The sequence below is a fragment of the Paenibacillus sp. NPDC058071 genome (assembly GCF_042885235.1).
GTDB lineage: Bacteria > Bacillota > Bacilli > Paenibacillales > Paenibacillaceae > Pristimantibacillus.
Window position 1 is genome coordinate 1 of record NZ_JBHVSK010000002.1, and the last position, 57,671, is coordinate 57,671.

At 46.4% G+C, this 57,671-nt stretch carries 55 protein-coding genes and 1 other annotated feature (1 of these 56 running past the window's edge); of the genes, 20 read left to right on the forward strand and 35 right to left on the reverse strand.

Features of this window, described 5'->3' with window-relative positions:
- Window positions 1-114: 114 nt before the first annotated feature.
- Together ACFVTB_RS02960 and ACFVTB_RS02965 are read right to left on the reverse strand one after the other, a co-directional pair.
- A complete protein-coding gene (locus ACFVTB_RS02960) occupies window positions 115-1,056 on the reverse strand; it encodes a cation diffusion facilitator family transporter (protein WP_387744941.1) in 942 nt (313 codons plus the stop codon).
- A gap of 233 nt (window positions 1,057-1,289) precedes the next feature.
- Window positions 1,290-1,964, reverse strand: coding sequence for a hypothetical protein (locus tag ACFVTB_RS02965; protein WP_387744944.1), 675 nt, complete (start codon window positions 1,962-1,964; stop codon window positions 1,290-1,292).
- Window positions 1,965-2,343: 379 nt separating this feature from the next.
- Here ACFVTB_RS02965 and ACFVTB_RS02970 point away from each other — a divergent pair, with 379 nt between their 5' ends.
- Window positions 2,344-2,928, forward strand: coding sequence for a GNAT family N-acetyltransferase (locus tag ACFVTB_RS02970; RefSeq protein ID WP_387744947.1), 585 nt, complete (start codon window positions 2,344-2,346; stop codon window positions 2,926-2,928).
- Window positions 2,929-3,044: 116 nt separating this feature from the next.
- Here ACFVTB_RS02970 and ACFVTB_RS02975 read toward each other — a convergent pair whose 3' ends face one another.
- A complete protein-coding gene (locus tag ACFVTB_RS02975) occupies window positions 3,045-3,716 on the reverse strand; it encodes a DUF1643 domain-containing protein (RefSeq protein ID WP_387744950.1) in 672 nt (223 codons plus the stop codon).
- Window positions 3,717-3,952: 236 nt separating this feature from the next.
- On the opposite strand from ACFVTB_RS02975, the gene ACFVTB_RS02980 reads away from it, so the two are divergent.
- Window positions 3,953-4,540 (forward strand): DoxX family protein, encoded by a 588-nt coding sequence (locus tag ACFVTB_RS02980; protein ID WP_387744953.1) that lies wholly within the window; start codon window positions 3,953-3,955, stop codon window positions 4,538-4,540.
- A 55-nt stretch (window positions 4,541-4,595) separates the two neighbouring features.
- On the opposite strand, the gene ACFVTB_RS02985 is transcribed toward ACFVTB_RS02980, so the two are convergent.
- The 3 genes from ACFVTB_RS02985 to ACFVTB_RS02995 form a co-directional block, all read right to left on the reverse strand.
- Complete coding sequence (locus tag ACFVTB_RS02985) at window positions 4,596-5,156, reverse strand: cysteine hydrolase family protein (RefSeq protein ID WP_387744956.1); 561 nt, start codon at window positions 5,154-5,156, stop codon at window positions 4,596-4,598.
- Window positions 5,157-5,217: 61 nt separating this feature from the next.
- Entirely contained in the window at window positions 5,218-5,802 is a 585-nt protein-coding gene (locus ACFVTB_RS02990) for an HAD-IA family hydrolase (protein ID WP_387744958.1), read from the reverse strand.
- Window positions 5,803-5,978: 176 nt separating this feature from the next.
- Window positions 5,979-6,176: a hypothetical protein gene (locus tag ACFVTB_RS02995; RefSeq protein WP_387744960.1), complete on the reverse strand. Its 198-nt coding sequence runs from the start codon at window positions 6,174-6,176 to the stop codon at window positions 5,979-5,981.
- 185 nt (window positions 6,177-6,361) lie between these two features.
- Between ACFVTB_RS02995 and ACFVTB_RS03000 the strand changes: the two genes are divergently transcribed.
- On the forward strand, window positions 6,362-10,441 hold the full coding sequence (locus ACFVTB_RS03000; protein WP_387744962.1) for a glycosyl hydrolase family 18 protein: 4,080 nt from the start codon (window positions 6,362-6,364) through the stop codon (window positions 10,439-10,441).
- A gap of 773 nt (window positions 10,442-11,214) precedes the next feature.
- On the opposite strand, the gene ACFVTB_RS03005 is transcribed toward ACFVTB_RS03000, so the two are convergent.
- Both ACFVTB_RS03005 and hisS read right to left on the reverse strand, forming a co-directional pair.
- Window positions 11,215-12,297: a glycoside hydrolase family 18 protein gene (locus tag ACFVTB_RS03005; protein WP_387744965.1), complete on the reverse strand. Its 1,083-nt coding sequence runs from the start codon at window positions 12,295-12,297 to the stop codon at window positions 11,215-11,217.
- Between the two features lie 480 nt (window positions 12,298-12,777).
- Window positions 12,778-14,085 (reverse strand): histidine--tRNA ligase, encoded by a 1,308-nt coding sequence (gene hisS, locus ACFVTB_RS03010; RefSeq protein ID WP_387744968.1) that lies wholly within the window; start codon window positions 14,083-14,085, stop codon window positions 12,778-12,780.
- Between the two features lie 446 nt (window positions 14,086-14,531).
- Between hisS and ACFVTB_RS03015 the strand changes: the two genes are divergently transcribed.
- The 3 genes from ACFVTB_RS03015 to ACFVTB_RS03025 all read left to right on the forward strand — a co-directional run bounded on the left by ACFVTB_RS03015 (window position 14,532) and on the right by ACFVTB_RS03025 (window position 17,376).
- The gene (locus ACFVTB_RS03015; protein ID WP_387744971.1) at window positions 14,532-15,371 is read left to right on the forward strand and encodes an S-layer homology domain-containing protein; all 840 of its coding nucleotides are present in this window, start codon (window positions 14,532-14,534) and stop codon (window positions 15,369-15,371) included.
- Between the two features lie 81 nt (window positions 15,372-15,452).
- On the forward strand, window positions 15,453-16,214 hold the full coding sequence (locus tag ACFVTB_RS03020; protein ID WP_387746169.1) for a YheC/YheD family protein: 762 nt from the start codon (window positions 15,453-15,455) through the stop codon (window positions 16,212-16,214).
- 289 nt (window positions 16,215-16,503) lie between these two features.
- Window positions 16,504-17,376: a GNAT family N-acetyltransferase gene (locus ACFVTB_RS03025; protein WP_387746171.1), complete on the forward strand. Its 873-nt coding sequence runs from the start codon at window positions 16,504-16,506 to the stop codon at window positions 17,374-17,376.
- Window positions 17,377-17,401: 25 nt separating this feature from the next.
- On the opposite strand, the gene ACFVTB_RS03030 is transcribed toward ACFVTB_RS03025, so the two are convergent.
- On the reverse strand, window positions 17,402-18,001 hold the full coding sequence (locus ACFVTB_RS03030) for a GNAT family N-acetyltransferase (RefSeq protein ID WP_387744974.1): 600 nt from the start codon (window positions 17,999-18,001) through the stop codon (window positions 17,402-17,404).
- Window positions 17,998-18,936, reverse strand: a complete 939-nt coding sequence (locus ACFVTB_RS03035; protein ID WP_387744977.1) for an AraC family transcriptional regulator — start codon at window positions 18,934-18,936, stop codon at window positions 17,998-18,000. The genes ACFVTB_RS03030 and ACFVTB_RS03035 overlap by 4 nt, the downstream gene beginning before the upstream one ends.
- A 385-nt stretch (window positions 18,937-19,321) precedes the next feature.
- On the opposite strand from ACFVTB_RS03035, the gene ACFVTB_RS03040 reads away from it, so the two are divergent.
- Window positions 19,322-20,092 carry an aminoglycoside adenylyltransferase domain-containing protein gene (locus ACFVTB_RS03040; RefSeq protein WP_387744980.1) on the forward strand — a complete coding sequence of 257 codons (771 nt, stop codon included), beginning with the start codon at window positions 19,322-19,324 and terminating at the stop codon, window positions 20,090-20,092.
- Between the two features lie 58 nt (window positions 20,093-20,150).
- On the opposite strand, the gene ACFVTB_RS03045 is transcribed toward ACFVTB_RS03040, so the two are convergent.
- From ACFVTB_RS03045 to ACFVTB_RS03075, 7 genes are all read right to left on the reverse strand, one after another.
- Window positions 20,151-20,858, reverse strand: coding sequence for a DNA alkylation repair protein (locus ACFVTB_RS03045; RefSeq protein WP_387744983.1), 708 nt, complete (start codon window positions 20,856-20,858; stop codon window positions 20,151-20,153).
- Window positions 20,859-20,921: 63 nt separating this feature from the next.
- On the reverse strand, window positions 20,922-21,728 hold the full coding sequence (locus ACFVTB_RS03050; protein ID WP_387744985.1) for a class I SAM-dependent methyltransferase: 807 nt from the start codon (window positions 21,726-21,728) through the stop codon (window positions 20,922-20,924).
- A gap of 63 nt (window positions 21,729-21,791) precedes the next feature.
- Window positions 21,792-22,010 (reverse strand) — a binding site (T-box leader).
- Window positions 22,011-22,110: 100 nt separating this feature from the next.
- A complete protein-coding gene (locus ACFVTB_RS03055) occupies window positions 22,111-22,797 on the reverse strand; it encodes a class I SAM-dependent methyltransferase (RefSeq protein WP_387744988.1) in 687 nt (228 codons plus the stop codon).
- Window positions 22,798-22,871: 74 nt separating this feature from the next.
- Window positions 22,872-23,864, reverse strand: coding sequence for a methyltransferase domain-containing protein (locus tag ACFVTB_RS03060; RefSeq protein WP_387744991.1), 993 nt, complete (start codon window positions 23,862-23,864; stop codon window positions 22,872-22,874).
- Between the two features lie 91 nt (window positions 23,865-23,955).
- Window positions 23,956-24,999 (reverse strand): hypothetical protein, encoded by a 1,044-nt coding sequence (locus ACFVTB_RS03065; protein WP_387744993.1) that lies wholly within the window; start codon window positions 24,997-24,999, stop codon window positions 23,956-23,958.
- The gene (locus ACFVTB_RS03070; RefSeq protein WP_387744996.1) at window positions 24,992-25,495 is read right to left on the reverse strand and encodes an RNA polymerase sigma factor; all 504 of its coding nucleotides are present in this window, start codon (window positions 25,493-25,495) and stop codon (window positions 24,992-24,994) included. The genes ACFVTB_RS03065 and ACFVTB_RS03070 overlap by 8 nt, the downstream gene beginning before the upstream one ends.
- A gap of 154 nt (window positions 25,496-25,649) precedes the next feature.
- Window positions 25,650-26,702, reverse strand: a complete 1,053-nt coding sequence (locus tag ACFVTB_RS03075) for a DUF1835 domain-containing protein (RefSeq protein WP_387744999.1) — start codon at window positions 26,700-26,702, stop codon at window positions 25,650-25,652.
- 180 nt (window positions 26,703-26,882) lie between these two features.
- Between ACFVTB_RS03075 and ACFVTB_RS03080 the strand changes: the two genes are divergently transcribed.
- Entirely contained in the window at window positions 26,883-27,356 is a 474-nt protein-coding gene (locus ACFVTB_RS03080) for a hypothetical protein (RefSeq protein WP_387745002.1), read from the forward strand.
- Window positions 27,357-27,504: 148 nt separating this feature from the next.
- On the forward strand, window positions 27,505-28,269 hold the full coding sequence (locus tag ACFVTB_RS03085) for an ABC transporter ATP-binding protein (RefSeq protein WP_387745005.1): 765 nt from the start codon (window positions 27,505-27,507) through the stop codon (window positions 28,267-28,269).
- A gap of 33 nt (window positions 28,270-28,302) precedes the next feature.
- On the opposite strand, the gene ACFVTB_RS03090 is transcribed toward ACFVTB_RS03085, so the two are convergent.
- Window positions 28,303-29,244: a LysR family transcriptional regulator gene (locus ACFVTB_RS03090; protein WP_387745008.1), complete on the reverse strand. Its 942-nt coding sequence runs from the start codon at window positions 29,242-29,244 to the stop codon at window positions 28,303-28,305.
- Window positions 29,245-29,360: 116 nt separating this feature from the next.
- Between ACFVTB_RS03090 and ACFVTB_RS03095 the strand changes: the two genes are divergently transcribed.
- From ACFVTB_RS03095 to ACFVTB_RS03110, 4 genes are all read left to right on the forward strand, one after another.
- Window positions 29,361-30,368, forward strand: a complete 1,008-nt coding sequence (locus ACFVTB_RS03095) for an aliphatic sulfonate ABC transporter substrate-binding protein (RefSeq protein WP_387745011.1) — start codon at window positions 29,361-29,363, stop codon at window positions 30,366-30,368.
- 29 nt (window positions 30,369-30,397) lie between these two features.
- The gene (locus ACFVTB_RS03100) at window positions 30,398-31,402 is read left to right on the forward strand and encodes an Ldh family oxidoreductase (protein WP_387745014.1); all 1,005 of its coding nucleotides are present in this window, start codon (window positions 30,398-30,400) and stop codon (window positions 31,400-31,402) included.
- An 18-nt stretch (window positions 31,403-31,420) separates the two neighbouring features.
- Window positions 31,421-32,200 carry an ABC transporter permease gene (locus ACFVTB_RS03105; RefSeq protein WP_387745016.1) on the forward strand — a complete coding sequence of 260 codons (780 nt, stop codon included), beginning with the start codon at window positions 31,421-31,423 and terminating at the stop codon, window positions 32,198-32,200.
- Window positions 32,201-32,381: 181 nt separating this feature from the next.
- Window positions 32,382-32,969, forward strand: coding sequence for a DUF2569 domain-containing protein (locus tag ACFVTB_RS03110; RefSeq protein WP_387745019.1), 588 nt, complete (start codon window positions 32,382-32,384; stop codon window positions 32,967-32,969).
- Between the two features lie 150 nt (window positions 32,970-33,119).
- On the opposite strand, the gene ACFVTB_RS03115 is transcribed toward ACFVTB_RS03110, so the two are convergent.
- Window positions 33,120-33,524 carry a PH domain-containing protein gene (locus ACFVTB_RS03115; protein WP_387745022.1) on the reverse strand — a complete coding sequence of 135 codons (405 nt, stop codon included), beginning with the start codon at window positions 33,522-33,524 and terminating at the stop codon, window positions 33,120-33,122.
- A gap of 161 nt (window positions 33,525-33,685) precedes the next feature.
- On the opposite strand from ACFVTB_RS03115, the gene ACFVTB_RS03120 reads away from it, so the two are divergent.
- Window positions 33,686-34,360 (forward strand): class I SAM-dependent methyltransferase, encoded by a 675-nt coding sequence (locus ACFVTB_RS03120; protein WP_387745025.1) that lies wholly within the window; start codon window positions 33,686-33,688, stop codon window positions 34,358-34,360.
- 154 nt (window positions 34,361-34,514) lie between these two features.
- Here ACFVTB_RS03120 and ACFVTB_RS03125 read toward each other — a convergent pair whose 3' ends face one another.
- Window positions 34,515-35,399 (reverse strand): AraC family transcriptional regulator, encoded by an 885-nt coding sequence (locus tag ACFVTB_RS03125; RefSeq protein ID WP_387745028.1) that lies wholly within the window; start codon window positions 35,397-35,399, stop codon window positions 34,515-34,517.
- A 241-nt stretch (window positions 35,400-35,640) separates the two neighbouring features.
- Here ACFVTB_RS03125 and ACFVTB_RS03130 point away from each other — a divergent pair, with 241 nt between their 5' ends.
- Complete coding sequence (locus ACFVTB_RS03130; protein WP_387745031.1) at window positions 35,641-36,105, forward strand: nuclear transport factor 2 family protein; 465 nt, start codon at window positions 35,641-35,643, stop codon at window positions 36,103-36,105.
- 93 nt (window positions 36,106-36,198) lie between these two features.
- Here the strand turns inward: ACFVTB_RS03130 and ACFVTB_RS03135 are convergent, their stop codons facing one another.
- The 8 genes from ACFVTB_RS03135 to ACFVTB_RS03170 all read right to left on the reverse strand — a co-directional run bounded on the left by ACFVTB_RS03135 (window position 36,199) and on the right by ACFVTB_RS03170 (window position 47,348).
- The gene (locus ACFVTB_RS03135) at window positions 36,199-37,776 is read right to left on the reverse strand and encodes a glycoside hydrolase family 3 protein (protein WP_387745034.1); all 1,578 of its coding nucleotides are present in this window, start codon (window positions 37,774-37,776) and stop codon (window positions 36,199-36,201) included.
- A complete protein-coding gene (locus ACFVTB_RS03140; protein WP_387745037.1) occupies window positions 37,773-39,365 on the reverse strand; it encodes a response regulator in 1,593 nt (530 codons plus the stop codon). The genes ACFVTB_RS03135 and ACFVTB_RS03140 overlap by 4 nt, the downstream gene beginning before the upstream one ends.
- On the reverse strand, window positions 39,362-41,281 hold the full coding sequence (locus ACFVTB_RS03145) for a sensor histidine kinase (protein WP_387745040.1): 1,920 nt from the start codon (window positions 41,279-41,281) through the stop codon (window positions 39,362-39,364). The genes ACFVTB_RS03140 and ACFVTB_RS03145 overlap by 4 nt, the downstream gene beginning before the upstream one ends.
- Window positions 41,282-41,389: 108 nt before the next feature.
- On the reverse strand, window positions 41,390-43,039 hold the full coding sequence (locus tag ACFVTB_RS03150; RefSeq protein WP_387745043.1) for an extracellular solute-binding protein: 1,650 nt from the start codon (window positions 43,037-43,039) through the stop codon (window positions 41,390-41,392).
- A 106-nt stretch (window positions 43,040-43,145) separates the two neighbouring features.
- On the reverse strand, window positions 43,146-44,033 hold the full coding sequence (locus ACFVTB_RS03155; RefSeq protein WP_387745046.1) for a carbohydrate ABC transporter permease: 888 nt from the start codon (window positions 44,031-44,033) through the stop codon (window positions 43,146-43,148).
- Window positions 44,034-44,062: 29 nt separating this feature from the next.
- A complete protein-coding gene (locus ACFVTB_RS03160) occupies window positions 44,063-45,007 on the reverse strand; it encodes an ABC transporter permease (RefSeq protein WP_387746172.1) in 945 nt (314 codons plus the stop codon).
- Window positions 45,008-45,897: 890 nt separating this feature from the next.
- A complete protein-coding gene (locus ACFVTB_RS03165; RefSeq protein WP_387745049.1) occupies window positions 45,898-46,719 on the reverse strand; it encodes a GNAT family N-acetyltransferase in 822 nt (273 codons plus the stop codon).
- Between the two features lie 50 nt (window positions 46,720-46,769).
- Window positions 46,770-47,348 carry a DUF4256 domain-containing protein gene (locus ACFVTB_RS03170; RefSeq protein WP_387745051.1) on the reverse strand — a complete coding sequence of 193 codons (579 nt, stop codon included), beginning with the start codon at window positions 47,346-47,348 and terminating at the stop codon, window positions 46,770-46,772.
- 394 nt (window positions 47,349-47,742) lie between these two features.
- Between ACFVTB_RS03170 and ACFVTB_RS03175 the strand changes: the two genes are divergently transcribed.
- Window positions 47,743-48,651, forward strand: a complete 909-nt coding sequence (locus tag ACFVTB_RS03175) for a methyl-accepting chemotaxis protein (RefSeq protein ID WP_387745054.1) — start codon at window positions 47,743-47,745, stop codon at window positions 48,649-48,651.
- Window positions 48,652-48,749: 98 nt separating this feature from the next.
- On the opposite strand, the gene ACFVTB_RS03180 is transcribed toward ACFVTB_RS03175, so the two are convergent.
- Both ACFVTB_RS03180 and ACFVTB_RS03185 read right to left on the reverse strand, forming a co-directional pair.
- Window positions 48,750-49,172 carry an NUDIX hydrolase gene (locus ACFVTB_RS03180; RefSeq protein WP_387745057.1) on the reverse strand — a complete coding sequence of 141 codons (423 nt, stop codon included), beginning with the start codon at window positions 49,170-49,172 and terminating at the stop codon, window positions 48,750-48,752.
- Between the two features lie 6 nt (window positions 49,173-49,178).
- Window positions 49,179-49,703 carry an ankyrin repeat domain-containing protein gene (locus ACFVTB_RS03185; RefSeq protein WP_387745060.1) on the reverse strand — a complete coding sequence of 175 codons (525 nt, stop codon included), beginning with the start codon at window positions 49,701-49,703 and terminating at the stop codon, window positions 49,179-49,181.
- A 293-nt stretch (window positions 49,704-49,996) separates the two neighbouring features.
- Here ACFVTB_RS03185 and ACFVTB_RS03190 point away from each other — a divergent pair, with 293 nt between their 5' ends.
- Window positions 49,997-50,449 (forward strand): putative iron-sulfur cluster-binding metallochaperone, encoded by a 453-nt coding sequence (locus ACFVTB_RS03190; protein WP_387745063.1) that lies wholly within the window; start codon window positions 49,997-49,999, stop codon window positions 50,447-50,449.
- A 2-nt stretch (window positions 50,450-50,451) separates the two neighbouring features.
- On the opposite strand, the gene ACFVTB_RS03195 is transcribed toward ACFVTB_RS03190, so the two are convergent.
- Together ACFVTB_RS03195 and ACFVTB_RS03200 are read right to left on the reverse strand one after the other, a co-directional pair.
- On the reverse strand, window positions 50,452-50,997 hold the full coding sequence (locus tag ACFVTB_RS03195; protein WP_387745066.1) for a histidine phosphatase family protein: 546 nt from the start codon (window positions 50,995-50,997) through the stop codon (window positions 50,452-50,454).
- 13 nt (window positions 50,998-51,010) lie between these two features.
- On the reverse strand, window positions 51,011-51,457 hold the full coding sequence (locus ACFVTB_RS03200; RefSeq protein WP_387745069.1) for an NUDIX hydrolase: 447 nt from the start codon (window positions 51,455-51,457) through the stop codon (window positions 51,011-51,013).
- A 155-nt stretch (window positions 51,458-51,612) separates the two neighbouring features.
- On the opposite strand from ACFVTB_RS03200, the gene ACFVTB_RS03205 reads away from it, so the two are divergent.
- Window positions 51,613-52,101, forward strand: a complete 489-nt coding sequence (locus tag ACFVTB_RS03205) for a YfbM family protein (RefSeq protein WP_387745071.1) — start codon at window positions 51,613-51,615, stop codon at window positions 52,099-52,101.
- A 416-nt stretch (window positions 52,102-52,517) separates the two neighbouring features.
- Here the strand turns inward: ACFVTB_RS03205 and ACFVTB_RS03210 are convergent, their stop codons facing one another.
- Window positions 52,518-52,958, reverse strand: coding sequence for a hypothetical protein (locus tag ACFVTB_RS03210; RefSeq protein WP_387745073.1), 441 nt, complete (start codon window positions 52,956-52,958; stop codon window positions 52,518-52,520).
- A 231-nt stretch (window positions 52,959-53,189) separates the two neighbouring features.
- On the opposite strand from ACFVTB_RS03210, the gene guaD reads away from it, so the two are divergent.
- Window positions 53,190-54,560 (forward strand): guanine deaminase, encoded by a 1,371-nt coding sequence (guaD, locus tag ACFVTB_RS03215; RefSeq protein WP_387745076.1) that lies wholly within the window; start codon window positions 53,190-53,192, stop codon window positions 54,558-54,560.
- 305 nt (window positions 54,561-54,865) lie between these two features.
- Complete coding sequence (locus ACFVTB_RS03220; protein ID WP_387745079.1) at window positions 54,866-56,215, forward strand: uracil-xanthine permease family protein; 1,350 nt, start codon at window positions 54,866-54,868, stop codon at window positions 56,213-56,215.
- 136 nt (window positions 56,216-56,351) lie between these two features.
- Here ACFVTB_RS03220 and ACFVTB_RS03225 read toward each other — a convergent pair whose 3' ends face one another.
- Window positions 56,352-56,768, reverse strand: coding sequence for a MerR family transcriptional regulator (locus ACFVTB_RS03225; protein WP_387745082.1), 417 nt, complete (start codon window positions 56,766-56,768; stop codon window positions 56,352-56,354).
- Between the two features lie 145 nt (window positions 56,769-56,913).
- Window positions 56,914-57,671: the 3' portion of an EamA family transporter gene (locus ACFVTB_RS03230; protein ID WP_387745085.1), read on the reverse strand. It continues 193 nt past the right edge of the window; 758 of the gene's 951 nt are visible here — the last part of the coding sequence; the start codon falls outside the window, past its right edge; the stop codon is at window positions 56,914-56,916.

Here is a 57,671-nt window from a genome sequence, read left to right on the forward strand (position 1 = left end):
CATGAGATGGAGGTTTATTTGTTATACCTGTTTTTCAGTATAGCAAATCTGAGGCATTTCAAAAAGCTACACTTGACATACCATTAGCTGGTTTTATTCGAGCTTGCGGTATGGTCATAAGCGGGTAGGCCGCTTATCCTTTCCCTCTTCCTTCTCCTCTTCCTCCCCCTCGTACCAAGGGTTCAGATGGACAAGCACCTCTTCGACATCCTCGTTCTGATCCATAATGACCGCTTTAATCTTCTTGGATACGTCGTGGCCTTCTTGAATGTTCAGATCGGCGGGAATGCCTACCCGCACATCGATAATGATATAGTGTCCGTGCTCTCTAGCGCGTATACGATCGATCCGCTTGACTTCCTGCACGCTGTCGACCAGCTTCTCGTAATGACTCAGCTTCTCCGGCGACACCATTTTGTCCATTAAAATATCGACGGCTTCCCGTCCCATATCGTAAGACAGCTTTAAAATGAGCAACGCTACAATCAAGCCCGCAATCGGATCGCCGTATTGCAGCAGCGAGATGCCGTAATAGTCGCCGATCAGCCCCGCGCCGATCCCCGCGACGGCCGCGAGCGAAGCGTACACGTCGGCAAGATGGTCGTAAGCGGTGGCGATCAGGCTTTTGCTATTCGTTTGTTTGCCGAGCTTCATGCAATAAACGTAAAGCCATTGCTTCCATATTAACGAGATTACGGCTGCTATCAGCGCCAGCACGCTCGCTTCCGCTGCCGGATGGAGGAAAGATTCAATCGAATGATAGCCGATAAACACGGCGGCGGCCAACAAAATAATGGCCACGATAGCGGAACCGATGACCTCCGCTCGGCCATGCCCGTAAGGATGATCGCTATCTTTCGGTTTTTTTGCGATGACGGTGGCGCTCAAAGCCGCGACCGAAGCTACGACATCTCCCGCATTATGAATGCCGTCGGCAATAAGCACCTGGCTTCCGGCCATTACGCCGACAACAATTTTCAAAACAGTCAGCGCCAGGTTGCTGACTAAGCTAATCGCGATCGGGGTCGTGCTCGATACCTTGATTGTCTGACTCATTTGGTTCCACTTCTATCCACTTGCACACGCTCCTACGGTCTAGTTGAGCGGACAGAACATGCCTGCCCCTCATCACCTGAACCATTATACAAAGCGATAGTCGAGTGGGTCTAGAGAAACAGTGTTGCTTCATCCAAGCACTTTTACGGCGGTGCAACAGACTTTAGTCGTTCAAACTATATTGCCCTCGTCCAAAAAATAGTTTTCGATTTATCGTGGCAGCGGACTGCCAGCTAGCATTTGCATTTGCGGCCAATATCGACCGCCGTAATCGAACAAATTCTAATCGTGGAAACGAAGCCGCGGACATTCAGCATGACGACATCGCCGCTAATGCCCAGGTAGGTTCCACACAATGACGTGCCGGAGAAATGAATGCGAATATTCGGAGTGCCTACACCGATGCGTTCCAAAATCGACAGTAATCCTTCGCTCTTATGCTCCTTGCCGCAGCCCCGGCTTTTTCCTGAAGTACGATCCGGCACGATAATTTCGACCGTAACGCCGCTGCGCCCTCCGCTCCGGCAAGATCCGCTATGGTGCCCTTTGCTCTTATGGCTTTTGTTTCTGCCGCTATTGTGTCCCTTGCTCCTATTGCATCTGTTACCTCCGCTATTTTGTCCCTTGCTCCTATCGCATTTGCTGCCTCCGCTTTTGTTTCCGCCGCTTTTTCCGCCAGATTTACCGCCAGATTTGCCACCGGATTTGCCGCTGGATTTGCCGCCTCCGCTGCGGCAGTCGCCACCACTGCGGTTTCCTTTGCTTTTTCCGCTCTTGTTTTTATTTTTCTCCTTTTTGTGATGGTCGCTTTTATGTCCGTCGTCGCATTTTTGTCCGCCGCTCTTGCCGCCGTCCTTCTTTCCGCTTTTCTGTTTCTTGCAGTCATCGTCGCAGCTTTGGCTACCCATTCTCTTATTCCTCCTCAAAATTCATCCTATTAAAGCGTTTGTATTGGAATTAATACAAGATATGGACAGCGTTATTTATCTGCATGTGCGCTTGTACCAAATCTATCAAAACGCTAAATAGATGAACTAGACAGCCGGCATGACGGTACGCCAATCTACCTTAGGTTACGAGGCCTGAGCCCTGTATCTTTCTATTACTCGTGTCATTTTGCCGTAAAAACAGATAGGAATGTGGGCACTCGCCGGATTCGGACCGACTTTCCCGGGGCTGCAATCGTCCCTTCCCGCCAAACGCCTCTTTTCTTGTTAAAAGGGAATGGTAATGAACCGGTAGGCGTGTTATAGTTTACGGAAACATTTTCTATTGTGGAGGTTTGTCATGGATACGAATCCTTCTCCGCTGCTGCTCAACATTCCGGAAAAGTTTGAAAGCGAACGGCTGATCATTCGTGCGTCTGAGCACGGCGACGGAGCCGCCCTTAACGAAGCAGTTCACGAAAGCGTTGAACAGCTCCGCAGTTGGATGCCATGGGCTCAGAGCCTGCCGACCGTGCAGGAATCGGAAATGTACGCACGGCGCGGCCGTGTCGAATATTTGGAACGTACAGACATGGGACTGCTGCTGTTCGGCAAAACGGATGGCCGCTTAATCGGCAGCAGCGGGCTGCACCGAATCGACTGGAAGGCCCGCAAGTTCGAGATCGGCTATTGGGTGAGAACGTCATACGCCGGTCAAGGCTATATTACCGAAGCGGTTGACGCCATTACGCATTTTGCAATCCGTGAATTGCAAGCGATGCGCGTCGAGATCCGCTGTGACGCCCGCAATCTGCGCAGCGCCCGCGTTGCCGAACGATGCGGTTTTACGCTTGAGGGTGTATTGAGGAAGGAACGAATTGATGCCATCGACGGAACGCCAACCGATACGATGGTTTTTGCAAAAGTGCGCGGAGAAGAATTTTAACGACGACGAAAACAGAAAAAAACAGGAGGCTTCTCGCGGAAGAGAAGCCTCCTGTTCTTATTAATTCGCTTTAGCGTCCGACACATAGCGCCGCAATAGGTGTTCTGAGCCGCAGATCACTCGGAAGCGGCAGCGACGGCTGTCTGGTCTATCATAAATAGGCGATTGAGCTTGTCGATGCCCACCTCGACCAGTCCGCTTAGCGCCTCCTCCGCCTTTCCCGCTTGCCGAGGATTGCCGCGCTGCGTCAAAGCAGCTTTCCGCAAAGCGCTTCCCGCCACAAAAACCCGCTTCGCTTTTTTGGCCTTCTTAATCGTTTTGAGCGCTTTAAGCGCTTCGTTCATATAAAAATAGTCAGCTACTTTCTTAGGCGTGTCTCCCCATGCGAGCACGACATAATCCGCCTCTTTTATCGCCGTTGCAACGACTTTGCGGTTATGCTTTAGAACGCGGTTCAGCTTCTCCGCTCCATGCTCATTCTCGAAAAGCTCCAGCGTATCGGCCAGCTTGGATGAGGAGCCAACGCACAGCGGAAACAGATGAACAACGCTCACTTCCCCTATATCCTGCAGTTCTCCTTCATGCCCGATGTCCGTGTTGTAAGAAGCTGATAACGAAACGGCTTCTTCGTTCGCGGGATCCTCTGCTGCAAAAGCCGGATAAGCCATAATAACCGCTAATTTGCCTGTATGCCCATTATTCTTCTGGATCCGAAGCCTGAAACGGAGCGAAAACTCGCCTTCGCGGCTTTCGTCGCCCCTTGCATTGTTTTTCATCAAATCCGACATATCGCTACCGCCCTCCGCATCGCGTTATTATTTCGAATATAACCTTCTATAACCTTCGACGACGCTTCTACATTTCCCTTTTAAAATACGGCTCCCGCTTGCAAAGCTCTTCTTCCGACCGATTTATCTTTATCAATTGTGATCCACATCACAGGTCTCGGCTCCGCTTCTTGTTAAGATAAGGTTGCCGTTGACAAATCGTACCAACAAAAATATGCAAACGGAGGTCATTAAAAATGAGCCGTATCTCTTCTAAAGAAGTGAAGATTATTCCCGAAAATCCGGTTTCCGCCTTTCTGTTCAGCGATACGCGGGCATCCTGGATTTGGCTGATCATTCGACTGTACGTCGGCTATTCCTGGATAACAGCAGGCTGGAAAAAAGTAAACAGCGAAGCGTGGACCGGGGAAAAAGCGGGCGCCGCGATTCAAGGGTTCGTGAAAGGTGCGCTTGCAAAAGCCGAGGACGGGCATGATGTTACCGGCTGGTACGCCAGCTTTCTAGAGCATGCCGTTCTGCCAAACGCGAAGCTGTTCGGTTATGTTGTGGCATTCGGCGAGCTGCTCGTTGGAGTAGGACTGATTCTTGGCTTGCTGACCGGCATCGCCGCCTTTTTCGGAGGCTTCATGAACGTGAGCTTCCTGTTCGCCGGTACACTCAGCACGAACCCGATTCTGTTCATTCTCGCGACTTGGCTGGTGCTTGCTTGGAAAAATGCCGGTTGGATCGGCTTGGACCGCTGGGCTTTGCCTATTCTGGGCACTCCGTGGGGCAGGGACAAAACCGTCCCCAAAGATAAAGATAAGAGCGCGGATTTGACTTGAGTGAACAAGGAAGGAGGCTTTGCATCCCGTGCAAAGCCTCCTTTTTTATGAGCGATTATTGGTGGTTGAGCGCTTCTCCATTCTCTTCCACAACCGCTCCCAACGAATTGCGGAAATGGCCCAGCGCCCATTTATGGCCGCCCGGATTGAACGTAGCGGTCGCATCGGCGTGAACGGTCATGCGAAACCCTTTATTATAGGCGTCAACGGCCGTGTGGAGCACGCAAATATCGGTGCATACGCCAACCAAATGCACTTCCTCGATGCCCCTCGCCCGCAGCTGAAGCTCCAAATCCGTCCCGCAAAACGCGCTGTACCGCGTCTTATCCATCCAATGCATCCGATCGCTGTACCGCTCATACGTATGCTTCAGTTTTCCATACAACTCTCGGCCTTCCGTTCCCCGAATATTGTGCGGAGGAAACAAGTTTGTCTCCGGGTGGAACGGATCATTCTCCTCATGCAGGTCGACGGCCATCACTACCCAATCTCCCGCTTCCGCGAACGACGCAGCAAGCTCCGATATCCGATTCTCGATGGCAATAGCAGGTTCGCCGCAAGGCAGCTTGCCGACGACAAAATCAACCGTATAATCAATGACGATTAATGCTCTCATAGCAATTCCACTCCATTCTTTGGTTCGTAGCTCATGGATAGACGCAGCACGGGGGCTCATCCTATTTTTCGCCGCCTAGCAAATACCGCTCCGCTTCGGCAATCCAACGTCCTTCGACGTCAGCAATCAGCGTCTGCCAGCCGATCGCCCTTGCTTCTTTCATATTTTTCTCCTGATCGTCGATGAATAAAATGGGACGCTCCAGACCAAGCTTCGCATTCACGACGGAATAAATCGGCGCGGACGGCTTGCAGCAGCCAGCCTCGCTTGAAATCGTGACGCTGGTCACATAATCGCTGATTGTATTCACAATTGGCATGATCCATTCCGTCCGATGATTGCTGAGCAGATGAATATCCGCGTATCGGCTCCAGCGCGGAATTTCCTTGATGGCCGGCAACGGCGTAATGCTCGCTATCATGCTTTCCCGCGCGTTTTCCGCCGGAATATTCGGGAACCGTTCCGCAAAGCGTTCCCAAAAATATTTTTCTGTCATGCCGCCGCTCCACAATTCTTCCCGCACCTCACGATTAAACAAAGCGAACAGTTCCTCAGCCGTCTGACTCTCTCCCGAAAGTCTCTTCCAGAATGGCGTTATATTTTCCGCTAGCACTCCGCCAATATCGAGAACCAACTGATTTTTCATAGCTTCTTCCCCCAATCTTGCGATACCGTACTTTTGTCCTGAGCTTAGCATGTTTGCACCTGAACGTCGAGCGGTTGAGGACGCGCCGGACCTTGTTTCCGGCAGTGCTACAAAACCTGAAACGCTTCGTACAACTCGAACTCGGAATGGCCTAGTCCAACTTGACACCAGACTTTTTACGTGTTTTTATACCACGTCCCTCCCTCGGTACTATCTATTGCCTTCTTATTGAGCCATAAATCGAGACTCGTCAACATAAACTGATAGACCAATTTGTCGACTTCGACAAATTTCCACTTTTTGTTAATTTTTACCCCCTCCATCATATAAATTTCCACCTTCCGTTCCGATCGTATTGCCGTCATGATGGACATATATTTGCATTTCCTTAACATTCTTCACGGGGGGCGATGAAAGAAAAAATCATAATTTCGAATGATTAGATCATTTACTCGGGACCAAGACATTTCCTCACCGGATTGCTCGACATTGTAGACATCACATGCGGATGACTGAGCGTCATGCCGTATGGCTCTATTATGACAATTGAGGTGATCAAGTGTTTGTTATTCGTTCGAAGGAAACAAAGCTGTTTTTGACCCTTGTTCTAACGTTGGCCTTGTTGATTAGCCCCTTTTTGAACGTAAATGCACTGTATGCGCAGGAGGCAATTCCTTCTGCTGACCCCGCCGTACAAGATCCTGAAGCTCCGCAAAATTTAAGAGTTGATCCAGATTCTATTACTGCGAGCAGCGCCACCATTTATTGGGACGTTGATCCGAGCAAAAACGATATCGATGTCTGGCACGCCGATGGCCGAGCAGGCGACGGTTATTTCACATGGGGGAACAGCGGCTCGAGAAAGTTAGATCTTGAACCGAATACAAGCTACAAATTGCAAATCTCCTGGCTGGTAAGACCAGCCACGAAAGCCCATTTAAGCAATATTATCGAATTCAAAACTCCTGAAGGCGACAAACCTACAGGTCCTACACAAGGCGCAACTGATCTGAGAGTGACCGATCTAACGGCGACAACGGTCACATTGGAGTGGACGAACGCCCCCGGCATTGACGATTATTGGATTTGGACCAGTACGGGAACCTACGTATATTATGGAAACAGCCAAAAGGCAGTACTCAGCGTAAAGCCAAATACAACTTATTCCTATCTTATCGGCCCCGATGGTATTCAGTATCCAAACCTGAAAGATGGACTAAAGAGCAATATCGTTACGTTCACGACACCAGAAGACACAAAGGAATATCCTCCGCTGCCCGTCATGCCTCCGCAGAACTTAAAAGTTACGGCCCTTACGTCATCCAGCGTTACGCTCGGTTGGACAGGAAGCCCTAACGCGAACGGCTACGATTATTATGTCAACGGCAATTATAAAGGCGGAATATGGGACGGCTCCAACCAATTGACCTACACATTCGAACCAGACCAATTAGTAGACGGGACTGTTACAAAGTTTTTGGTAGGCGCTCAGTTTGCCGAAAACGGATTGGTTAGAGTATCGGAGAAAAGCAATGAGCTTGTTCTCACTTGGGGACAGCTAGCCGCCCCTCGCGACGTTCAAATTATTACCGCTAATCGAACGACCGCATACCTCGGCTGGGCGCCGACGCCTGGCGCTTTAAGTTATGAAATATTCAGGGATGGCGTTTCCGTCGGTACAAGCGAATCCAACAGGTATACGGCAACAGGCTTAACCGAAGGGCAATCCTACTCGTTCACGGTCAAGGCAAAAAATGATCTGTGGGAGTCAGATGCAAGTACAGCTGCCGATGTCGTACCTGGCAGTAATTATACTAACGTCACCTACTACACCTCTTGGGCTGGCTATACTCGAGCATTCAAACCAACCGATATCGACCTTTCTCAAATTACGCATATAAACTACGCCTTCTCGGATCTGTGTTGGAAAGAACATGGATCGAATGGGAAGGTATGCCAAGACGATACAATTCCGCTGCAATCGGATTATGTATATGATGGCGAAATGGTAGTTGGCGATAAAGAGGTCGATCTTACCAACTTCCAGATCTTCAATTCGCTCCAAGAAGATAATCCTCATTTAAAGCTGTTGGTGTCGGTAGGCGGATGGAGCTTTTCCAATTATTTCTCCGACATGGCTGCTACGGAAGAGACCAGACGCTCCTTTGCGGTTTCTGCGGTGAAGTTTCTTCGCGCTTATGAGCTGGATGGACTCGACATCGATTGGGAGTACCCCGTTGAAGGGGGCGAAGATGGTAATAGCCACCGTCCGGAGGACAACGTCAATTTCACGGCTCTAATGAAAACAGTGCGCGAAGCACTGGATGCCGCAGGCTCTGAGGACGGACGCTACTACCTGCTAACCATTGCGTCTCAGCAAGCCGACAAGTTTATTGCCAACGCTGATATTCCGAATTCGATCGCTTACCTCGACTTTGTAAATATCATGACCTACGATTACAGCGGCAATTGGGAAACGTTCGCGCATCATAACGCGCCAATCTACTACGATCCACAGCATCCAAAGGATACGGCTCCTCGCAACAATGTAAGGGGCGGCGCGCTCGGCCATCTGAACGGAAGCATACCGCCGTATAAGCTGGTACTCGGTGTTCCTTACTACGGAAAAGGCTGGATCAATTGTCCGGAGCCAGGTGAATATCAAGAATGCGCAGACGATCCTGTGGGCACTTGGGAAAAGGGCATCTATGATTTCGACGACATTGAGGACAATTATTTGACGAACAGCGATTATGTCCATTACTGGAACGAAGCAGCCAAGGTTTCTTATTTGTATAATAAAAACAATGGCAGATTCATTACGTATAACGATGAAACAACGATGATGTATACAGCTTCGCTAATCAAAACCTTGAATTTGGCCGGTACAATGAGCTGGGATATAAGCGATGATGAGAACCGCACGCTGACAACCCAACTGGTCAAAGATTTGCCAATTGACGGCGTCATTAATGAGCTTGCCTTGAAAGAGCCATTAAATGTTACTTCTCTCGACAGCTCTACCGATTCCGTTACGCTGGAATGGGATGAGTTGGCCGATGCATCTGAGTACGAAGTCTTTATAGACGGCCGCTTCTTAGGCAAGACAGACTCGACGCAGTGGACGGCTTCGGACTTAACGCCAAGCACATCCTATACATTCTTTGTACTCGCCGTTAAGAAGGATTCAGAACGAATCATCGAGGTATCTGCAGCCAGCGCTCCGCTGACTGTAGAGACAGCCTCGTTGCCAGAGCCTTCTCAGACTCCGGGACCTTCTGAGACTCCAGGGCCTTCTGAGACTCCGGGACCTTCCGGAACTCCGGAACCTTCGGGTACTCCAGAGCCTTCGGGTACTCCAGGACCTTCGGATACTCCAGCACCTACTGGAACACCGGGGCCATCCGGACCTTCAGGGCCGTCGGGGCCTTCTGCTCCATCGGTTACTTCCACTCCGGCAACCGGTCAGGGAGAGCTGGAGACTACAGTCTCCAAATCGAACGGAAAATGGACGTTAACGCTTCAATCCGATAAATCGCTGAAAACGATCAAGGATTCCTCATCCTCTAGCTTCACCGTTACGGTTGGCAATGAGGCTACGGAAACCGAAATCGTCTTGCCGAAAGAGGTCGTGGCTGCAATTGCAGGCAAGGGCGGAAACGCTGTTATTTCGGTCAAATGGAACGGCATTCTCTACTCTATTCCTGCGGCAGCGCTCCCTGCTGGTGAAGATATCGTGATCTCAATTGCCCCTCCGTCGGCTGATACAGTCGCCAAGCTGGAGGAAAAGGCCAAAGCGCTCGGTTTAAAACTGCTTGCGAAACCGCTCGAGTTCAAAATCTCGAAGCGCGGGGCTGACGGCAAACTAGTGGAGATTGTTGACTTCGGTAAGCATAACCTAAGCCGCTTCTTTACTATTAACGGAAACGACATCGATCCGAAAAAAGCATCCGGCTTTGTGTTCTTGCCAGATAGCGGTGAGTTTAGACCTGTTCCGTCGCTGTTTGTGAAAAATGCGAATGGTTCAGTATCCGCCGAACTCAAACGCAGCGGCAACAGCATTTACATCGTCGCCCAGTCGGATGTCGTGTATGCGGACGCTAATGCGCCTTGGGCGAAGGATCAAATCGCCCGTGTCGCATCCAAGCTGCTGCTTGACGGCGTGAGCGCCAATGAATTTGGCGCAAACCGCAGCATTACGCGGGCCGAATTCACGTCCTTAATCGTCAAAGGCCTCGGTCTGCTGCCGGATAACGGCGCAGCGCCTTTCGCAGACGTGGACGCGAGCTTCAAATATGCCGGCGATATCTCCACAGCCAAGAAGCTCGGACTTATTCAAGGCAAATCGTCTAGCTCCTTTGATCCGAATAGCCCGATCAGCCGCCAGGATATCGCAGTCATTCTGATCAATGTATTTACTTACTTGGGTCTTCCTACCGAGTCCGATGGTTCGTCTTTGGCGGGCTTCGCGGATGCGGACACGATCTCGGCATACGCCAAAGCGTCGGTTGCCTCCGTTGTGAAGCAAGGCGTAATGATCGGCAAATCGACGACGAAGTTTGTGCCGAAGGCCGAGTTAACTCGGGCTGAAGCCGCCGTCATTGTCATTCGCATCCTGCAAGGGCAGAAGCTTGACTAGTAGGGATAGCCAGCCTTAAAAGAAAGACCTCCAGGGTAAACGGATATTTGTAGTATCTGTGTGAAAGAAAGTAAGTCTTATTGAAAAAATCCTCCAATCCCGCTAACAGCGGTTTTGGAGGATTTTTTTGTTCGACTTTGGAGGTGTGTTATCGAGTTGTGCTATATCGCCGAATTCACAGAACTGAATCGACTGGTCTCGGTAACCGCAAAAGTAAACCATCTTTAGGATGTTTCATGGAATGGCCGCAAAAGCCACAGTCCCGCATCTGTAAGACGGTTTTTCGTCTTACAGAGGCTAATTCACGCCGTTCTGGCTTCTGTAAGACGGTTTTCCGCCTTACGGGCACTCTTTCCCGCCGTTTTGTCTTCTGTAAGGCGGTTTTCCGGCTTACAGACACTCATTCCCACCGTTTTTGCTTCTGTAAGACGGTTTTTCGTCTTACGGGCACACTTTCCCGCCGTTTTCGCTTCTGTAAGACGGTTTTCCACCTTACAGACACATTTTCACGCCGTTTTGGCTTCTGTAAGACGGTTTTCCACCTTACAGACACACTTTCCCGCCGTTTTGGCTTCTGTAAGACGGTTTTCCGCCTTACAGACACACTTTCCCACCGTTTTGGCTTCTGTAAGACGGTTTTCCGCCTTACAGACACACTTTCCCGCCGTTTTGTCTTCTGTAAGACGGTTTTCCGCCTTACAGACACACTTTCCCGCCGTTTTCGCTTCTGTAAGACGGTTTTCCGCCTTACAGCGATGTGGCCCCGCCCAATCTTACTCCGTCGCTACTCCCAAACCCGCAAGCATTTCATCGGACAGTCCGCCAAGCCGCCAGATCGCGGCACGAGCAATGCCCGATCGCTTTGCCCGATCGATCCAACCGTTCAACGTTTCTCTGTCGGCGTACCACACTCGATGCTCTCGGCCGTCGCTATCTCTATAAGTAAAATACAAGCTGCCGCTTGAATCGTCCCGCTGAGGCAGAGCGCCCATTGCCTTAGCAAGATCAGCAGCGTGCTGCTCCGTAACGGCAGTTATCGCACCATTTTCCGTCCAATCGAATCCGCCTGCTGAGAAAGCGATAATCCGTTCTCCCGGAACGCCGTCCATTCGCTTAATCAACTGATCGATAAAAGCATAATCGGCCTTCGGTCCCGGTTCAGTCTTCTCCCTCTGCAAATCGTCCGCCACTAACACATAAGAAGGTCCGTCTGGAAGCGTAAATCGCTCAACGGGAAGCTGTGGTTCCAGCACAACGCGAAGGAGCTTTCCGATCATTTGCAGGCGCCGATTCAGTTCGCTGATAAAGGCAGTCATATGCGGCCAATCGTCCTGCTTAACTCCCTCGTAATGAATCTCAATGCCGTCAAATTGACTGGAAAGCGCCACGTTTACAATCTCATCGATATGCTTGCCTCTCGTTGCCGGGCTTGCCATCAATCGCGACACTAACTCCGAATCTTTCTGTACAACGGTACCATCTTCCGCATAGCAATCATTCACGAGTGTCAAAAAAAGCTTTTTGTTGCCGTATTCCCATAAAATATTGGTGATAATCGGCAGCGCTTCATTCAGCTTAGGTGCTGTCATCAACTGGTCATACTCGTCAAAGTAGGCAGCGAACAGCTGCAAATCGGATAGTAGGTTTGCCGATTTGCGCAAATCCGCTACTCCCTCTTCCCAACTCTCATCGACAAGCCAGGGCGACAATCGCGGCTCATTTGAAAGCCGAGCCTCCTTGTTCGAAATATTTCTCTCGTCAAACCATAAGTTAATCAATCCAGCGACAGCCGATATTGCTGCGATCGCAACGGCCAAGAGAAATGCTTTATGCTTTTCGATACGAGTCGTTTTCATCGCAAAGGCCCCTTTTTCTGCAAATATCTAAAATGTGTCTATGCCTAATTGATCAAGCTATCGTACAGATTCTCGTTCCGAGCGTCGATCGCCTTAGCAGCCGCTTCTGCGACATGCGGTTGACTGCCGACATTTATTGCCCCAGCTCACGCTAGAGGCTGCACACTTCCGCAGAAACATCTTTAATTCTAATGGAAGGCTCTGCTTATGATTAAACGGGATACCGCTCCTTGCCAGCCATTATCCCGTATTTTTCTTAAACGCCACGTGTACAGCAACATTTTTCCGCATTTCTAATCGAGTTTCAACTATTCCGCTTTCCTTCAAATGCGGCTCGTCGTTCCTTACCTTCTATTGTAACGCAAAAAACTGTACATTTTCTGTACTTGTCCCCGCCATACAGGAGGCTAGTGCCTCGTTCATTCACGTTTGCTGCCGGCCATTCAATCTTGGACACCTGCAACTCATTTATGACATGCGTTATTGTTCACTCCCGCTCCATCGCTCGATGCGATAGATCGCTTCCTCAACCTCCACCGTCTCTTCGGTCATGCCGATCATATCTTTCAGCGTCACTTTGCCTGCTCTTGCCTCATCCGTTCCAATCAGGATCGCAAAACGTATGCCGGATGCGGACAGCATCGCCAATGATCTCTTCAGCTTGCGGCCGGAGGTGAGCTGCCGTGTTCGAATGCCAGCGGCTCGAAATGCCGATGCCGCGGCCAGACACTCCGCTTCAACGCCGCTTGAAGCCGGAACGACGGCGGCTAGAGGCCGTGCGTTTTCCGCCCATCCGCGTTCCCGCAGCAGTTCCATAATTGGCTCTAGGCCGAAAGACAAACCGACGGTCGGATATGCGGCATCCTCCCGATCGATTAGATGCCCGATCATCTCATCATACCTTCCGCCCCCGCCCAAGCTTGATGTGTAGGCGACGCTTGCATCGAAAATTTCATAAACGGTGCCGGTGTAAAACGATAACCCCCGCGAAAGGAAAGGATCGAATCGGCAAATACGATCAAGGTCTAACCGGGTCAACAGCGTTTGCAGCGCCAGCGCTTCCTGCAGCCCTTGCGCGTCGCCGAGTGCATACCGTTCTGCCACCGCATCGATTGAAACCTCCGTTGCCGACAGCCATTCTGCCATTTCACTAAGGCTTCGAATGACGCCCTCATCCAGTCCTTTGGCCTCCAGCTCCTCCAATACACCGCCGATACCGATCTTCGCCAGCTTATCCAGCGTAAGCATGACGGACAACGCCAAATCGTCCGGCACTCCAACCGCTTGCATCAGCTCGCCTAGCAATCGCCGATTGTTCCACCGAAGCGTGACGGGAATGCTCAGCTTTTCGAACACGGTGGCCGCCAGCTGCATCAATTCCGCTTCCGCCTCCGGCCCCGCAATGCCGGCGACATCGGCATCGCACTGTGTAAATTCCCGCATTCGACCGCGTTTCGTTGGCCCGTCTCGAAATACTTTTCCGATCTCATAGCGACGGAAAGGAAGCACTATGCCAGGATTGAGTGCCAGCACCTTGGCAAACGGTATCGTCAGATCGTACCGAAGCGCCAGCTGCCTCTCTCCCTGATCGCCGAACCGGTACATTTCTTTTACGATTTCTTCGCCGCCTGTATATTTCGATACAAGCAGCTCCTCTTCGTTCAAAATCGCCGACTCCAATTCCTCGTAGTCAAATAACTCGAACGTCTCTCTCAGAGCCGCTTGCACCTTTCTTCTTAATGCCTGCTCGTTCCCCCAGAAATCGGCCGTTCCTTTCACGTTTTGCATCGTTACCATTCCCTTCTCGATTTTTTAGAAAAATAAAAAACGCGCAGGACCTCTTGGTCCTGCGCGTTTGTATCTCGCAGGGAGGCCAACGCGTTCAGCGTTAGCCCTCCCCGATATTTGCTCGAGGGTGCTAACGCTGCTTGTAATGATAATGAAGTTGATAAAGCTTGATCGTACTCATGGCTGTACCCCTTCAAACTAAGATTAGAATTGATTATAGCAAAGTTCGCAAAAGATGCAAGCGCCGGGGGCTCAAAAACGAATCAATGCTGGTCTTTAAGTGAGGGGAAACGCTGCGGGGCAGAGGGTTCTTCCGATCGTCATTAAAGCCGTCACGCACACTCTTTCCTGGTACATATTAACTATCCAATTTGTTACAAATACGATATGATAGTCCTATTCTCCGTCAAAAAAAACGACATCATTTGCAAAGGAGTGTTCAATAAATGAAGAAGCGTTCAACCATTATGGCCGTTATCGCCATCATTATGCTTTTATCTTCTGTACTGCCGGCTTCGGCGGCTCCCCGTTTCAAGGACGTAGATTCGGACAAGCTGGGATGGGCCGTGCCATCGATCAATTTCATGGTAGACAAAGGCGTTATGAAGGGCTATAAGGATGGCAAATTCCAACCCAATTGGAGCATAACGAGAGCTGAGCTTGCCGTTATGCTTTACAAGCTGTTTCCGGAAAAAAGAGAGAAAAGCAATGCGAAATATTTTAAAGATGTGACTAAAAATCACTGGGCCTATAAAGAAATCACCGCCATGCGTTATCATATGGGATCATTCCTTTGGGAGGGTGCCAAGTTAAAACCGGAACAGCCAATAACCCGTTGGGAGTTAATGCTTGTTCTAGACAGTGTCTTTCCTTTAAAGAAAGAATCCCAGGAGCTCATCTTCTTCCCGTATGAAATGATTAATATTCCTCCTACGGGAGACGGGCACCTTGTCGAGATGCTAATGGGACTTAAAGATATTGAGAAAATGTATATTAACGCTGAGCAGGATTGGAGAAATGAGTCAGAAGAACTTAAAGCTTTTTACAAACGAATGGACCGCCCCGATTACTTGTCGATGCCGTTTGTTTTGCTAGAAGTAGATCAAGGCATAGAATATATCAGCGGTAACGGAGATTTCGAATTTTTGAAAGCCGAAGCGCTATATAACATCATCTCGAACGATATTATGAAACCCGACGATAACGGATATTTCCGCCCGAAATCGAAAGTTACTCGAGCTGAAATCGCGACGATTCTACATCGGTCATATAATATGAAAAAATAGACGGCAGCACTTACAGCGTCCCGCTCTCCCTCATATTCTAGTTCTAGTACTAGTACTAGATAAAACAAGGAGGCGGACGGCATCGGCGCTAGCTACAATAGTTCCGCACTCAAAAGTAAATGGACAAAAACGCAATGGCTGCTGAAAAGCGATTCATTAAGGGGGTATGTTCCTAATACGGCTACGTTTAGCCGCAGCAGCCTCGAAAATATGCTGTCTAACTATGCTACTGTTTATTTCAAGCCGACAGGCGGCTCGGGCGGGTTCCATATTGTGCGTGTTAAAAAGCTGGCTTCCGGCTATCAAACGCAGCTTAAAACGACAAAAATCCGTCATGCAACGCTAGACGCTCTCTATAGCTACCTAGTAAAGCGGACAAAAGAACGCTCTTATTTGCTGCAAAAAGGCATTAATCTTGCCAAAACGAACGGCAATCCTTTCGATATTCGCGTTATGGTTCAGAAAACGAATGCGGGAGTCTGGAAAACAACCGGGATGTTTAGCAAAATCGGCAAACCGGGAGTCGTCGCGACCAACTACAACCAAGGCGGAAAAGTTGGCTTTGTAAAAACGACGCTTGCCGGCGCCGGCTTCAGCGAAGGAACCATTAAACAAAAAGAAGACGAGTTAATCAAGCTCGGCGAGTCGGTCGGTCGCTTGTTCGAAACTCACCTCAAAGGCGCCCGCGAGCTTGGACTTGACGTCGCCTTGGACAGCTCAGGACGGGCATGGATTCTCGAGGTCAATACAAAACCTCAATTTTATCCGCTGAAGCATATGGGCGACGGCAGCATGTACCGGAAAATTCTCTCTTACGCAAAGCAATACGGCAGATACAAATAAACGGCGGAAGCCGGGTGAAGAACGGGATGCAGTCCCTTCTTTCCCCGGCTTCTTTTTTGTCTACCACTAAAACAATTGCATGTTATGGAAAATAATGATATTGTTACTAGCAATCACTTTATAAGGAGGCGTTTTCATGAAACACACAACAACGATTAAGGGCCATATCAATAAGGGGATTTCGCGTAGCTAGCCCTCTACCCTGCGAACCCCTTGCTAAAATGGAGAGGGGAATTCCAACTTGCAAACCGAAAATAAAACCGTTATTCGAGTGTTCCAAGGCGAAGATATGCCGCTGCTCGGAGAATTATATCAAGCTGTCACGGCAACAGAGAATGCTATCTTCTGGTGGGTAGGCGAAGAAAACAATTGGCCCAATGTATATTGCGCATTCGAAAACAACCGCATGATTGCAAAGGGACAAGTAAGCGTCATTAACGTAGTCCCGCCGGGCCGATCGCCGGACAGCAAGCATGCCATCTATGTGAACCTCAAAACCGTTCCTGAAAGAGAGACTGATGAGAATCTGCTTGAGCGGCTGTATCAGCCTTTGCTTGCGAGAGCTACCGAATTGAAGGAAGATTTGTCCAAGGAGTATGATACGATATTATGCGTCGGCAATGATTCGAAAGAAATAGCCAACAACCGTTTTTTCGTTAGCAAAGGCTACGCTCCACTCAAAAGTCTATTTCTGATGAAACAGCAGTTGGACAAGCCGATAGAAAATAGATTGTTGCCAGAGAGCTTCCGAACTTCATTCTGGGGGATGGAGACGCCTGAGGAGCAGCAGCAATATTTAAAGATCGAATCGGAAATATGGCCGGATACGCCGCTTGGCTTGAACCGCTTGGAAGAGTATCGGCAGCATGAGCTCTGGACATCGATAATCGTTCATGAAGCGAATGAGATCGTAGCAGGCTTGCTGGTCTGGAAAGAAGAAAACGACGGCTTCATCGAGGACGTATTTGTACGCGAGCCATGGAGAAAGCGCGGACTTGCCAAGCATTTGCTAGTGCAAGCACTACTCTACCTACGTTCGCACGATTTAAGCAACGCAAAGCTCATGGTGGAGACAGCCAATCACTCGGCGCTATCGTTATACGAGTCGGTCGGCTTCGCCATTGACAAGCAGGAAATGCGCTATTATATTCCGTTGAAATAATACTTAAAAAAGAAGGAGGGACGCGTCAGCGCCCTCCTTCTCCTATAAAGCTAATTTGGTTGTCATAATCGTTTTTTAATAGGGCGTATATTTCCAAATCGACGATCCCTTTCCCCGACCAGTGCGACGCTTGCCGCAGGGTTCCTTCTTTGACGAACCCGTTTTTCAGCAATACCTTTTTCGAATTATCGTTCAGCAGCATCACTTCCGCTTGTATCCGGTTCACTCCAGCCTTTTCAAATAGGAAGGTTTCAAGAGCTTGAACAGCAGCAGTTGCAATTCCTTGCCCCCAGCAGGACTGAGCGAGGAAGTAACCGATTGTGACCATGTTCACCTGTGAATTGAAATCAAAAACCTCGATAATCCCCGTCAGCTTGTCCTTCTCATTGCTTTCGAAAATCCCCCATTTCACTCTCGATTTTTTACCATAATCGCGCTCGAAATGGCCGATCATCTTACGAACGGTCTCTTTGTTATGCTTGGGGATGATACCGCAATATTCAAATACATGGTCATTATTATAAATCTCGAATACGTCCTCCAGATGACGTTCTTCGATTTTCTGCAAGCATATACGTTCGCTTGCGATTGCGGGAAATGACTCGAATACGACATTCAGGTTCATCGGCTGAAACTGCTCCTTTCGAAATGACTGCGCTGTTTAACCGGAATATACAAATCCACTTTGCATTTGCCTTCCTTGTCTGTCGCAGGGTCGTTCAAACAAAATTCGAGACATGGCCTTTCGTCGGCCTCATACCCGCTGCCCGGCAGCCATTGCCCGAAAATACCTTGATATATAATCGCCAGCTTATCCACCGTATCGTAAAAACGGTATAGCGCATACTGACCTCCCGCTAAAGCCTTAAACGAAACATTCGCATGCAGACGCTTGTCGAAGCCTTCTGGAAGCGTCACGCATGCATCATACCGGCACTCGGATTCTGCTACATCATTAGGATCATCCAGCGAAATCCCGATAAAATGCTGCTTGGGCGGACAAATCCCGTTGCCCGTCGCCCATGCTCCTAGCTTCGCCCAAGCATGGCCGGTATCCAGGTAACTCCCTTCATGTCGGAAATAAGCCACTTCATACTCTGGTAATTCTGTAATCGCCACATTCATATCCCAAATCCTCCTTAAAAAGCTGCTTTCATTGCTTTTATCGTAACGGAGAAGACCGGATAATTCTTCGCGCATCTTGCGGCGAACCTCTAACATATTGCTCTGTTGCCGTTCCGTTCTCGCCTCTCGCGGCGTTTGGTTGAACCTTTTCTTAAACGCTGCATTAAAGGCGGCAACCGATTCAAATCCACAAAGCTCTGAGATGGCCAGAACGCTTTGGTCCGTATGGGTCAAATACTCTAAGGAACGGCTCATTCGCAGCTCGTTGACGTAAGCGATAGGCGTTATGCCAACGACGGATGCAAAGATGCGGCTAAAATGGTATTTCGAGAAATTCGAATAAGCCGCCAGCTCGTCAAGCGTCAGCCTGCGATCACTATTTTCTTTCATATATTGAATGACTGCATTTACTCTTTCTAAGTACTCATGGGACATGAAAGGCTCATTCCTTTTTGAGGGAAGGTGAGTGATACTGCTACTATTATACTTTTTTAGAAACAAAAACTGGAAGAGAATTATTTGACCAGGTAAATTTGACCAGGTAAATTTGACCAATTATAATTTAGGCTCAAACTTAAAATCAGTGCTTGACGGAAAAGGAGAGAAAGTGGAGGGGCAGAGGGATTCTGGAGAAACGACAGTGGTCGCTTTTAAAGCCAGATTCCTACCTCAACCAACTACCAATTAAAGGAATCAGGCTTTAATGGCGATCGGAAGAACCCTCTGACCTGTAACGATTCCCTCCCTTCAAGTTAAGTACTGATTTCGGTTGTGAGCCATAAATCTATGGACACTATAATCGCTCAGGGGTGAATGACGGTTGGACACACCGTATTTTTTAAATCGTGCTGTAGATTTGTTTAGAGAGGAAATGGGCAGTAATTTGGTTGGCGTTTATTTACACGGTTCACTGGCAATGGGATGCTTTAACCCGAATAAAAGTGATATTGACCTGTTGATTATCGCTCAACAAAAACTATCAACTGACAATAATAAGCGTATTGCAAAAAAACTTCTAAAACTCCACGAAAGCATGCCAAAAGAACGCGGAATTGAATTAAGCATTATTCTGGAATCCTATTTAAAAGACTTTGTTTATCCCACACCATTTGAATTTCATTACTCTGATTATCATCGAAAGAGATATCAAACCGATGAGAATTACATTTGTGGAGGATTCGAAGACCCCGACTTAGCCGCTCATATTGTTGTTACCTATCATCGGGGGATTGCATTGTATGGGAAAGCACTGCGAGAGGTTTTTTATCCAATTGACCAGCATTTCTATATCAACTCGATTCTTTCAGATGTAGAAAATGCATCTACAGATATTGTTGAATCACCTATGTATTTTACACTCAATCTTTGCCGAGTTCTGTACTATCTTAAGGAAGGTGTTGTGTCTTCTAAAAAAGAAGGCGGAGAGTGGGGGGTAAGCAAATTGCCTGCTGAATATCGTCAGCACATCCAACGCTGTCTTCATGAATACAGTGGAATGGCCGATATTCCAGATCATGCCGAATCAAGCATTGAAATTTTAAAAAGCTTTGCCGACTATATGAGAAGCGAAATTGATAAATTATCAAAATAAAGCCCGATTCCTCCCCGCGAACTTCCACCGAATATAGGAATCGGGCACTATCAGCGATTTAACATCTTACATATTTGCGCTTGAAGCCGATTTGTCCTTTTTCAATCGCTTTTTGAATATTCTCGTAAGGCTGCAGGAAGCTGCTCTTTTTGTTATCCCGTTTCACTTCAACTTGGCCGATTGCCTTCGCGGTCTCAATCGCCTTATCGTGAAGCGGCACATAGGATACGCCCACCGTGTAAATGAAATTGCTCATGGCTAGCTTCGTCCGCACTGGAGCATCTTGAATTGTATTTATCACCTTATCAAGCATTCCGGCTAGCTTGCTTTCGGAAAACTCGCTGTCTTTACGATTGCCCAGCAACCAGCAATAACAGCTCCAGCCTGCCGACATGCGCAGCTCGTCGCCGCTTTCAATCCACTTGTCGGAAACCTGCTGTGCGATATCGGATTCTGCTAAAGTGACCGCCACAACAAAGTCGGACAGCATATAAAAATAAGCCTTATCGATCCAGCGTTCGAAATCCGCTTCGGTCATAGCCTTCGGATCGGCAATGACGCCGGCGAAATACATCGCGTCATAGTTTCCCGTAGCGTAAAGCTCTTCTGCTAAAGGCTGATCGATTTTTATTTTTTTAGCGATCGGCTTCATCTCGCCAGTGGTCACGCCAAAAAGCGGTTCATGCGCGCCGTTGGACATATAAATCTTTTTCATTCTTTCCTTGCTAAGCGCTTCAAGCTCCTGCATTACCGTTTCTGCATTCATGATGTCGCCTCCTTTTACTTAGAGGATACTATAAAGTTCTATAAAACCAAAGCTAGGGTCCGGCTATTTCCTTCTGCCAATATACAACAGATGAGAAGATACGCCCAAAATAGACGGGTCCTTTGCATACTCGATGAGCAAGTCCGTCAGTTGCCGTTCTTCGCCCCGTTCTTTCCAATACTGTTTTTGCTCTTCGCTCAACATGCCGCCTATGCTTGAGGAACCGATTAACTCAATTGCTTCAAAGCCATGGCTGGCCATAAATGGCTTAATATCGTGGAGAGGGAAGAAATATGCTCCGGTAAACCGCCCTTTGTCTGCATGATTGAAAATCCCGTCAGCGCGGAATTTATTTATTGAATCCAATGTATCGTTTGGCTTCCAATGCTGCGGATCTCGCAGGGAGTTAATCGTCATTCTCGTCCTTGTTTGAAAAGCGACAAAAACGATTCCCCCCTTTTTGGTAACGCGGAACAGCTCTTCAACGGCTTGGATTCTTTCTTCTTCTTGTTGCAGGTGATAAAGGGGCCCTAACATTAAAGAAGCGTCAAATTCCTCGTTCGGTAATCCGTGCAAATTTGCAGCATTTAACACATGAAATCCATCAAACTGTTTCGTTACTTGCAGTTCGTCCGCCTTCTCCTTAGCCCATTCCACCAGTCTTGGCGTCAAATCGGAAAGCGTTACGCGAAGCCCCAGATTGGCTAGCTCCATTGCATATTTTCCCGGTCCCGCCCCGTTGTCCAATACTTTGCCTTCGGGAGGCAAATATTGCTTGATATAATGCAAGTTAATCCTAAACTCGATCGGCTCCCGATCCAGCCTGCCCCACTCGTCGAAGCTGGAGTAGTAATCAATAACGTTTTCCATTCGTTAACACCTGCCTTAATTTGAATTGTTCAAGGAGAAAAAAACAAAAAACCTATTGCCTCCTAAAGAGGCGATAGGTTTCTCTTCGCGGTACCACTCTTCTTCCGATTCGTTCATTCACCGAACCATCTTAGAACCCCATTACGGAGGTTATCCGTTAAGGCCTCACAGATTCAGCCTTACCGCTCGCGGGCGAGTTGGGGATGCAATTGACTGTCTTTCACCAATTCGACAGCTCTCTAGACAATTGAAATCCTTAATACTCCCGGTCATAGCGTTTATGTTGTATGAAATTTTATCCAGTATATGTTTTTATCACACTTGCTGTCAACACTGATTTTCAACTAGATGCTTTACCCAGCTCTGGCATTGCTGCAGTTCTTCATCGGTGAAGCCACCAGATGCCCGCGCATTCAGGCACGCAAATCCGATTTTGCTCCAGTACTTGGTTCACGATCTCTTCACCAAAGAAAAACCTCGTTAGCTCTTCCGCTTGATGAACGCTGTCGAATTCATAATCCGTTCTAATCCACTTGTGGGAAAATCCATATTGCCTAACTAGCGAAGAGTAGTACTCTTTTAAGAAAGCAGGCGGATCGGGCGTCTCCGTACCAGTGCCCATCGTTTCGAAAATGATGATTGTGCCGTTCGGTCTCAGGACGCGCTTCATTTCCGCCATAACTTCCTGAAGATTTTGCCGCCAATTCTGTACGTTCGTACTCGCTAGATAACATATCGTCCATCCCGCCACAATCAAGTCGGCGCTTTGATCTTCCAAAGGAAGCTTTCTATGGTCAGCTACTTTTGTTGTCCAGTTGGCAAGCCCCGCTTTTTCAAGTTTTGCAGCCGTTACTTGCAGCATCGCATCTGAAGCATCAAGGGCAATGATGGATTTTGCGTGCGGCGCCAGAACGGTTGTCAGTCGTCCCGTTCCCGCTCCAACATCAACAATGTCCAATCCGTTAAAAGCTTTAATCTCTTCAATAATTGGCGCCAAATTAGGCTGCTTCGAAATTAATAGATGGTACTGTTCTGCTTCATGGTTGTAAATGTTCGTGTGATTAGGCATTTATAATCCTCCTCGATTCGTTTGATTCCCCTCGAATGATAAAGGTTCACGTTACGAGAAGGTCAATCGTTAATTTATCGAAGCGGAATTGCGCAGAAAATATATAGCCGGTCATTGATCGGATAGTGCTTGGTAAAGTAGCCTTTCTCTTCAAACCAGACTGTCAAATCTGTCAGTGTTGAATAATGCTTGTCGGAATGGGATTCGTCCCCGTCTGCCAGCATAAAATCTGTCATGCAGATACGTCCGTGAGGCTTCAATACTCTCCGCATCTCGTCGATGGCCAGCAGCTTCTGCTCATCCGTTAAGTGGTGAAATGCAAAGCTGGAGACGACAAAATCAAACTTCTCGTCGAGAAAAGGAATTGCGAGAAAGTTCCCTAGCTTTGTTTCCATGTCCGGAAATTTGATTCGGCATTGCTTAAGCATCTCTTTGGATTGATCAACCCCGGCCATCTCGGCTCCTTGCTCCATGCATTTACTAGCTAAGTTCCCCGTTCCTGTGCCGATATCCAATCCCTTTTCTCCTTCAATAGGGGAAACCCATTTAACCGTCAGGTCCAGCGCTTTTTCATAATCTTTATAGGGCTCAGTATCATCTAATACACGCTGGTCGTGAGCGCTTGCCAACCGGTCGAAATCCCATCGATCACGCCAATTATTTCTTTGATCCCTTAATCGTTTGGAGCCTTCCGCAAGCTGATAAATCTGCTCAAGCGGTAGTGACTGCTCACTTTTCACTAAGTCAATCATATGATCCGTCGTTTCAATCATTTGCTTCATTTCCAGCCACTTGGCGAACATAACCGAGCGCTGCAATTCCAAATAATACTGCAGTTCTTTATGGTCGTCGCCCTCCATTTCGGCTAGAGCCTTCTTAATATCCTCGATAGTCATCCCCGCTTCCCGAAGCGAAATGATTGTTTGCAGCCGCCAGACATCTTTCTCTTGAAATTGGCGATACTGGTTGTCCATCTTTTTCAGCGGTGCGATTAATTCTTTCTCTTCATAAAAGCGAATGGCTCTGGGGGAGATATTCAATTTTTTTGCAATTTCTTTGATTTGCATGAAAAAGCCTTCTTTCTTACCTTTGTACTTCTATTTCACCTTTCGTATACTAAGACGCTATTTATAGTAAAAAGTTTATATGAGGAAAGAGTCAATTATTTATCGGAATTTCCCTATCGAAGAAGACGATCGATGCGATCGTCTTGTCGTTAATCACCTGTTCAAACGTCTTCACCGTAAATAATTGTGTTCCGTTCTCCGTTAAATGTATGCCTTTAAGCAGATCCGTCGTTTCCGAAGTTCCATCTTGGTACTTGATTGTAATCGGGTAGTAGTCTAAAGACTGATTAGGACCAACTTCCTTTAATGGACCGGCGGCTTTATCAATCTCTTTCATATTGCGGCTTTCCACTACTAACGCTATCGAGATCGGCGATACGGAAATCGTTTTGAGTATTGCCCTGTAGCCGAACATAGAAACGGCCTTGTTCACCTCATATTGCGTAGAGTAATCTTTGAAATCCAGCTTAAAGTCGGTTTCCCAATCCCCCGATATAATCGTTTTATATTCTCCTGGGTACGGTTCAGCCGCCTGTAAATCTTTTAGCTTAAAATGAATGTTTTGACCGGCTATCACATTTTTCGTGACAATAGTCATTACCAAACTAATGGTGTTCTCTGCCCTGTTTTCATTTGGAACCACTTCATACCCTGTACTCCGGTAACTCTCCTTGATCGTCATGTCATTTTCCAGAAATCGATAGCGCGCTGCATCTAGAACCGTGCCTTTCGGCGCCGTAAAATCCATTAAAATGTAGGTCAAATTGCTGTTGCCAATGACCTGTTTAATCGTAAGCGTGCCCTGTTTATTCGTCACTCGTTTGTTTATGACATATGCGCCGTTTGACAAATATTTAGCCTGCTCATGGTTCGCAGGTTTAAGAAATTTCAAGAAGCCTTCATCGAGCCCCAAATATGCGGCTGCAAATCCAGTTGTCGTCAAAAAGGCCATTATAACGGCAACCCAGATTGCAGGGCGTAGACGTTTCGCGTTGACAAATATTCCGCGGCTTCTAGCCGCATTATTCTGGTTTTGGTTTTGCCTCATGAGGCGGGCCAGCATTTTATTTTTCTGTTCATCGGTTGGATCAAGAGCTTCAAATAGCCGGTTAATGTCGCGGTTAACCTTACTCAATGCGATCTCCTCCCAGATTGATTTTCAGCCGATTGCGGCCTCTCGCCAGCTGCGTTTGGATCGTGCTTTCTTTATGTCCCAGCAGCTCAGATATTTCTTTTACCGAGTAATCCTCGAAGTAGTACAGATAGAGAACGGTTTTATATTTTTCCGGCAGTGAAAGCAATTTTGCCAGCACCTTACCGGACGGCTCACTGCCCTCCCACACGGGGACCTCCGGCAAAGAATCTAAAGCGACTCGACGGGATTTCCACCAGCTTTTATAAACGTCATTACAGTAGTTTCTAACGGTAACCATCAGCCAAGCTTTTTCATGTTCATAGTCATTGAAAACCGTTTGAGCTTTAATCAGCTTTAGAAATATGGATTGAACAGCATCCTCCGCATCAACGGGATTTTTCAAATAGATGTAGCATAGTCTATAAACCATATCTGCATGCCGTTGATAGAGTTCGGCCAACTCTTTATTCGTACGCAATAAAGAATTGCTTTCCATTTTTTCGCCCCCTGCTTACAACACGATCAGTAACTCGAGAATATCTCACTATGTACGAAAAAAACCTTGATTGAGTGAGGCCCACTCAACCAAGGTTAAATAACTTATCGATTGTCCCTTATTGAACTCGCCACTCTTGTGGCCGGGTGAAGTATTATCGTTTTCGTTTTACGCTATAATACCTCATAGCTCGCGGCACTCCTTTAATTTCTAAATCACCGTTATAAACAAGATGACGCAGTCGATACTCGAAATAACCATCGCCAACGTGTTGCTCGCAGTACCCTAGCGCCTCGCCTATGACCCGCGCAGCCTTAATAAAATCGTCGTTTCCCTTATAGCTGTGCAGCTTCTCTACCGTTTCCAACAGATAGGAATCAAAATAGTTCTCGTCTACGCTAACGATATTTTCTCCATCCCAAATACGCAATCCTTCTTTACTTTCTGCAAGCTCCAACCATTCTTGCTCCAACTGCTTTCTCGTCTGATTGGACAACGATCCGCCTGCCTCTTTTTCATCAAAAACTGCTTTCAAATGCTCAGTCGGGATTTCACCGGAATGTCGATAATCGATCCGCCGGTCGATCTGATTAAACCTTCGCTCGCAGGCAGCCCCGACGTTAAATATGAATACATTATTCGGCTTGAAGCTCAGCAAGTGGAGAGCATAACGCAATCCAGCCTGTTCATAAGCGCTGTTGGTGACCCAGACCACGATTGCCGCTTGCGCCGGAATTCGTTCCAACTGCTCCAACAGATGCCGATGATCAGTTTCCGCTTCAGCTTCTTCGGCATCGCTGAAATGATTATTAATACGATCTTTGAGCCATTCCTCTCGTCTAGCCCTGCCTTCCTCTTCATGCAGCCTCCACAGCGGACCTATTGAAAAGAAATCGCCGAAGGTTACGATTTTATGCGAATCGGCGTGCCCCAATTGCTTGATGGCTAGTTTCAAGCTTCCGGCAACCGATTCTCCAAATGCAATATGTACATGAGATGCGCCTTCGTCCGGCTCCCATACAGGCCGCTGGCCTTCCGTATCGAGCAGTCCATCGGACAATTCCTTCAAGCTATTGTACAGCTCGGCTTTCGCATCGTCGTTATTACCAGCAGAATCTAATTGAATCATGATGAGCTTGAGAGCAGTCTTTGCGTCACTCGATGAAAGATCATCAATAGCTTTTTTTATTTTTGTATGCCTATCCATATGACCACTCTCCCATAATGCAATTGAAATTACACCATCACTTTTTGATATATTTTGAGTAAAAGTATACCAAATATAATAGTTTGTTTGTCTATCATTAGGATAGAAAAGAGGGATTTGGAAGGATTTTGTCGAATGATCCCATCTACCTATATGTACATCTGAAGGGAGTTACAGGAAGTGCAGCAAACAACAAGACCACCATCTAATCAACCCAACAGGAGCACCTCAGTTCAAGCTAATAGGACGGTCAACAATCAGTCTCGATTGGCTAGCCCTGTCGGTCAAGCAGGAGGAAATTCGTCAAACCATGCAGGCAATATTAATACGATTGTTTGTCGCAGATGCAAGTCGCCGCAAATCGTCGCTAATAAGAAAGGCTACAACTTTGCGAGCCTGTTCATTACACTCGGCATTATGATTGTTTTTGGGATTTTACTGGCAGCATTACCCGTCTTTTTAGTTATGGATGTATCTACATACATGGGTTCAGGCTCTGCAATGTTCAACATTAGTATGGTTTTATTCGTATTGGGTTTAATCAGTCTATTTCTTGCCTTGCCTGTAGGTATCTTAGTAGGATTCGCCGGACGAAGCACGCTTGTCAACGGGTGCATGAATTGCGGCTATAAATGGACGCCTGGCAGTAAGTAAATCCATCTTTACAACCATCGTCTCCGACTAATTGTTTAAAACTCTAGAACTTAACCATCAGACTCATCCCAAAAAATTACAGATTGCATTCCGCGGTCAAATTGTTTACGATAAGTACCAATTTGGACAGATTGGTGAGGTGTACAGCATGTCAACATTGCGGATTACAGATGTGAATAAGGTTTATCAATCGGACGGCAAGCACGTACATGCGCTCAGCCATTTCAATCTGGAGCTGCGGCCGCATGAATTTGTCGCTATTATTGGGCCAAGCGGCTGCGGCAAGAGCACGCTGCTCAAAATCGTAGCCGGATTGGATAGTCAATACGAAGGAGAAGTAGCGATTGACGACCGGAAGATTAGCAAGCCGGGGATCGATCGAGGCTTTATTTTCCAAGAACACCGTCTCATGCCTTGGCTTACGGTAGAGAAAAATATAGCCGCTGATCTGTCGCTCCGCGACCCCAAGGTGCGCAAGAAGGTCGACGATGCGATCGCGCTGGTCAAGCTGCAAGGCTTCGAGAAAGCTTTTCCAAAGCAGCTGTCCGGAGGGATGGCGCAGCGCGTGGCGATTGCCCGGGCACTGATCCGCGACCCAAAAGTGCTGCTGCTGGACGAGCCGTTCGGCGCGCTCGATGCGTTCACCCGCAACCATATGCAGGAGGCGCTGCTTGATATTTGGCGGACGAACCGGACTACCATGCTGCTCGTCACCCATGATATCGACGAAGCGATCTTTCTTGCGGACCGCATCATCGTCATGAAAGCGAGGCCGGGCGAAATCAAGGAAATCATTCCGATTGAACTGTCGCATCCAAGGACGCGCGTATCCTCCTCGTTCCTCGAATACCGTAAGCAGGTGCTGCAGGCGCTGAACGAGTTCGATCATGCAGAGCAATCGTACTCCATATAAACTAGCTACAAGAGATGGGGCTCCTTACGAGTCTCATCTCTTTTTACTTTGCACAGCTCCTACTTTCTTTTGCTTAATGAGCTCAATTTCTCTTTCCACATATTTGAGCAGTTCCTGATGGGCTTTGCTCAGCTTTTGGTTTTTGGAATAAGCGTAGCCTAGCGTGATTGTTTCGTTCAATTCCTTTTCCAAAGGGACAGCGACTATCTCGCCGCTTTCAATAAGCGGATCGGATAAGAGGCTGAACTCGATAAAGACGCCGACCGCGGCTCCTTCCGCAATCGTCCGTTTAAGCACTTCCTGGTTGTTGGATTTAAAAATGGTATTGACCGCACCGTAGCGCTCCGTGAACTGTTCCATGAATCGGGTCGACAAGCTGCCATTCGTGCTGACAAAAGCCTGCTGCTTCAGCTCCTTCGGCGTAACCTCCGACCTCGTCGCCAGCCATGAATGCTTGCTCACGCAAGCAACCAGCCGCGAATGGATCATTGGAACGAGCACAAGATCCCGGGACTGTTCAGGCTGAACTCTATTCAAATAAATTAAGCCCAAATCGATTCGACTATGCTTAATGTCGTCAATAATATCGACGCTGTCTTTCTCATGCACTTCCAGCTTGACGTAAGGATTGTCCTCTTTAAAAGACAAGATCGCATGCGGCAGTATCGCCATGTAATTGGGGCTGACCGACATGCGGATTTCCCCCCGGATATGATCGACCTGCTCGCTCACCTCTGCTTCGATTTCTTCAAGCTTGGCGATAATTTCATTCGCCTTTTGAATAATAACCCGCCCTCTGTCCGTTGGAACGGTGCCTTGGCGGGATCGCTTGAACAATTCAAAGCCGAACTCCTTTTCCAGCTTAATAATCGATTTGCTAATGCCAGCCTGAGAAACGTGCAGAATTTCCGCCGCCGTTGATATCGAGCCTGTACGGGCGATTGTCGCCAAGTATTGAAGCTGCTCTATGTTCATATTAAACCGCCTTTTAATATAACTGTTGGTCATACAAAGTATAATTCATAGTTATTTTACTTGATTTATCGGATATAGTAGACTGAACCTAATTTCACAGAAGAGGATGAGTCACAATGAAAAAAGTTCAACTGTTACTCCTAATTGCAGTCGTCGGTCTAGTAATGGTGCTTAGCGCCTGCGGCAGCAACAAGGAAACGGATATATCATCGCCGAATGAGCAGGTCAGTGTCAAGATCGGCGTTCAACACGCCGTGCACCCGCTCGTGCTTGCTCAGAAGAAGGGTTGGATTGAGGAAGAATTCGCTAAGCATAACGCAAAAGTGGAATGGGTAGAAATTCAGGGCGGACCGGCTCAATTCGAGGCACTTCTGACTAACCGTCTGGATCTTGCAATTACGGGCAATACAGGCGTAATTACCGGTCAAATTGCCGATATCCCGTTCAAGGAGATTGCAATCGGCAGCACCGGCCAGAAGAATGTAGGCATCTTGCTTCCTAAAGGGAGCGCAGTTAAAAACGTTGCCGATCTGAAAGGCAAAAAAATAGCGGTCGCGAAAGCTACAGCCGCTTACGATATTTTGTTCCGTCTGCTCGATCAGGCGGGGTTGAAAGGTTCGGATGTTCAAATTATTCAGCTGAACGCAGATGAGGCCAAAGCGGCATTCCTCGGCGGTTCCATTGATGCATGGGGCATCGGCGAGCCGTATCTGTCTACAGCCGTTGTAGATGACGGTGCTATCGTATTGGCGGACGGCGCTACGATTAACTACACTAGCCCAGCTTTCCAAATTGCCCGCACGAAATTTACGGAAGAACATCCAGAGCTGGTTACCGCTTATCTGAAGGTAATGGAAAATACAATCCGCTGGCAAAATGAAAATCTGGATGAAGCGGTTAACGTTTATGCCGAAGGCACGAAGCTGAATCCAGACGTTGTAAAGTCCGTTATTCATAACGTTAGCTTTGCCAACGTGCCGGTTTCCGATGCGTTTGTCAAAGCGCAAGGCGAGCTATCCGAATTTTTATTCAAAGAAAAAGCTGTTGATAAAACCGTCGATCCATCGCTTGTCGTGAACAATACCTTTATCGAACAAGCGCTTAAGGAATTGGACAACAAGTAAAAATAACAACCGGTGAGGAGCGAGAACTTATGTCCAAAGTAACGATTCAGCTTGAAGAAATCAGAAAACTGGGCAGACAAGTGCTTGAGCTATATGGTGCAACGCCCGAAGAAGCTGCGCTTGTGACGGAAGATTATTTGGAGGCGGACCTGAGGGGCCGCTTCTCGCATGGTCTGACTTTCTTTAAAAATGCGGTACAGGACTTTCAGCGCAGAGGGAAATATGAAATTGGAGCCTTCGAGGGCTCCTACCTTCATATCGAAGGCAACAGCGATATCGGACATGTTGTGGCGCGGGAGGCGATCGATCTGGCGTTGCCGAAGCTGGCCGAGCGCAAAATCGTCAGCATCGGCTTGTCCAACATTTCCCGCTTCAATACCGCAGGCGTTATTGCCCGCTATGGTGCGGAACGAGGTGCGGTAACACTCGTGTTCGCTTATGGAGGCAGCAGCGTTGTCGCCCCTCCTGGCGCAAAAGCGGCTGCTCTAAACAATACGCCGATCGGCATCGGCATTCCTCATACCGACCCGCTGTTCGTGCTCGATATGGCAACGTCCGAGCGAGCATGGGGACATATAACGGTAGCAAAATATAATGGCGAGAAAATTCCGCAGCATTGGGGCGTTACCGAAGAAGGACTGCCTACAGAACAACCGGAGCAAGTAAAATGGCTGTCGCCGCTTGGCGGATATAAAGGACTCGGACTTGGCTTGGCGCTGGAGATCATTAGCGGCGCGCTTGTCCGCGTACCGGTAGGCTCGAAAGGTCCGGGACGCGACCGCGGCGCGTTGCTGCTGCTGATCGACCCGACGATTTTCGGTCATACGGCCGAATCCTTCAAAGAGCAAGTAAGCGGCTTTCTTGGCGAGCTTTCTGAAATTCCGACCGTTGAAGGGCAACCTTCTATCTCGTACCCGGGTCAAGGCTCGGAGCAGCGCTACCAGGAAGGTCTTGATTCCGGCGTTATTACATTGCACCAGTCAGCCATTGATTATATGCACGAACAGCTGAAGCAGGCTGGACGATCAATATAACGGAAAAGAGATGTGAACATGCGTACTCAAAGCAATCAATTGATGAAACGTCTCATATACGGGTTAGTTTTGCCGGTCATCATCTTGCTGGCCTGGCAGGGCGTCGGTTACTTTCAGCTTCTTCCGCATCAAGTGTTGCCTACGCCAACCGCAATTGCCGACCGTTTTATCGAGCTGATCGCGAACGGTTCGCTGATTTCCAACCTCGGCGTCAGTGTGTATCGTGCGGCACTCGGTTTTCTCATCGGCGGAGGGCTTGGCCTTGTGCTGGGACTGCTCGTCGGTTTCTTTCAAAAAACGGAATACTCTCTTGATCCCACTTTGCAGATGATTCGGACCATTCCGCATTTGGCCATCATGCCGCTGTTTATTCTGTGGTTCGGCTTCGGCGAATTTTCCAAGGTGCTGCTGATTGCCAAGGGCGCTTTCTTCCCTGTGTACCTCAACACATTCCTGGGCATACGAGGCGTCGATGCCAAACTGTTTGATGTAGCCAGGGTGTTGCAGTTCAGCAAATGGAAGCAGATTACGAAAGTGATCCTGCCGGGAGCGATGCCAAACATTTTGCTAGGCGTCCGCCTGTCGATCGGGATGGCGTGGCTCAGCCTCATCGTTGCGGAATTAATGGGCGCGAATTCGGGGATTGGTTATATGATTTCCGACGCTAGGCAGTTCGCCCAGACGGAAGTCGTGTTTGTTGGTATCGTCATCTTTGCCGTAGTCGGCAAATTGACAGACTCTGCCGTGCGCAAGCTGGAGGACAAATTGCTGAGCTGGCGCGACAATTTTAACGGTTAACAAAAACCGCCATTGGCCTACATTTGGGAGGCTAATGGCGGTTTTTACTTTGCATGGATTCTGGAAGCTTTCTCCCCACAGCGATTACATGGATTTCATAGAAAAGTTAATAAAATACATTCAAATGGCGATATACCCTATAGAGTGTTTGAATTCATAGCTAATACTGGGGGAATTAATTATGCAAGAGCTTGTGAAAGAACAAGCGGGTCAGAAAGAAGCAGGGAACGAACGAGCAGTAGAGAAGATGGTATGGGATGAAAAAGTTCATGGCCCTAGAGGTATATTGGGCTGGTTGCTTGTTCCCGTAATAGGCATGGTTCTATCGATGTTTTTTGCAGTGTTCCAATTATTTACGAAGACGATACCAGCATTATTCACATACTCTGAGGTCGTACGAATTGAGACAAGGTCCTTTAGAGAAGTTTATGATTCCGAGTGGACGACAATTTTAATATTTGATGGCGTATTTTACGGGGCTCTTTTCATCTATATCTCCTATGTGATCATTGAATTAATGAGAGAGAGATGGATTGTACCGCGTTTAATGATCATTCTTTATAGCGCGAATATACTATCTGCAATCATCAGAACGGTCTTACTTTTGACGACCGTTGAAGCTGTTAGTGAAGAATTAAAACAATCCTATTGGTCAATTGCTATAGCCGTTGTAATAGGTTTAGTATGGATTCCTTATTTTAAACTGTCCGTTCGAGTGGAAAATACATTTTCGAAGGAAATAACCGAGGGTACTTTAGAGCGCTCATAATTGCATCCGTACAATTAATAAACACCTGTAAATACTGGATCGTTATCCCTTAGTATTTACAGGTGTTTTTATTTCTAGAACCCTCTGACCCGCAGCGCTCTCCCTCACTTATAGTCATGCACTTTAAGAAAATTATCGGACCAAATTCAATCAACCGTATATTTCCTTCAGCTTTAACAAGTGTATTTTATGATTGGACAGACCAATGCAAATATTATTTGGCTTAAACTGGGCCACGGAGTCATCCGAGAAAGTGATCCTCACTTTTGTTTTGATCAGACCCTTGTCCAGCGAAATGTTCTTTACCTCGTTCATGCTAGCTTCAAATGTTGCTCCCGTCAGTCGCCCGGTCGTTCCATCCATTTGGCAAATGATAACCCGTTTATTCGTTACGCAAACGATCATGTGACTATTGAATAAGGGCGCGGCACTTTGGAAAATTAAATGTTTGGTTAATGAAGCAAACTTCATAACATAAAAATAATAGTGGTAGCTCTCATCGGGCTCGGCGATTTGTTTAAAATATTGATCGAAATACGGATTTCTATTAAACAAATAAACACGTCCTTTGATTAAAGTTAATAATTTTATAGATTTCTATTATATGCATAAAGTAGCAGTTTCGACAAGTTTCTTGATTATCCATCGGGACTTTAGTCGCTGCCAGTCAGCGATAAGGGACGCAGAGGAGCCATTCCATGCGGAGCTTATAATGAATGAAGGAATCGATCTACTCGGGGATGAAATACTATACTGAAGGGGTGATTGAAATGAATAAAGCGGAACGTTTTTGGGACAAAACTGCAAGTCAATATGATCAAATCGAGAAGAAGGATGAACAGACGTACCACCAGATCATCCAACGAACGAAACCACATCTCAAAATTAGCGACGTAGTACTGGATTACGGCTGTGGAACCGGATTAATAGCCAATGAGATTGCTGAAGATGTGAAGGAAATTTGTGCGATTGATCTATCCTCTAACATGATCCTAATCGCTGAAAAAAAAGCCAAAGAGCGAAATATCGCAAATATTAATTATGCTCAAGCGATCATTTTTGATGAGAGATATAAGAAAGGTTCATTTGATGTCATCTTGGCCTTTCATGTTCTGCATTTAATGGAAAATGAACATCTCGCTCTGCAAAGGATGAATGAGCTGTTGAAGCCCGGGGGTTTATTCATTTCTGCCACACCATGCGTAGGAGAGAAAGTAGTTCTAAGAAGTCTGCTGTATTTTACAGGTACAGTTGGTTTAATGCCGAGTATAAAGTCATTTAAAAAACATACATTAATCGATACGATTGAGAAGGGGAGTTTTTCAATTATCGAAGCGGATGACTTGAAAAAAAGCTCTCACGAATTTTTTATTGTTGCAAGAAAGCTTTGATCCGGGAACCTTTGCAGCCGTTACGCCAATTATTCGCCGTTTCAGATTATATCAGTATGTAGAGTCGAGCCTTAACACCCGCTGAATCCTCTTGCACAATATAGGACTCAGCTCCATTCACTGTCCACCGTTTTCGAATCATTTCGTAGTTACTTTATCCCTCAACGGCAACACTTCGATTCCTCATTGCCGACGGAGTAACCCCATACTTCTTCTTCCAGGCTTTCGAGAAATGCGAGACATTTTCGAACCCTGTAGCGTAACAGACTTCCGTTATCGATATTCCCGAATGGGTTAGTAGCTCCTTTGCCTTCTCTAACCGACGGTTACGAATCCATTGAAAGGCAGGCTCATTGTAGATCTTGCGAAATTCCCGTTTGAAGGTCGATAAGCTTCTGCCGGACAAATAGGCCAAATCTTGCAGAGATACGGGATTCAGCAGATTCTTCTCCACCACCTCAACAATGTTGGTAGGACGCTGCTGCCTCAGCTGCAAAATTTGGTTCAACAATCCTCTGTCCGCATCCAAAATATCAAATAAGAGCTCCAGCATTTTCAGTTTAATTAACTCGTCTTGAATGGCCTCCGGCTCATTAAAATAAGGCTTGAGCGATGCGATATAGCTTAACAAGCGCTCATTCACCGAATATACGGCAGCCGGAGCAGGCGAGACTGGCTTGGAAGAAGGAAGACTGGATATCTTCATAAATTCATGAAGCAGTTCATCCTTCAGAAAGAACATCATGTAGTCCAATATTTGCCCCGAATCCTCTTCTCCGTACTTCTTATAATCAATGACGATGCCTTTATGCAAAAGCATCATTTCGTTTTTCTTTACCGAATATTCCTCGTCGCCGTATGTGACAATGTAGACCCCTTCTAGAACAACCAATAGAACATGATCCTGCAGATACATCCTCCCGGTTGTAATGTCAGAATAGCCGCATGCTCCCATAACGGATAATCCCTTCATCTTCAGCATGCCCACGCTGGCCAAACTCTGAGGCATTTTCACAGCCTTTTTACTTTCTGCCCTCATTCGCCTCACTCCTTATCTGACTAAAAGATAACACAAAGTCACAGTCGCATTCCAATCAGAAAACACTGGAATATCATCATCCGATTGAATGAGCCGAATTGACAAAAAAAATGAGCTGTACGACAAAGCTCCAGGCAATCGGATCGTTTAATATGAGGTTAAATCTAATGCAAATTGAACAATTTAATTTAGATGATCATGAACAAGGTACTACCAAAATGATAAAAGAGGTGTGGGAAAAATGGTAAAGGTAAATCAATTATCCCTTGAACAAATAGCTGACCGCGATGCGATACGCGAACTCATTGATGCTTATGCATTTTGCGCAGATACGAGAGATGCTGAAGGTCAAATGTCGCTCTTTACGGAAGACACTCTTTTTAGAGTGTTTATGGATGAACGTCTGGCAGAGCCATCCCAAGTCGTGAACAGCAGACAGGATTTAGCCCCTATTTTTGAAAATTTAAATACGTATACTTCCACCATGCATTTTAATGGACAAAGTAAAATCACCTTATCTGGCGATACGGCAACGGGGATCACCTATTGCTTTGCTCATCATTTAACCATTGACGGCGATAACCAAAGATTAATGGTCGCAAACATCAGATATTTCGACGAGTTCATCAAAATCGATGATGCTTGGTTTTTCAAAAAGAGAGACCTCAAGGTCGCATGGGTTGAGACGAAGCCTCAACATAGCTAAATGTAAAATCATCGAGTAAAAAGAAAAAACAAAAAAACGAAGATCTCAGCCAGCTTAGTCTGGCTTGAGATCTTCGTTTTTTGCATCTATATTCTAGTCATGCGCCGCTAGCTGGCGGCGGATTGGAGCTTGTCCGGCGATCGCATCGATCAGCAACCGTGCCGTAATGTCGATATCACCATACGTATTGATCAGCGTATCGATCGATGCTTCATATTCTTGATGGACAAAAGGGTGGAAATGGGATACGAAGATAACTGGAGTCCCTACTCTCATCCATCCCCCCATCATGTTGCGGGCAACCTCACCGTGCAGCCGAGCGACATTAAGGCCGTAATCTTGACGGCTGCCTATGGAGCAGAGAATCAGATCATAGGTTCCGGATATCGCCGTATGGAATAGCTTATCCGGTCCCGGATCGACCCACTGGTCGACATGGTCGCAATACCGTTCCAATTCGGTGCGGATTCGATCATAGAGATCGCCATATTGATCGGCTTTATTCATGATCACCGCATGCAATACCCGCATTCCCGGGCGCAGCGGAAAAGGAACAAGCCCCTCCCGGTCTCGTACCAGCGTCAGGCTCTCCGCGACTGCTCGCTCGGCTAATCGAGCCAGCTCTTCACGGTCCGGCGGCGTAATCGTGGGCAGACTTCCGTCCATTAGTCCCATCTGCTCTTTCAGAGACAGAACGCGGCTGGCGCGATCCAGCAGTGTCTCACGGCTTAGCTTGCCTTCGGAATAACGGCGCTCCATTTCCACATAGAAACGCTCATCAATGTGGGGAAACAACAGCATGTCGCAGCCGCTCTCTAACGCTGCCGCAAGAGCATCATAGTAATTCATATAGCCCACCAGTCCGCCCATGTTGACCGCATCGGAAACAATTAAACCTTGGAAATCCAGCTCCTCTCGCAAAAGCTGCTGCAGAAGAGGCTTGGAAACAGTCGCCGGAGGATAGAGCCCCCGCTCATCCGGTTGGTCGAATGCAGGCAATGCGATATGTCCAGGCATCATGGCCATCGCTCCCGCTTCAATCAATTCTTTAAACACCCGGCCCGGTCCCTTGCGCCATTCTTCCTTGGACAACGGATTAACCGGTGTTGTCAAATGCTGGTCGTAGGTATCGAATCCGTCACCGGGGAAGTGTTTAATCGTTGCCATCATGCCATTATCCTGCAGTCCGCGCATATAAGCTCCGGCGATCTTAATAACCTGTTCGGGACGTTGTCCTGCGCTGCGACCGGAGACGACCGGACTGTCCGGATGGCCGGCAAGATCGACAACCGGAGAGAAATTCCAGTTGAATCCGCTCGCTCCAGCGACCAATGCTGTGGATTGTCCAATCGTATAAACCAGCTCTTCGGAATCGGTCTGGCCGAACCCCATCATCTGGGGAAACCGTTGCGAGCCGTGAATCATTTCGCCCGGACCGTTCTCCAGATCGCTAACGATAAACGGCGGTATCGCGCATGTCGAATGGAAAGAGGAGACTTGCTCACTTAGCGATTCCGCTTCTCCTGCAAAGAAAAACATAGCCCCGAATTCCGATGCCGTTGTTCCGGCTTGTACGTTGGTGGGGCAGCATACTTGATTCAACAATCTGCGAAAATCCCACTGCTCCGCGATTTCGCGCATTTGCGCGGATGGCTTAATAATAAATTTCAATCGATGTTCTCCTCCTCAGGCAGGACGCTTGGATGATGTAAAGCAGCCGTCCGCGTACGATATTCCATAGGCGATATCCCCTCGGCCTCGCGGAAGACTTTGTTGAAATGTTTCGGATTTTCAAAGCCGACCTTGGCGCTGATTTCATATACTTTCAACATGCTATGATCGAGCAGTTCCTTTGCTCTGGTCAGCCTCAGCTTTTTAATATATTGAATAAAGCTCATGCCCGTATACTCTTTAAATACAGAACTGAAATAGGAGTAATTGAACGAGACATGATTCGATACCATCGCCAGATTCAAATCCATACGTTCGAAATTGAGGTTAATAAACTCTAGCGCGGCTCGCATTTCCTTTTGATTAAGATGAGTCGATTTGACTTCTCTAATAAAATCGTTCAAGCGTTCCAGCAGATTTTCTACACCATGATAATAATTATGAAAATTGGGAGATTGGTACAAGCTGCCGATCTGCCGGTAAAGCTTAAGAATTTCAACAGCTTCCTCGCCATAGATGAAAAATATTTTGTCAAAAATCAAGTCATTGATCGCTTTGCTGATTTCCTCCATGTAGGAGATGTCATAGCGCAAGATTTTCGGATATTCAAGTACCTGGGCGAGCAAAGTCTTAATCTCCTGCTCTCGCCCTGTTCCAAGCATATTGCCGATTTTGATGATTTCATCCTTAGGTATCTCCCCGCAATACGGCTTATCTTGGATCTGGCTATAACGAATCATCCCTGGAGTCGATTTAAGGAAAAAATACCGCAGCGCTTTAAGCGCTTGGAGGTAGACCTCGCGGAACTGCTCAGGCTCTTCCGACCATTCGCTAACCCCCATTTGGCAGGATTTCAAGCGCCCTTGACCTAGATGATCCAGCAGTTCGTTCAAACGCCGCTCTTCATGGACCAGTACGAGGCTTCGCCCCTCCTTGTCTGTAAAGCGCCACTCGCCAGGCTGGCCTGTGCTGCGCAGAAATTCATCGATGCGCGTTTGCAGTACAGCATTTCCCTCCGCGCGCCCTTCCACAGCTTGTACAAGACCAAGGCAATAGCCGGTTTGAAGCTCCGATACCCCGGATTTCTCAAGCCTTGCCGCCACTTCCCCGCCGCTGATTTCATCATTTAACAGCACATATTGAATTTCATTCTGCCGATAGGCTTCTTCTTTCATGGCTGCTGCGCTGAGCATGCCGTTAATCTCTTCGTCTTGCTTCAGCTCCTGCTCCAGACGGGTGAACGTTTGATGAAGCTCGGTTCGTACAATCGGCTTTAATAAGTAATCTCGAACCTCGTAGCGAATGGCTTGTTTGGCATATTGAAAATCATCATAGCCGCTAATAATGACAACGGCGGGTCTGCGTTCAAACTGTCGCAAAAGTCCTATGAGCGTAATTCCATCCATGATCGGCATCCGGATATCTGTGACCATAATATCTATCGCATTCGAGGCAAGAATCTCCAAAGCTTCCTCGCCGTCTTCCGCAAAATAAAATTGATAATTGCCCGGAAACTCGCGTTCAATCATCGCCTTAATCCCTAAGCGAATAAACTCTTCATCATCCACGATCAACAGCGTTCGTTTCATTCTGCCAGCCCTCCTGAAAGGATTAAATAGGGAATCGTAATCGTGACTGCTGTATACTCTCCTTCTACGCTGGCAATACGAACCCCGCTGCCTTGGCCATAATGAAGCCGAATACGCAAATTGACATTGCGCAGTCCGATGCCGTTTCCTTCATGAACCGAACCGTCGCGGTTGCCGTCTATCCCATAACCGCTCCCGCCGCTAATAGATGAACCAGCAGCTATAGAGTCCCGTTGGAGGAGGTCATTGATTTCTTGCAGGCGCTCGGAAGGAATGCCGGCTCCGTTGTCTCTGATTACAATATGGATAAAACCGTCGCTTTCATAGGCGAAAATTTCGATCACCAAGCTGCGTTTGCGAAGTCTTGAAGCGTTCATTCCATACTTAAGCGCATTCTCTACAATTGGCTGAAGCGACATCTTCAAAATCTCCTGCTGCTGCAACTGCTCAGCCAAATCGATACGCAAATCCAGCCTTCCGCTATAGCGAATATTCATAATCGAGATATAGTTTTGAATATGCTGAATTTCCTCATAAAGATGTACATAGTGATGGGTCCAATGAAGGTTGTAGCGCATCATTCCCCCTAGTGAAGTCAACGTATCGGAGATGACCAGCTGTCCCTCCATCTCAGCCATCATCTTCAGATTCTCGAGCGTATTATACAGAAAGTGGGCGTCGATTTGATTCCTTAATGAATTGAGCTCCGCTTCCTGCGAGATCGCCTGCTTGTTGACCGCTACGATAATCAGTTCATTCATCTTTTTCAGCATCTGGCGAAACTGGCTGCCTAGTTCCCCCACCTCGTCGCTCCCGAGATGCGGGATTTGCACATTGAAGTCTCCTTGGCGAACCTTCTTCATTGATTCCCGCAGCAGATGAAGCCTTTTTAAAATAACGGACAGCAGTTTATAAGTAATAACGGACAAAATAATAACCAACAGCAGCGTAATGCCAATGATGGCCATCCTCGTCTTATGCATGTCATTATAGGACGATTCTAGCGAAACGACGGTCATTAGATGGCTGTCTAGCCGATCAAGGCTCGTGTACACGCACAAATAAGGAACCCCGTTATAATTAAACTGGAAGCTGCCCTCGTCTCCTCGAATCTTCCGATTGAACTCCCCTTTGATTTCTTCGGGTGCAATCTTGTCATAGAACGGCGACGTCTTGTTATAGTACACCTTGGAATTGCGATCAATAGCTATTAGCTGCGAAGAGTTGTCTTGGAGGTTGCCATATATTTTGGAGAAGAACACTTCCAGCTTCATATTGATTTGCAGCAGGCCAAGGTGGCGCTCCAGCGGATATTTGATTTCCTGCATTAAGCTGACAAACGTATATTTCCCGCTATTTTCACGCGATTCGGTATGTAGAGGATTGTCCGCTCCCGTATAAATCGTCCACCAGGAAGATTCAGGCTGGGAATAATATTGCTTCACCCATTCTTCGTCTTCAATCCGGTTCTCCTTAAAAATAATAGGCCAGATCTCATGTGCAAACTTATTGTCTGTAAAGATTCGCAAATTGTTGATGTTCGGATTGTTGTACAACATATGCTGAAGATTTTTATACGGGCCTGCGTTAAAATTAAGCAATTCCTCTGCGCTGATCTCGTAATTGCTCAGAAGGTAATTGAGCACGTCGCGATCGGCCAGCGCCAGCTGTGCCGTTCGTTCCATCCCCTCCATGCTGTTAAGGATGCTGCTCTTCTCCGTGCCGAGGAAATAGGCGTTTTTATTAACAATGCTTGTGATGCTGCCTCGATAGTTGGCTCCAAGCAGATAGCTTGAAAAGACGATAGTCGGGATTAGAATGACGAGAACATAGGTCAGAATCAGCTTTGCTTGAATTGAAAGTTGACCGAAAAGGCCTTCTACAGACCGTTTTGCACTGACCATAAGTTTTCTCACCGGTAATCTACCCGCTTCCATCTAAGTTGAATGATAATGAAGAAACCCAGGCGTGTCCGGCACGAAGACCGGACTTGCCCAGGCAGATAAAGCATGATGCTTTCTAAGTTACTCTAAGAGTTTAGCAATGTTACGCTTGAACGCTGCGTCCTGGAAAGCCTGGATTTTATCCAGATCATGCTGGCTGCGATATTTCTGGAAATCTGTCCATACTTCATCAAAGTCAGCTTCCGATTTCGATAGAATCAGTTTAGGGAGTATCTTGCCCCACTGAGTTTTGATTTTGCCAAGCGAAATGCCTTCCGGCGAAGTTGCCGATGGATCAAGGTTCGTGTAGACCGTATTGTCAACGACCTTGCCGCGAGTCCAATCTTCTGGTCCCTTGGTCGGTTCCACCGATTCCGGAGCCCATTTCAAGTTGAGCGAAGGGTCCATCATCATCCAGAACGTGTAGGAAGCGCCGTACGTTTTCGCAAAGGAAGAACGGTCATTATTGTACATATTGAGCGCTTCAGGAAGAAATTGCTCTTTGCCGTCAATCACATCATAGGTCACGCCTTGCTCGCCGAAGAACAGATCCTTGTTGCCTTCTTCGCTAATCAGATACGTAAGGAATTGAATCGCTTTTTCCTTATCCTTGACGTTTTTGGAGATCAGGGTCAGCGTCCAGCCAGCGATAGACGGACCGCTTAGCCGCGGCTGATCCAGCTTGGAATTCGCAGGTCCATCTACCGCAATATACACGGAATTCGGATCCTGTTGGTAACGGGCAATATTCTGGTTCTGCAGATCGGAACGCGGGAACATCATGGCGAAATATCTGCCCTGCAAAATTTTCTCCTCGATTTGCGGACGCTTGTCAATCAAGATATCCTTGGAGATTAGACCTTGCTCGTTCGCTTGACGGAAAACCTTTAGCCAACGGATATATTCTGGATCTGTGGTACGATCATAAAAATTGCCGTCTTTTTCAGTAGGGATCGACAGGAACTCAAATAGGCTTGATTCAAACGATCCATTTCCCGTGCTCGTAAATTCCTGCGAGCCGAACGGAATGAGCGGTTGACCGTTGATTTCCGGATACTTCTCCTTGGCTGCCTTCAGAGCATTCAAGAAGCCTTCCGGCGTACGCATATCGGGACTTCCAATCGCTTCGTAAATATCTTTACGCACTAGAAAAGTATTATTGGAAGTAAAGTTGTAACCGAATTTTTGGAAGTCGGATGGAGAACTCGACTGATTCGGATAACCGTATACCTTGCCGTCTTCTTGCTTGTACCAATTCAGCTTGGCTTTATCGGCAATTTTGAAGAAGTAAGGATCGTACTGATCCGCCAGTTCGTTAAGCGGCAGCACCATGCCGCCCTTGATCATTTTGTCGACTGCATCGGAATTCCAGTCCAGCGTGATCAGGTCAGGCAGGTTGCCGGAAGCGATCATCGTGTTCAGCTTTTCATTTTCATTGCCTGCTGGAACGATGAAGTTAATGTTGACACCGGTTTTTTTCGTAATATACTGTGTCGTCTTGTCGACGCCCCATTTATCCGCAAACCAGGAATAATTCAAATACCAATCGAAAGTGACTGGATCGGTATTGCTTTTCCAGCCCGCTTCGTTGGCATTAAGCGTCTTCTCTGCTGGAGGAGCGGAGCTTGCGGAATCGGACTTTCCCCCGTTGCCTGAACCGCTGCAAGCAGACAGAACAGAGACGAGAACAAGCGACATCAGGATCAAAATGCTTTTTTTAGATTTGACCATCGTACTTTCCCCTTTTCCTATATCATTTTATCTTATCAAACCTTCTAATTAGAAGGGCTGAAAGCCGTTAAAAAAAATCCATTTGTTTCTACTCTTCTCATTAACGCTACCCTTTGATAGAGCCGATCATCATGCCTTTGACAAAATACTTTTGCAGGAATGGATAGACAAGAACGATTGGCAGCGTAGTCACGACCATCGTCGCCAGCTTGACCGACTGGGAAGTAACGGACTTCTGAATGCTGCCGGCCATCGCCGAAACCATCTGATTGGAGCTGGATTCCGCGACAATCCGATAAAGAAACGTTTGTATCGGCTGTAAGTTGGAATTGTTAATGTAGATTACCCCGGCAAAATAATCATTCCACTGATACACGCCATGGAACAGCGCGATCGTAGCGACGACCGGCATAGATACCGGAATGATCACCTTCCAGAAAATTTTAAATTCATTCGCCCCGTCAATCTGAGCGGCTTCCTCTAACCCGTTCGGAATCTCTCGGAAGAAAGACATAAAGATGATAAGGTCATAGAAGCTAAAGGCCGCAGGCAGGATATACACCCAGAAGCTATCCAGAAGCCCGAGATCTCGAATGAGCAAATAAGAAGGAATAAGTCCGCCCCCGAAGAAGAGGGTGATCGTTCCAAGCGTCATGTACAGCTTGCGTCCGAGCAGCTCCTTATTCGATAATGCGTAGGCAACCATAGCAGTAAAGAATACATGCACGGCCGTCCCGATGACTGTCTTCGCTACGGTAACGCCCATAGCGAGCATAATGCCGTTACTGTTAAATACCGCCTTATAGCTATCGAGGCTGAATACGCGAGGCCACCAATATATATTTCCAAGCATCGCGTCGTTCCCATCGTTGAAAGAATTGACGACTACGTACCATACCGGGTACAACGTGAGGAAGCAGATCAACAGCATGAGCACGTTATTGCCGACATCGAACGACGCTTCCGCAACAGTCCTTCGTTTTAATTTGAACATGTATACCTCTCCTTTCTCCTTTGACTGATCTAGAACAGCGACGTGTTGTTGATTCTCTTTGTGACGCTGTTGCTCACAACCAGCAGCACAAGCGCGATCAACGACTTGACGAGCCCGACCGCCGTCGAATAGGAGAAACGAGCAGATTGCAGACCAGTCTGGTAGATGTAGATGTCTATGACATTGCTGGCACTTTCATTAAGCGCATTGCGAAGCACCATGATCTGGTCGAAATTGGAGTTCAGTAATCCGCTGACCGCCAAGATGAACAGGATGGATACCGTTCCGGCGATGGATGGCAGCGTGATGTGGCGAATGCGTGCGAATCTACCGGCGCCATCGATTGTGGCAGCTTCGTAAAGCTCAGGAGAGATGCCCGAGATTGCCGCGAGATAAATGATCGCTGACCAGCCCAACTCCTTCCAAATGCTCGAAATAATCGAAATCGCCCAGAAATATTCCGGTTCGGCCAAATAGCTAATTGGCTCATTGATCACATGCAGCTTGAGGAGCAGCTGATTAATAATACCGACATCGGATAACCATGTGCTCAAGATTCCGCCAAGGATTACCCATGACAGGAAGTAGGGCAGGTAGGAAATCGTCTGAACCCCTCTTTTAAACAAGGCGGAACGCATTTCGTTCAGCAGAATAGCGAACAGAATCGGAAGCGGAAAGCCGATGATGAGGCGCAGCAGGCTGATGCCCAACGTATTTTTGACCACATACCTTAGATTCTCATCCTCAAAAAACTCTTTAAAATGCTCCAGTCCTACCCAAGGCGCGCTCGAAATGGAACCGATAATGTCGTAATCTTTGAAAGCAATAATAATTCCGTACATAGGAACGTAGTTGAAAACAATTATCCAGGCTACTCCAAGAAGAGCCATGATCTGCAAATATTTTTGTTTGTAAAATCTGCGAAGCCATCTCCGGTTGGATGGTCTGTTTCCGGGTTTCTTCGCAGTCTCCACTGCTGCATCCACTATTGCCGAATCCTCCTTGCACTCTTGTTTTTCTCGAATCTGTGATTCATTATAAGTCAGTCTAAAAACAGGCATAAGTCGTCAAATTTCATGTTTGGTATCATTTTTTTGGACAATTGCAGAAATGGGATGGAATCGGGATGGGGTAGGCGGAGGGAGGAGTATAAAAAAAGAACGCCCGGTTACGGACGCTCTTTGAACATTCTGATTATGATTGTGATTCTGGTAGAGATAAGTGCTTTACTTCCAGAGAGAGGGAACGCTGCGGTACAGAGGGTTCTTCCGATCGCCATTAAAGCCAGATTCCTTTATTTTATAGAGGTTTGCGGTAGGAATCCGACTTTAAAAGCGACCACTATCGTTTCTCCAGAATCCCTCTGTCCCTTCGCTTTTCTCTGCTGGTCTGTTAACCACTGATTTAACATTATAGGTCGCTTCAGGTTGCCCGCTTTCCGAGATAGCCTAGCATTAGAAGCAACAGCCGTAGGGTCTACATGAGGAATAAGCACGAAAAATCGGCTCTATACCATAATCAGTGCGAGCCTAGTTAATGGACAGTAATGACCGTTAGCACCGATTATTCGAAATTTCGGCTCGCTTAGGGACATTAATGTCCCTAAGCATAGGATAGGGGCGGAGAATAGCCTGAAATCATCTTCTAACGGTCACTAGTGTCCTTAAAGAAAGGGAATAGGCTTTGTTTTTTGCTCTAACGGTCAGAATGGACCGCTTGATGGATACGATCACGCTGCTGTCCATTGTGAACCATTAAGCATTTGCTCAAAATCCGAAAATTATATATGAATAATCATATATAATGAAAAAACGCAGCTCAAAACCGAATCAGTGCTTTAATTCCAGAGAGGAGACGCTGCGGGTCAGAGGTTTTTTACCCAATACACTTCATTTTGTTTTATGAATGTGAAGCCCGCTTTTTCAGCTAGTTTTCTTGAGGCAGGGTTCGACTCCACGCAATCCCATTGAGCGGTCAGCCCTCTACTTACACATTCGTTTACGAACTTTCCGGTCAGCAGTAATGCCAGACCTTTATTTCTGTGTGCTTCCTCTGTTTCTATGTCGATGGCAATTACGTCATTGAAGCTAGCGGTACCTGCAATAACTGCAACTATTTTGGTAGAATGCGTTATACAAAAAGCTAAGCTTCTCTGATGAAAATCATCAAAGCTCTGCCATGAACCCCGTATCCTCTCAGTGACGAAAGATCGGTTATCAAACGCTCCTTCATTTAATGAAGCCCAAAACTTATGGTCCACTTCATGCAGGATATATTCCTCTGGGAGATGAAGCGATTCAGGAGTCTCGTCTTTTTTTCGAAAGCTAAACTCCTTTTCACTCTGTATCTCTTGGTCATCAAACATGTTTAATACCTGGTTTCTTAGTCCGTCGCTTTCGATCGAAAACTCAAAATAGCCAATCTCTTTTGATTTCAACCACGCAAACAATTGTTTATGAATAAACCCCTTAACGCTGTTTGATTCCTCTTCGGATTCAATCGCTCCAAAAAAGGCGAAGCCTCCGACTGCATAAGAATTTGCGACCGCAATTTTGGGATTTTGGACTTGATCAACCCACAGGTCACCCTTGCATTCACCCGCGACGATCCCTGAGAAGCTGGGACTATATTCGTTGGTCACTTTCTCATAATTAGTGATTTTAGATAAACCGTCTGCTTTAATCATGTATACCTCCTGCATGCGTCCGAACAAGCCGTATATGCTCCTGACGGTACTCAGACCCTTAACGAACCGCGGAATCCCCTTGCGCCATAATAGGATTCAGCTCCATTGTGATACACGAAGACAGTGTCGAAACGGCGATCGCAGAAAATAGCTCCGCCGAGCTTTCTAATATTAGCCGGTGTTACTACCCAACTCGAAGATTTCAAATCGAAGCCCCCAAGGTTCTGCAGCTCCCGGTACTGCTCTTCCGTTAAAAGCTCAATGCCCATGTCGGCTGCCATTTGGACAGCGCTATTTTTCGGTTTATGCTCTTTCCTGGACTCCAGCGCTTCATGGTCGTAACAAATACTTCTGCGCCCTTTAGGGCTTTCGGCTGAGCAATCGTAAAAAATGTACTCACCCGTCGCAGCGTCGTAGCCCACAACATCCGGTTCACCGCCCGTTCTCTCCATTTCATGAAGCGACCACATTTTATCAGCATTTGCTTCAAGCTTTGCCAGTACGCCAGCCCATTCAGCTTCTTCGTGGCGGTTCCTATTTTTCTCAAAACGGGCTTTCAATGCTTTTAGCAGACTCTCACGCTGCTCCTCCGATAATTCCTTGCTATCGTTTATTTCATTTACTGCCATTTTGTTTCCTCCTTTTAATAAGGCACTGGTTCCTAGTATGCAACATACAGTATTGCCGCATTTGTTTTTAATTATATTACCACAGCTACCAGTGGTACAATTCGGAAAAGGATAATCTACTACTTGTTTGACACAGCTCCGAAGCTACAGATAGCCGGGAGAGTGTCGTTGATGTGCAGAATCATTGATCAATGCGAGAGTGTTCAGATTTTGTATAGGGCAAGGTTGTAAAATGACGATGTATTTTGTCTGGAAATGGCGCATTCTGTAAGCTCGTGATATTTAATAAAAAGATAAAATACCCACTTGTTATAAGTCGGATTTTGGTATAATAGGGCTATAGATATATAGACAAAATGAAATTATCAGTTCATAAGAGAGGGGGCGGTAGTGGTTGCTAGAAAATTCAACCCAAGTGCTAAGTGAAAGAGCCGTACTTGCCGCTTTAGAGCAGTCGCTCGCGATGATTGAATTTACGATTGAGGGAGAAGTATTATGGGCAAATGATCATTTTGCTCAAGCAATGGGCTACCAACAGTCCGAATTGATAGGGCTGCATCATCGGCAATTTTGCACGCCAGATTACGCTAATAGTTCAGACTATAAGCTGTTGTGGAGCAATCTCAGGAGCGGCAGTAAATTCCAAGAGAAAATTGTTCGTGTGGCAAAGAACGGCAATTTACTTCATCTTGAAGCCACTTATATGCCCATTCAAAACGAACAGGGTCAAGTCACGGCAGTTCTAAAAGTAGCTACAGATATAACTGAACGGGAAACGGCCAAAAACCAGCTCACAACCGAACTAAAGAATATGTCGGAAGCATTGATCTCACGCACAAAGGTAGGCATATCTCGCAGTCAACAAGTAGCATCGGCAATTGGATTTGTATTGGAAAACAACGGCAATAACCTAGCCTATCTTCGTGATTTGGAAGAGCAGACAACAGCCGTTAGAGGAATTGTTCATACGATTAGGGATTTCGCTTCGCAAACAAACTTGCTTGCCTTAAATGCGGCAATTGAAGCGGCGCATGCCAAGGAGCATGGGCGCAGCTTTAATGTTGTAGCAACCGAAGTACGAAAGTTAGCCAATAGCGTACAAGAAGCTACAAAAGAAATTCAATCCACCATAGAGGGCATCTTTCATTTTGTTGAAAAAGTCAGTGAGGGAACAAAGATTTCTCAAAGTGCAATTACAGACAGTCAAAGCCAAATTCAACAAGCAGTTGAGGAGTTCTCTGGAATTGACGAAGCCGCTAGCAGGTTAGATAGTCAAGCTCAGTCTATGAGTAAAATCATGTAATTACATGCTCATACCAAAAACCACAACCTCGAAAGTTGTGGATTTTGCTTTCTATGACCCGCCTAGTTGTGTTTCCTTGCAAATACTTTGATTATATATTACCCCTTTGCTAGCGCTACTCTCCTTACACTCTCTTTTGTCCAAGGAGGCGTTTTGGGATGGTTCATGATTTCTTCGTAGGTCATCCAGTGTATGGCTTCAACCTCATCAGGGCTTTTGATATGAGCTTCACCTTTGTCATATTCGCATAGGAAGACCATATTGATTACGTTCCTCCCATCTTCTGTTACAAAGGAGGTGCTGTATACAAAAGTAACCGCATCTTTTATCTCGATGCCAACTTCTTCATAAAGCTCTCGCTTTACGGTCCGTTCAAGGATTTCAAGCGAGCTCCCTTCAACGTCTACTTTTCCTCCCACAAGGGACAGAGTACCGCCTGCATGTTCTTCTTCGGCGCTCCGTGTAATAAGAAGCCATTTATCATTTCTACAGACTGCACCTTCTACGTTTACAATGAACATGCGGTTTTACTCCTTTTCTGCTCCATGTTGGCGAAGAAATTCCTCTACGTTATTGTTCCCCTGCTTGATAGCGAGTGACAGTGCTGTTTCTCCATCTTTTATTCTAGCGTTTACATCGGCACCATGTTCAATCAATAAACGAATAATTTCTATGTTATCGTCATGGAATGCAGCGGTGTGTAGACAAGCATGACCATTGCTATCGAATATAATTGTCTGCGCCTTATGTGCCAAAAGCAATCTGACAACATCCAGGTTACGCTCTCCGGAAATTGCTGCATGCAGGGCTGTATTCGAAGGAATGTAGGAAAGTTTGGAATGAGATATCGCATCAACATCTGCACCATGAGTTAGCAATATCTGTACAGCCTCATTGTTTCCAAAGTGTGCCGCATACCCCAGAGGCGTAAGCCCCTCCCCATTTTCCGTATTTGAAAGGTAAGAGTGTGATTCTAGAATATCTGTTAGCCTTGCAGTGTCCCCTTTCTGTATCGCTTGAAATACATCGTTAATGATTTGTGTTAGCTCCATTCAATTCGCCTCCATTTCGACCGTGATATACTAGGTAACTACGGTTGTACTTGAAATTATAACTACGGTTAGAAAACTTGCTTCTTGAAAATCACTTTTTTTGACGGAACTGCGAAGGGGGCAGAGAAAAACGTTTGGAGAACAGACCACTAAATGAACTAGGACTCCAAAATGTGAAAGATCTCTTCCCTTCAGGTACCGGGCGGGGGTATATTATAATAAAGGACTTTATTCTAAGTCGCAACAAGAAAACACGATTGCACTTTCATTACTGAACAAGGAGTGATTCTTCAATGGAAAGCTGCTGCCATACACCAACCAAAGAATCATCAAATCTTATACTTTGTCCCGTCTGCCGTCAAAAGGGAAAAAGCGTTCCATTGATTACTCTAAAAGCCTTGCTCCAACCAACATCTCTAGAAACAATTGATCCTGCATCGTCTTATGCATTTTGCTCGAACTCGTCTTGTGAAGTCGTTTATTTTAGCGATATACAGACCTTTAACAAAACTACGCTCAAAGTACCCGTATTTCAAAAAGACGACGCTTTAGATGCCCCTGTTTGCTATTGTTTCGGATGGACAAGAGAACGTATAAGGCAAGCTGTTCAAGATCGTCAGCATCCAAATGAACATATCCGTGAACAAGTTCAAGCCAATCGCTGTGGTTGTGAGGTTAATAACCCGCAAGGATCATGTTGTTTGGGCAATGTAACTACGGTCATTCGGAGCTTCAGCAGAGCTTAAAATCATTCCGCCCATATTCGATGAATATTGGGCTTTTTTTCTGCTGAGAAGGTAAGTTGAAACACATCGGGATTAGATAGAGATTCCCACTCCTTAAATCCGATGCGGTCATCAAAATACTTAAGAAGAAGTGATATCAGGTTTCCATGTGAAACCAATACAATGTTTTGACTCTCGCTACCCAGAGCTTCCACGACTACACTAATGGCACGGCTCATAGCCATGTTACTGGACTCTCCACCCTCATAACATAGATCTAAGTCATCATATGTTTTACGAAGCATTTCAAGCCAATCGGGATAGTTCTTATCTGACAAAACCCGCTCCGTCAATCTTTCATCCAAGGCGATTTCAACAGCTAATTTATCGGATAGTGGTTTTATAGTACGGTAAGCTCTTTCATAAGGACTCGAGATGATACAATCGATATCTTTGTCTAAAAGAAATTCAGCAAGGCCCTTTGCTTGTTCAACACCAATAGAGGTTAGTTGAGCATCAGAGGCTTGTCCTTCTGCCTTACAATGCCGAACAACATAAACATTTTTCATCCGTCATTCCTCCTTATAAGCCGATGTTGCTTTTAAGGCCTTTGTAGCTTCCTGACTCAGGAAACCCATTCTGAACAATGGTCATAAATTTCTCTGAGAATCCATGGGCGACAAGTTCATGAATCGGAATCATCTCCACACCACTTATCGGATTACTATCAAACTCATTCGATGGGAGGCGTATTTTCCCTCCTATTTTTTCAAGCAGGAAAGTTATGTGAATTAATGAAGGCGAGGCATCCGGTTTATCGCATATGTACAACAGCTTGGAAATGTTAGCAGCAAGTCCTGTTTCCTCTTCAATTTCTCTTACAATTGCATCTTCTAGAGTCTCGCCTTGCTCGACTCTGCCTCCGGGCAAAGACCACTTTCGGTCAGAAGTTACGTTCTGTTTGACCAATAAAATTTTTCCATCCTCAACCAGTATCCCCGTTACTCTAACCTGCAAAAGATTGCCCATCGCTGCCCGCCTCCTGAATCATTTATCAAAAAAATCATGATAGCACAACCAACTTAGTTTCAGTGAGCGCCATCGTTCCTTGAAATGCATAATTGCCAAATGTTACATTTAATAGAGCGATATAATCACTACTAAAATAGAAAGAGGGATGAAACATGGGAATGTACGGATATTATAGTAGTCTTGATGACAAACTGGTGCTACAAATCGCTGCAGGCGAAATTGTCGCCAAGGATTTGAAGCTAAAAGATTATCCCGGACTGGACATTGATAGATCCTGGGAGGCCATTCACTACTTGCTATGTGGAGATATTGCCGATGGAAAGCCCCCTCTGGGTTATGTTGTTCCGTTAACGTCAGGCCACAACATCGAATTTGGATCTTTCGGTGCGTTTCTCTTACGCGCTGAGCAAGTTGCAGAAGCGCTTCAAGCGATGTCTGAGCTAGATGAAGCGCAGCTCCGATTAAGGTACAATTTCCAAACCATGCTCGAAGACGAGGTATATCCTCTTGAAGCTGGCTATACTTCAGACGAAGATGAGGACGAGTTCTTTGCCTACTTGCTGCAGCATTTTAATGAAATTCAGCGTTTCTACACCCAAGCTGTAGCCGAGGGCAAAGGTCTCATGTTCTATATTTTCTGATTTCAATCCAATCGCAGTTCACTAAATAATTGACGGCTAGTACATCGAGATTTTGTTCTTTTTGATAAGTTTGTTCAACTTCTGGATGGTGCAGAGGTTATAGCGAGCCTCAGCATTGTATTGTTTCTTATCGTTTGAGAACAGCATATTTGGATGTTCTGCTATCTCCAATATTTCGTGAAATGCATTTATTCCCTTCTTCTTGAGAAAATCTAACATCCTATAGTCACGACCTTCAAGTAAACTTCAATTCCAATTTATAACAGAATATTCTCTTATAGTTGCCAAGGAGATATGTATATTAAAAAAACCGTCTTTGTATCCAAACGAACTCTTCCATAATGGAGTTTTGGACAAGCAAAGACGGTTTTTATTGCTAATGTATTTAATTAGGCTGAAGTAAGAATTCGTGCCAATTACAGTTTAATTAAAGCTTTTTCTGTAGTCGCGGATTTAACCGACAACAAACCTGATAGTGGCAGACTGATCTTTGAAGAGACTGCAACATGAAATTCTCCAGTTGACCACGCTGCAGTTCCAGTTAAGTACTCTTGACTATTAGCAGGCACTGTAAATAACATCTTCTCTGCTCCCGTAAGACTTCCTTGAGTAACTCGGACAGTCATTTCTGAACTCGTATCATTTTTAACCAATACTTTTACCCAACCATAGCCAGGATCGATTGTGAAAGAGTATTTTATGCCATCTTTAAGTGCATTGTTGAAAATCAAGTCTTTAGCATCGTCGATCTCGTTTTGAGCGGTGCTTGGAGTAAGATTTGATGCAGGAGAAGCTTCATTGCCAGCAGATGTACATGCTCCGATCACAATTAAAGTAGTAGCCATTGCCACCGTCATTGCAAATTTCCTAATTCGTTTCACCTTAAAAAGCAATCCTCTCTGTGAAAAATATCCATAAGGATGTTCAAAGTTATAATATAACACTTTAATTATAGTTTTGTAAGTAATTGTAATAGCCTTATTCCCCCTCTGCCCCCAGCACAGGTTTTACAAATAGACTTCACATTTCATATCTCCTATAATAGCTAGATATTGACCAACATAAAATACGAACGTAAAGGTGTAATCATGACAAAATATACGCGTGTTTTCCAAGGAACTGCTTTTACTTCCAAGTCCCCCAAAGAAGTACACATTCTAAAAGATTATCTATTCTGTGTGAATACGAACGGCATGATCGAGCAAGCCATTGCCCCAGAAGACGCCGGCTATCAAGCATTATTAGATGCTTATCAAGGCAAAGAGAACTTTCATCGTCTAGCGGAAGGCCAGTATTTCTTACCTGGGTTTATCGATTTGCACGTACATGCGCCGCAATGGGCGCAAGCTGGAACGGCCTTAGATATCCCGCTCTATGACTGGTTGAACACGTATACGTTCCCGCTCGAGTCCAAATTTTCAGATTTGGATTTCGCGCAAGCTGTCTACCAAGATGTAGTAAACACCCTGCTCGCAAACGGAACGACGACGGCGCTATATTTTGCGACGGTTCATAAAGAAGCCAGTATATTGCTAGCTGAGATCTGCGCTAAACAAGGACAACGCGGGTTGGTTGGGAAAGTCGTTATGGATCACCCTGAAAACAACCCTGCCTATTATCGTGACGCTGACACTCAAAGCGCATTAACAGATACAGAGGAATTTATTATTGCTATCGAGGAATTAGCCAAATCGACAAAGCAAGGGGTCTACCCTGTTGTCACGCCGCGCTTTATTCCAAGCTGTACGGATGAAGCCTTACAGGGGTTGGGAGCGCTAGCTGCTAAGTATGATACTTACGTGCAGTCGCACTGCAGCGAAAGTGATTGGGCGCATGGCTATGTGCAGGATCGTCTCAACAAAAACGATGCATTTGCATTGCATGATTTTGGGCTATTGCGCGAAAAGTCCGTTATGGCGCATTGCAATTTCTTAACGGATGATGACGCTGATTTATTCGCAAAAACGGGCACAGCGGTTTGCCACTGTCCGATATCAAATGCTTATTTTGCCAACAGCGTTATCCCTATCGCGCATTTGCATGCCAAAGAGGTTGAGATTGGCTTAGGTTCGGACATCTCCGGCGGTTTTTCACCGAGCCTATTCGATAATGTGAGACAAGCTGTGATCTCCTCGAGAATGTTGGAGGACGGTGTGAATCCAGCTCTTCCTGCCGAAGAACGCGGTGTGCCGAATTCACGGATCACCATTAACGAAGCATTCTATCTAGCAACTGCAGGAGGCGGTGAAAGCCTGAGCTTGCCGATCGGCCGTTTAGAAGCGAACTACGCATGGGATGCACAAATCATCGATACAACATTAGCCTCTGCCAAGCTGCCTATTTATCAGTCCAATGAGGATTTACATGACATCTTCCAGAAGATTATGTATCTGGCTCGGCCTGAGAATATTCGTGAAGTTTGGGTACAAGGAGAAAAGGTTCATTCGCGTTTGTCTTGATCATAATCTCTAATGAATACAGATTCCAAGCACAGGAGGGGCTCACAGCCTCTCTTTCTTTATTTTCTATTATTCATTCCTATTCGTTTTTTAGTGTAGACTTATCATTTTTTGCGGATTATAATAAGAAACGCACTTCAAAAATACGAACATTAGAAAGCATCAAATATAAAATATATGTAATTTCCAATCCACACTTCTTCTTTGACCTAAACATATCCGTGAAGTCGGGGGGTGCAAGATGAAAGCCTTCCTTCTTCACGTTAAGAATATAAAATAACAGAAACGTCGAGGTGCACATCTAAGTGAAAACACAAGCAGGCCAGCAAGAACAAGCTTCAAAGCAGACACAGCTAACTGTCTTACCCGATGATAAGCTTTCATTTGGCAAATCGGCCCTTCTAGGTTTACAACATGTATTAGCAATGGACGTCTATGTCGTCCCTTTCCTTATTGCTATATTAATCGGATTATCATCCGACCAATCAAGCGGATTGATTCAAGCCACTTTCATTGCAGCTGGACTCGCTACGGTTGTGCAAACTTATTTCTGTATGAAACTGCCTATGGCCCAAGGCCCTTCTTATGTTCCGCTCGGTGCCATTATTAGTATTTATGCCGCAAGCGGCAGCGGAGAAGCCGGTTGGAGCTCTGTGTTAGGATCCAGCTTAATTGGCGCGATCTTAGTTATCATTTTAGGCTATACTGGCATTTTTAATAAAATTGTTAAATCGTTTATTCCACCGATTGTAGGCGGTACGATCATTTTCATCGTAGGTTTTTCTTTATTGCCTGTTGCGATTAAAGACAATATCTATGGCGCTGCCGATGCTACAATCAATCAAAACGTATTATTAGCCCTGATTTCAGGCGCTGTACTCATTCTTTTCGTCATCCTAGGTTCTTTTTTCCATACTAAAGGTTCCTTATTCCGGACGACTTCCGTGTTGATTGCGTTAATTGCCGGATGTATTGCTGCAAACGTTATGGGCGTCTTAGATTTCTCAGCTGTTGGGAACGCCAAATGGTTCAGCATGCCTCAGGTGCCTTTTAAAGATTTCAGCTTTTCGTTCAACTTTTCTGCTATTATCACTATGGTCATTATTTATCTTGTACTGCTTGCTGAAACAACAGGTACTTGGTTTGCGATCAGCAATGTGATCAATAAACCGTTAACCGATAAGAACATTAACCGCGGTGTAATTGGTGAAGGAATTAGCTGTCTGATTGCGGCTTTTGTCGGCTCAACTCCGGTTACAGGCTATTCCACTAATGCGGGTATTATTTCCATCACAGGTGTTGCAAGCCGTCGAGTCTTTCTCGCTGTAGGAGGATGGTTTATCATCTTCGGTTGTTCCGGTAAGTTAGCCGCCTTAATATCTTCGATTCCAACCGCTGTAATTGGTGGCGTATTCGCCATCGTCTGCGGCATCATCTCGATAAACGGCGTGCAGGTGATGAAAAAAGAAAATATCGGCGAAAAAGAAATGTATATTATTGCGATCCCTATGATTATTACTTTAGCTTTAGTGCTCATCCCTAAAGACTTCCTATACTCCTTGCCTACTTTTGCACAATATTTATTGGGCTCGCCCCTTTTAGCCGCTTCTGTTGCAGCTATATTATTGAATAAAATATTGCCTAGCGTTAAGTAACTGGTAAGGTGAGGCTTAAATGAAAAGAGGCTCAACATCATTGGGAAAAGATGTTGAGCCTCTTTTTATGCATTTTTAGGCACAAAACTGATCTGTAAGTGAGAGGAAGCGCTGCGGGTCAGAGTAGGATAAAGTTTCAATTCAGATCTTCTACGAAAATACAGTTATCTTGTGGAAGTGCGGCCGTAGTTCCATGCGAGATAGCCGTTTTGTAATACCAAATTTTATAGTCGATTTTTTGCAAATAAGATTGCATTTCCTCGATTTGATTTAGAACCGCTAACTTATGTGTTTCAAATACCTCCAACCGTTCCTTTAGCGTGGTGTCGCCCTTCATCCCCCATTCCACATATTGTCTAATTTTTTTAATGGACATGCCGCTTTTTTTAAGGCAAGTAATGATGCCAAGCCACTCAATATCGCTTTTTTTAAAGGCCCTGTTGCCGTTTTTATCTCTATCCACAAAGGGCAGAAGGCCCAACTTATCGTAGTAACGCAGCGTATGTGCCGAAATGCCTGCCAGATCGGCAGCCTGACTTATCGTATAAACCAAAGTGATGTCCTCCCGTAGGTGCAAAATATACGAAATCGTAAAGGTTAGCATTTTCAAAGTCAAGTTTAGACATAATGACAGCAAGCATACCGGCTAATTAAAAAAGGAGACCGTCAGGTCTCCTGAATCAGAGTGAATGGATCCTTTATGCGTTTGAACGGTGCCGTGAAGGGTTATATTTTTGCCCAAGCCTTCTTGCGATCTCTGGCAGTGCCGTAGAAATTAACACAATAAGAACGCCGACCCAGCGAAGCGGGCTAATCGATTCATGAAGAATAAAAAATGACGAGAGTACCGCGACAGGCAGTTCGACGGCTCCTAGTATGCTAGCCATTCCTTCCCCGACATGAGGTACGCCATAAGCAAATAATAACGGAGGAATAAAAGATCCGATAAAACCTAGTGCAAAGCCAAAGACCAGCAGCTCTCCAAAGATTTTACCATTAACCAAAAACGCTGGCGGATATAAGACAAAGATTAGCGTCATCCCCCCTGCCAGCATCCATACGGCACGAGTGGGAGCAGGCGCCTTCGGTACGGCGGAACCACTCATTAGAATAAATAAGGAGTAAAACAAAGCAGCGCCTAGCCCTAATAATATACCAAGGGGGTTCCAACTTTTTATTCCTTCCTCCAGCAAACCCGCGGCCAGCACGGTGCCGATTAGCAAGACAGCAATGACCATTACCGTCAATCGGTTTGGAAAGCGTCTGCTTTTAATCGCTTGAATAAGCGCACCAATCCAAATAAATTGAAATAATAAAATAATGGCTACGGAAGCCGGAACATACGATAAAGATTTGAAATAAACCAGTCCGGCCAGAGCCAGTGGAAAGCCAGCGCTGACCAGCATCAGCTTTTGCTTCCAGCTTAGTTTGTCATGACGGGTCTTTATTGATGCAT

Bases quoted from the DNA above. Each gene is read 5' to 3' on its own strand.
- ACFVTB_RS02960 (WP_387744941.1), bottom strand. From the start codon at position 1,056: ATGAGTCAGACAATCAAGGTATCGAGCACGACCCCGATCGCGATTAGC.
- ACFVTB_RS02965 (WP_387744944.1), bottom strand. From the start codon at position 1,964: ATGGGTAGCCAAAGCTGCGACGATGACTGCAAGAAACAGAAAAGCGGA.
- ACFVTB_RS02970 (WP_387744947.1), top strand. From the start codon at position 2,344: ATGGATACGAATCCTTCTCCGCTGCTGCTCAACATTCCGGAAAAGTTT.
- ACFVTB_RS02975 (WP_387744950.1), bottom strand. From the start codon at position 3,716: ATGTCGGATTTGATGAAAAACAATGCAAGGGGCGACGAAAGCCGCGAA.
- ACFVTB_RS02980 (WP_387744953.1), top strand. From the start codon at position 3,953: ATGAGCCGTATCTCTTCTAAAGAAGTGAAGATTATTCCCGAAAATCCG.
- ACFVTB_RS02985 (WP_387744956.1), bottom strand. From the start codon at position 5,156: ATGAGAGCATTAATCGTCATTGATTATACGGTTGATTTTGTCGTCGGC.
- ACFVTB_RS02990 (WP_387744958.1), bottom strand. From the start codon at position 5,802: ATGAAAAATCAGTTGGTTCTCGATATTGGCGGAGTGCTAGCGGAAAAT.
- ACFVTB_RS02995 (WP_387744960.1), bottom strand. From the start codon at position 6,176: ATGTCCATCATGACGGCAATACGATCGGAACGGAAGGTGGAAATTTAT.
- ACFVTB_RS03005 (WP_387744965.1), bottom strand. From the start codon at position 12,297: ATGAAAACGACTCGTATCGAAAAGCATAAAGCATTTCTCTTGGCCGTT.
- hisS (WP_387744968.1), bottom strand. From the start codon at position 14,085: ATGCAAAACGTGAAAGGAACGGCCGATTTCTGGGGGAACGAGCAGGCA.
- ACFVTB_RS03015 (WP_387744971.1), top strand. From the start codon at position 14,532: ATGAAGAAGCGTTCAACCATTATGGCCGTTATCGCCATCATTATGCTT.
- ACFVTB_RS03025 (WP_387746171.1), top strand. From the start codon at position 16,504: ATGCCGCTGCTCGGAGAATTATATCAAGCTGTCACGGCAACAGAGAAT.
- ACFVTB_RS03030 (WP_387744974.1), bottom strand. From the start codon at position 18,001: ATGAACCTGAATGTCGTATTCGAGTCATTTCCCGCAATCGCAAGCGAA.
- ACFVTB_RS03035 (WP_387744977.1), bottom strand. From the start codon at position 18,936: ATGTCCCATGAGTACTTAGAAAGAGTAAATGCAGTCATTCAATATATG.
- ACFVTB_RS03045 (WP_387744983.1), bottom strand. From the start codon at position 20,858: ATGAATGCAGAAACGGTAATGCAGGAGCTTGAAGCGCTTAGCAAGGAA.
- ACFVTB_RS03050 (WP_387744985.1), bottom strand. From the start codon at position 21,728: ATGGAAAACGTTATTGATTACTACTCCAGCTTCGACGAGTGGGGCAGG.
- ACFVTB_RS03055 (WP_387744988.1), bottom strand. From the start codon at position 22,797: ATGCCTAATCACACGAACATTTACAACCATGAAGCAGAACAGTACCAT.
- ACFVTB_RS03060 (WP_387744991.1), bottom strand. From the start codon at position 23,864: ATGCAAATCAAAGAAATTGCAAAAAAATTGAATATCTCCCCCAGAGCC.
- ACFVTB_RS03070 (WP_387744996.1), bottom strand. From the start codon at position 25,495: ATGGAAAGCAATTCTTTATTGCGTACGAATAAAGAGTTGGCCGAACTC.
- ACFVTB_RS03075 (WP_387744999.1), bottom strand. From the start codon at position 26,702: ATGGATAGGCATACAAAAATAAAAAAAGCTATTGATGATCTTTCATCG.
- ACFVTB_RS03085 (WP_387745005.1), top strand. From the start codon at position 27,505: ATGTCAACATTGCGGATTACAGATGTGAATAAGGTTTATCAATCGGAC.
- ACFVTB_RS03090 (WP_387745008.1), bottom strand. From the start codon at position 29,244: ATGAACATAGAGCAGCTTCAATACTTGGCGACAATCGCCCGTACAGGC.
- ACFVTB_RS03095 (WP_387745011.1), top strand. From the start codon at position 29,361: ATGAAAAAAGTTCAACTGTTACTCCTAATTGCAGTCGTCGGTCTAGTA.
- ACFVTB_RS03100 (WP_387745014.1), top strand. From the start codon at position 30,398: ATGTCCAAAGTAACGATTCAGCTTGAAGAAATCAGAAAACTGGGCAGA.
- ACFVTB_RS03105 (WP_387745016.1), top strand. From the start codon at position 31,421: ATGCGTACTCAAAGCAATCAATTGATGAAACGTCTCATATACGGGTTA.
- ACFVTB_RS03110 (WP_387745019.1), top strand. From the start codon at position 32,382: ATGCAAGAGCTTGTGAAAGAACAAGCGGGTCAGAAAGAAGCAGGGAAC.
- ACFVTB_RS03120 (WP_387745025.1), top strand. From the start codon at position 33,686: ATGAAGGAATCGATCTACTCGGGGATGAAATACTATACTGAAGGGGTG.
- ACFVTB_RS03125 (WP_387745028.1), bottom strand. From the start codon at position 35,399: ATGAGGGCAGAAAGTAAAAAGGCTGTGAAAATGCCTCAGAGTTTGGCC.
- ACFVTB_RS03130 (WP_387745031.1), top strand. From the start codon at position 35,641: ATGGTAAAGGTAAATCAATTATCCCTTGAACAAATAGCTGACCGCGAT.
- ACFVTB_RS03140 (WP_387745037.1), bottom strand. From the start codon at position 39,365: ATGAAACGAACGCTGTTGATCGTGGATGATGAAGAGTTTATTCGCTTA.
- ACFVTB_RS03150 (WP_387745043.1), bottom strand. From the start codon at position 43,039: ATGGTCAAATCTAAAAAAAGCATTTTGATCCTGATGTCGCTTGTTCTC.
- ACFVTB_RS03155 (WP_387745046.1), bottom strand. From the start codon at position 44,033: ATGTTCAAATTAAAACGAAGGACTGTTGCGGAAGCGTCGTTCGATGTC.
- ACFVTB_RS03165 (WP_387745049.1), bottom strand. From the start codon at position 46,719: ATGATTAAAGCAGACGGTTTATCTAAAATCACTAATTATGAGAAAGTG.
- ACFVTB_RS03170 (WP_387745051.1), bottom strand. From the start codon at position 47,348: ATGGCAGTAAATGAAATAAACGATAGCAAGGAATTATCGGAGGAGCAG.
- ACFVTB_RS03180 (WP_387745057.1), bottom strand. From the start codon at position 49,172: ATGTTCATTGTAAACGTAGAAGGTGCAGTCTGTAGAAATGATAAATGG.
- ACFVTB_RS03185 (WP_387745060.1), bottom strand. From the start codon at position 49,703: ATGGAGCTAACACAAATCATTAACGATGTATTTCAAGCGATACAGAAA.
- ACFVTB_RS03190 (WP_387745063.1), top strand. From the start codon at position 49,997: ATGGAAAGCTGCTGCCATACACCAACCAAAGAATCATCAAATCTTATA.
- ACFVTB_RS03195 (WP_387745066.1), bottom strand. From the start codon at position 50,997: ATGAAAAATGTTTATGTTGTTCGGCATTGTAAGGCAGAAGGACAAGCC.
- ACFVTB_RS03200 (WP_387745069.1), bottom strand. From the start codon at position 51,457: ATGGGCAATCTTTTGCAGGTTAGAGTAACGGGGATACTGGTTGAGGAT.
- ACFVTB_RS03205 (WP_387745071.1), top strand. From the start codon at position 51,613: ATGGGAATGTACGGATATTATAGTAGTCTTGATGACAAACTGGTGCTA.
- ACFVTB_RS03210 (WP_387745073.1), bottom strand. From the start codon at position 52,958: ATGACGGTGGCAATGGCTACTACTTTAATTGTGATCGGAGCATGTACA.
- guaD (WP_387745076.1), top strand. From the start codon at position 53,190: ATGACAAAATATACGCGTGTTTTCCAAGGAACTGCTTTTACTTCCAAG.